This is a genomic window from Ruegeria sp. BB1 (genome assembly GCF_056539465.1).
Map to the genome: position 1 here is coordinate 1 of NZ_JBQFVB010000009.1, position 57,671 is coordinate 57,671.

Sequence of the window (57,671 nt, forward strand, 5' to 3'; positions counted from 1 at the left end):
CTCATCAACCCAACCTCACTCAGTCATCTCAATCAGAAGCACCATAAACAAAACACAACTAACACAACCAAAACACACCGAACGGAACGGCCAAAAGAGATGCAATAGCCCAGCCTCAATAGAAACACGGAAGGTTCTTTTCACGGGCCGCACGAACCCAGTTAGGAACAAACGGAATGATCTTGTCTTGCGATGGCACCATGATCTCGATGAAATTTGCCCCTGGGTTGGCTATCGCGTCCGACAGGATCGGCTCGATATCAGCCTCTGAGGTGATGCGAGCCGTTTTGAATCCGAAGCCTTCTGCCACTTTGACATAGTCGACTGCACCGAAATCGGTGCTCCAAGGTTCGTCGACATCGTCAAGAAGGATCGCTTCACCTCGAATCCAGCCAAATGTATCGTTGCGTGTCAGGATCACAGTCACGTTCCTGCCTGATCGTTTGAGCGTTTCCATATCTCCGATCACAAACCCAAAGGACCCATCTCCGGTGAATGAAATCACCGGTCCGTCATTGGCAAAGGCGGCCCCGATACAGGCCGGAACCGAATATCCCAAAGCCCCCATCGAATAATTGGTAATGTACCGCCGCCCGGGTTTGCGGAAGGTCAGCAGCGCCGAAGGGTAGATCGCGCTGACGCCCGGCTCTGAGGTGACCACGGCATCATCGGGCATGATCTTGTCCAGCACTTGCGACAGACGTACAGGCGATAGCGTGCCTTCGGGCATGGGGATGTTGGAGTTGAATACCTTGTCGAGTGCGGTCTTCTTGACCGGGTTCAGATCGACCTTGGGCCGATCCAGGTCGGGGTGTTCGGACCGGATGAGTTCAACCATATATTCAAGACTGGCGCGCGCATCGCCCACCATGCCGACCTGCACCGGAAAATTGTTACCGATATGGGCTTCGGCGATGTCCAAGTGCAGGAACGTCTTTGTGTTTGGGTCGCCATACAGCTTCCAATGATCGGTGGCGGCGCTGTCGGTGTTTGAGCCGATGAAAAAGATCGTGTCGGCGTCGTGGACGTACTGATTGGAATATTCCATACCTCCCCGACCACCAATCACACGTAGAGCCAGAGGGTGATCTTCGGGAATGGTACCCTTGCCCGGCGTGGTGGTGCCGACCGGGATTTGCAGCAGTTCCGCCAGCTCTAGAACCACGTTCGACGCTTTGGAGATCAGCCCCCCCTGACCGCAGACAATGGCCGGATTTTTCGCTTTGATCAGAATATCAATGGCCGCGCGGATTTTGCTGTGATTCGCGACCGGGCGATGAGCCGGGTAATGGCTGTACTCGGGCTCGGCGTAAAGGTCATTGATCTCAGCCTCTTCGCCGTAAATGTTGATTGGCACCCGGATATGAACGGGCGCAGGACGCCCCGACGTTGCCACACGGAAGGCGCGGCGAAGCAAGAAAGGGATGTCCTTGACGTTGGTCAGAACAAAGCTTTCCTTGCAGATACTGTCGTAAAGCCTGGTTTGATCAATACCCGTCAGCCCATGTTTCTTGTCCTGATTAATCGGGATGTCCGAGCTGAAGAATATCACTGGAACCGAGCTGAGAAACGCCTCGGTGATACCAGGTGTGCAGTGAGTGATGCCGGGACTTGGGGCCTCAAGAACACAAGGTCGACCCGTGATCTTGGCATAAGCTTCGGCCGCATAAGAAGCAGTACGTTCGTCCCGTGTCAGAACAAACTCGATATCGCTGTGTTCGCGCCATTCCTTGTACCAGCCGATTGTCGTTTCACCGGGCAGGCCAAACACATGGCGCACACCATGAAGCTCCAGCATCTTCAGGATGACCTGCGCGCCGTTCATCCGCATGGATTCTGCCGGTTTCAACACATGAACCTCCGTTTCGTGAGTCGCTTACTCTAATTGTCGACAATTGATTATACAGTATTGCCGACCAGTCAATACTCAGTTCAAACCCCGGCAAAAACCTGTTAGTCCCAAGCTTGATCTTTGACTTGAGGAAACCGGATGACAAAAACCGAAGATCGTGTTGGTCGCGTCTATGATCTTGTGCGCAGGATGGCCGAGAACTTTGAGTTCAAACCAGAATCCCAGATCAATGAGGTTGCCCTGGCCAAAAGCTTTGGCACCAGCCGGACACCTGTACGCGAAGCGCTGAACCGGCTGGTGGCCGAAGGGTTCCTGACCTTTCAGGCCAGGCGGGGATTTTTCTGCCGACCGCTTAGCCCCTCTCAGATTCTTTCCTTGTATGAGGCCCGGATCGCGGTTGAGACGGAAGCTGTGAGGCTGGCTATTCGCAAATCCTCGGATAGTCAGCTGGCCGCATTGGTGGAAACATTGCGTGGGGTTTTGAGGGAATATGACCAGTGCGAAGACCCCCGACGGTTGTTGGAGTTGGATGAGCAATTCCATGTGGACATTGCCAAGGGGTCCAAAAATCAGGAACTTGTGCGTATTCTTGAGAACCTCAATGCGCGCATCCGGTTCGTTCGCCTGATCGATCTAAAGAATGCGTATTTGAATGGTGGGGCTGAAACGACGAATAGCCAAATTCCCAGCCACCTGATGATCATGCAAAATATTGCAGACCGCGATGAAGGCATCGCAGTCGATACCATTCGAAAACACATCGAACGCCGCCGAGAAGAGACGACTGAGGCCGTCGCCAAAGCGTTCGCCGAAATCTACTTTGTGGATGACGATGCCTAAGCGGCTATGACCCTTGACCACGCTTGCAGGATTTAACGATGTCTTGCACCAGAATTTCAACCGCCCTCCTATGGGCCAGTGATGGCCGTGTTGCGAGGTAAAAGGTTGAGTTCCAGTTCAGCTTGTCCGGCGCAAGCTCTCTGAGTCGATCGCGGTGGGCCCAGTTTTTGATAAAGTGTACCGGCAGCGGACCCAAAAAGTGGCCGGTTTCAATCATCATCGCCATTGCTTCCATATTTGCCACGGTGGCTTTTGGCTGCGCAGTCTGAAGCACCGGTGACACCAGAATGTTGTAGGAGCGCTGACAAATTTGGTGCTGTGAGATTACATCCAGATCAATCTGATCGTCGGGTAAGTCAAACAAGGGATGATCCTGCCCACAGTACAAACGATGCTCTTCCTGGCACAGTTCGGTGTATGTCAGCTCTGGGACCTGATTGCGGAAGGGGGCGATTGCAACATGCAAATCACCGGTAATCAGCTTCTGTGTTAACTCAGTTGGTGATGCGACGACCACCTCTAGCTGCACTTCGTTGGGGCGGTCGAGAAACCGCTTAAGGACCTGTGCCAGATTGAGCTCTGCCAATGTATTGACCGCATCAATGGTGCCAATCCGCAGATCTCCGGTAGTGGTCCCACGCAATTCCAGCAATTCAGCGTCGAAATCGCGGGCGCTGCGCAAGATGTCTCCGGCCTTACGATAGGCGATTTCGCCCCGTTCCGTCAGGCGAAACCCACCACGGCCGCGTTCGCAAATCCGATAGCCAAGCGCCGTTTCCAGATCTCGGATTCGGATGCTAATCGCCGATTGCGTAATGCCCAATGCGTATTGCGCATCCGTAAACCCGCCGCATTCGACCACGGTCACGAAGGTTTCAAGCAGAGTATTTCTGAGCAGTTTCAACGCTTATCCGCCTTTCGGGAGTCGTGGTGTTATTTACATAAAAATACCTCATGTGAACATAAACAAGATGATATTTTTTTGTGTAATTTTCTATGCTGTCCTGATCCCTGAAGACCAAACCCAATAAGGCAACAGGGAAGAAACCAACATGACCTTGACCTCTCGTCCCCTCAAGATAACTGCCGCAGCAGCATTGCTGGGCCTGACCCCTCTCGCCGCCTTGGCCGAGGATTGGAAGTTCGCAATCGAAGAGATTCCGGGCTCGATCATGGATGCCTACGCGCAAGAGTTCAAATCGCGCATCGAAGCCGCCACCAATGGTGAAGTGACCGTGACCGTCTATCCGATGGGCACGCTGGGCACGCCGACCGAAACGGTTGAACAGGCCGCCGACGGTGTCATCCAGTTCACCAACGTATCGATTGGCAATCTTGGCACCGTGGTGCCAGAAAGCCAGGTTTTCCTGCTCCCCTACTTACTACCATCCGATCCGGCCGCGATTTCGAACATCCTCAGCAACTCGGAAACCATCTACGGTCCGCTGAACGATGATTTCCGCCAGCGTGGTCTGGAAGTTATGACCATGTATTCCGAAGGGCCGCAGGTCTGGACCACCAACCGCGAAATCCGCACGCCCGAAGACTTTGACAACTTCAAGATGCGGGTAATGGTGTCGCCGATCCTGCTGGAGACCTATAAAAACATGGGTGCCAGCCCGACCCCGCTGCCTTTTGGCGAAGTGTTCGGCGCGCTGCAACTCGGCGCAGTTGACGGTCAGGTCAATCCGATCCCGACCATCGAAGAGATGAAGTTCTACGAGGTCACCAGCCACCTGATCTGGGCCGGTGAGCAAGAGCTTGTCACCACCGTCGTTGCCGGTTCGGACTGGTTTGAAACCCTCAACCCCGATCGTCAGCAACTGGTACGTGACACTATGGCCGACATGACCGGTTTTATTGACGGTGTCGTCACCGACTTCAATCAGAAACGTCTGGATATCATCAAAGAAGCCAAACCTGACATTGGCCTGGTCGTTCTGAGCGAAGAAGAGCGTGACGCCTTCCGTGAGCGCAGCACGGGCACCTCCGCAGCCTATGTCAACACGGTAGGCGACCGTGGTCAGGAACTGCTGGACGCGCTGCAGGCGGAACTGTCAGGCAACTGATCCCTCCCCACCCACTCACTCAAAACTACCTCACGCGCCTTGCGCGTGGGGGCTTTCAAAGGGGGGAAACCATGCAAAGCAATACTGCCACTCCCTTCGGCTTGTTGGGAAAGATTGACGCCGTTATCGGACGGACAGAAATCTGGATCCTGGGCTGGGGGATCACCGTGATGGCCGTGAACACCATCGCCAATGTCTTTGGGCGATATGTGTTCAACCAATCCATCTATTTTTCGGAAGAGCTGAACGAGTTTCTAATTGTGATCGTCACCTTCATGGGACTGGGCTACGCCACGCGTAAGGGCATCCACATCCGAATGTCAGCCATCTATGACGCCCTGCCAGTCAAACTGCGCAAAGGCCTGATGGTAGTGATCGCCACCACCACAGCCATCGTGATGGGTGTGCTGGCCTGGTACGCGTTTGAATATGTGCAGAAAGTCGCCTCGCGCGGGCGGATCACCCCAGCGCTGCAGCTGCCGCTGTACCTGACTTATGTCTGGGTGGTGATCGGATTGGCACTGGCCTCGTTCCAATACCTGCTGACTGCGATCCGGAACCTGAACTTCGCTGACGAGGACGTCTATGTCTCGTACCTCGAAATTGACAGCTATGAAGATCCGGAAACTGCTTCGGCCATCAAGAAGTTCCAAGATACTGCGGAGGCGGACAAATGACCGAGTTGATGCTGGTTGTAATGATCGTCCTGCTGCTGGCAGGCTTTCCAATGAAAATGCCCTTGATTTCGGCGGCTGTGCTGGGGTTTCTCGTCTACTTCCCTGAAATGAACATGCAAATCCTGATCCAGCAGATGATCGGGGGCGTGAAGCCGGCTGCGCTGATCGCGGTGCCGATGTTCATTTTGGCCGCTGATATCATCACGCGAGGACATTCCGCCAACCGGCTTATCGATCTTGTGATGAGTTTTATGGGCCATATCAAAGGCGGCCTGGCAATTTCCGTCACCTCGGCCTGCGCCTTGTTCGGAGCTGTGTGTGGGTCGACCCAGGCGACGGTGGTGGCCATTGGCGGTGCGATGCGGCCGCGGATGCTGAAATCGGGCTATAGCGACAGCTTTTCGATCGGGTTGATCGTAAATGCCGCTGATCTGGCCTATCTGATCCCACCATCCATCGGCATGATCATCTATGGCGTAGTCTCGGGGACGTCGATTTCGCAGCTTTTCATCGCAGGCATCTTGCCCGGGTTGCTGATCGTAGTGTTATTCTCGGCCTATTGCATGGTGTACGCTTACCGTCACGATATCCCAGTTCTGCCTCGCGAGGGGTGGGGACAGCGCTTTACCGCGTTGCGCAAGGCCCTTTGGCCGATGGGATTTCCGGCGATCATCGTCGGAGGCATCTATGGCGGCGTATTCTCACCCACCGAAGCGGCGGCAATCTGCGTGCTTTATGCTGTCATCCTCGAGGTTGTGATCTTTCGCTCGATCAAGGTCGGAGACCTGTTCGATATTGCCCTGTCCACAGGGGCCATCACGTCCGTCGTGTTTATCCTGATTGCCGCCGGAGCCGCCTTTAGCTGGACACTTAGCTTTGCCCAAGTGCCGCAGACTATCATCGCAGCGCTGGGGCTGGAACAAGCCAGCCCGCTTATGGTGTTGCTGGCGATCAACGTGGCCTTCTTCCTCGGCTGCATGTTCGTTGACTCGATCGTGGTGATCCTGATCCTAGTTCCGATCTTTGCACCGATGATCAAGGCCAGTGGGTTAGACCCGGTACTGGTTGGCGTTCTGATCACACTGCAAGTCGCCATCGGAGCCGCCACACCACCCTTTGGCTGCAACCTGTTCACCGCCATCGCCGTATTCCGCCGCCCCTTTGTCGAGGTGGTCCGCGGCGTGCCGCCCTTTCTGATCATCCTTTTGGTTGTGACCGGGCTGTTGATGGCTTTCCCTCAAATCGCGCTGTTCCTGCCGGAATTGGCGTACCGATAACCCATAAGAAACGGAGAAATCATGTCGGGTCATGGCTATGAATCTGGTCGTCTGAACCTGCCTTTTGTCGGCATCGCGACTTTTGGCAAAAAACCTTATGTCGAGAATTGGGATGAGATCGACGCCGATGTCGCCGTCCTTGGTGCGCCTTTCGATTTCGGGTGTCAGTTTCGATCCGGTGCCCGGTTTGGGCCGCGCGCTGTGCGCGAAGCATCAACCCTGTTCAGCTTTGGCCACGCCGGTGCCTATGACCACGAGGATGACGCAACCTATCTGGCCAGCGATGTGCGCATCGTCGATCTAGGCGATGCCGACATCATCCATACCAAGACCGAGGAAAGCCACGCCAACATCGAATTCGGTGTGAAGAAAATCCTCGATGCGGGCGCTCTGCCGGTTACTATCGGTGGAGATCACTCGATCAACATTCCGTGCATCCGCGCCTTTGAAGAAGATTGCGCAAAGAACGGACCAATCCATGTGATCCAGATCGATGCGCATCTGGACTTTGTTGACGAACGCAAAGGCGTCACCGATGGTCACGGCAACCCCATGCGTCGGGCAATCGAAAAAGACTATGTCTCGGGCATGACCCAACTGGGCATCCGCAACGTGTCCTCAACCGCGAAAGAAGGTTATGACGACGCGCGGGCGCGGGGTTCAGATATCCTATCGGTACGACAGGTGCGTAAACTGGGAACTGAGGGCGTTTTGGATCGTATCCCCGAAGGTGCGCGTTATTACGTCACCATAGATATCGACGCGTTCTGCCCGTCGATTGCGCCCGGAACAGGGACACCCAGCCATGGCGGGTTCCAGTACTATGATGTCCTGGAAATAGTTCAGGGGCTCAGTAAACGCGGTAATGTGGTTGGCATTGATCTGGTTGAGGTCGCCCCTGCCTATGACCAGACCGAAAGTACACAGATTCTTGCGGCGCAATTGCTGCTGAACTTCCTCGGATTCATTTTCCACAACCGGAAATAAGGTCCCTCCCTGTCAGTCCGGCGTGCAGAAACCTTTCAACTACGCGCCGGGCTGCGAGCTTCCTTTCGCAGGTTTCCATCCAATGTCCCTACCCCAAATAGTCGCGCAGGCTGGGCGGTGGATTGTCCAAAAGGTCCCGGGTCGGCGCAGGAGAATGTGCCTGCTCGTTAGACACAAGAACCGTCTGGCCGGTAATGCGGCGCGCGTCCTGCGGGTCGTGGCTGACCATAAGCAGGGTCGTTCCGGTTTCCGCCAGCAACCCAGCCACAAGATCAAGCATTTCAGCCTTCAGTGCCGGCCCCAGCGCCGCAAACGGTTCGTCCAGCAGCAACATCTGACGGCGCTGCACAAGAACCCGGGCTAATGCGACCCGGCTTTGCTGACCTCCAGACAGTTCGGCTGGCTTGCGATCACCCAGACCCGGCAAGGCAACCCGATCTAGTGCGGTTTGGACCTGAGATCGCTCATCAACCGTCAACCGCCCGTTCGGGCGCAAGCCCAAAGCGATATTCTGTTCGACCGTCAGATGTGGGAATAGGTTGCCATCCTGAAACAGCATCGCCAAAGGGCGCTTGCCAGGGGCGCGGTTGGATATAAGGTCTCCGTCCCAGAATATCTTTCCCTGTTTGAGGTCACGAAACCCGGCAATCGCCTCAAGCAGTGTCGACTTTCCCGCGCCAGACGGCCCAATAATGGCTACACTGGCACCGGTCTCGACGGCAAAATCAGCACGCAACGAAAATTTTCCGTTCTCGATTACGCAGCCTTTAAGTTTCAGCATGCAACCGCCCTCCGCGATCCAAAAGCCAGAATGCCCCCATCGACAGTAACAACAGCAACAGAGCTGCCCCGGCCGCCGCTTGCATCTGATACGCCCCCATCAATCGATAGATCTGCAAGGGCAAGGTCGCGATCTGTGGATCGGCGAACAGGGCAATAACTCCCAGATCTCCCATCGACAGCGCGGCTGACAAACCCGTGGCAAAGCGGATCTGTGGGCGCATGCGCGGCAACAGGACGCGGGAAAAGAGTGTTTTCTTGTCCATGTCCAGCGACAGGGCAAGCCGTCCGTGTCGCGCCACCACGTCGCGGGCCGCCGGCACCAGAATGCGTAGCGCGAAGGGCAAGGCCATGACGGCATTCACCAGCGCGGTTACCGGCAATGCCAGTGTTACTGGATTAGCGATGGGGCGGATCAGAATAAACAGCCCGGTGCCAATCACCAACGGTGAAGCCGCCAGCCCCAGAATACCGCTAAGCTCAACAATCCCGTGACGACCGGTTGCAACGGCCATGGCCATCGGCAGTGCTAACATCAACAAAACAACCGTGCTGGCAGTGGCAACCAGAACCGATATCACCGCCGCACGGAACACCAAGGCAGGCATCTCGAACAACCCGGACAGGCCAGAGATCAACACTGCCGCCAAAGGAAGAAGAAGAAACGCTGCCGCGAGCCCGATCCAGCACACATCAATTGCGGGCGCGCCGCCATCCCATCGTTGTATCGCGCGATCCAATCCAGCGCCGAACCCGTCACCACGCGAAAACTTCAAAGCAGCTAGCGCGGCAGCAGCGGTCAAGGCCAGTTGCACCGCAGAAAGCAACGCCGCGCGGCCAAGGTCGAAATCGTAGGTAAAGGATTGATAGATCGCGAGTTCAAGTGTCGTTGCGCGGGGCCCTCCGCCAAGAGTCAACGCGACTGCAAAGCTAGTCAGGCAAATCGCAAAGATTACGGCCAGAACACTTGGCAGAATGCGCCTTAACATTGGCATTTCGATCAGACGGAACATGGCAAAGCCGTCGCACCCCAATTGCGCGGCCAACCGAAATCTTTCTGCCGGAATTTCCTGCCACGCCTGCAGGATCAGCCGCGTGGCAAGTGGCAGGTTGAAAAATACATGGGCTAGAACCACCCCGTGCAACCCATAGATGGGCAGCGGCGGCAAACCAAACAGACCTAAAAAATCTGAAATCCAGCCTGCACGTCCGAAAACCTGCAACAACCCAAGGATCGCGACGATGACCGGCAGGATAAAGGGGGCGCCCAATAGGGCGATCAGTGCAGACCGTCCACGAAACCGACGCCGCGCCAGTGCCCGGGCGACCGGAATAGCCAGCCCGGCACTGAACAGCGCAGACAACACCGCCTGAACCAGCGTAAAGCGCAGCGCCGCCCAATCGGCCGGACCCAACCCACCCGCTGTATCAGCGCGCAGGGCTACCGCGGCCAATGTGCCCAATATCAGCGCAGCAACCAGTGCCGCTGCGCCAACACCCGGCCAAGGGCTTACTGGCTGAGCGCGCCCAGCCATTCCGCAAGCGCCTGATCCCGCACGGCGGCGGCTTCATCCGGGGTATACAGCAAGGATTTCTCAGGCGTGATCAACGTGTCAAACCCTTCGGGCAGGCCAGCCGCAGGGGTCACTGCCGGATACATCCAGTTGGTGGTCGGGATGATCTGCTGGAAGGTGTCCGAGACCATGAATTCCAGAAATTGATCCGCCAGTTCGGGCTGATCGGTACCGGCCAGCTTCGCCGCAACTTCAACCTGCATGTAGTGCCCTTCGTCAAAGGCGGCCGCTGCTTTGCTGGCGTCATCCTCGGCGATCAAGTGATAAGCAGGCGATGTGGTGTAGCTGAGCACCATGTCCGCCTCACCCTCAAGAAACAGGCCATACGCCTCGGACCAACCTTTGGTCACGGTCACGATATTGTCGGCAAGCCCGGCCCAGATTTCGGGGGCTTCGTCTCCATAAGACGCTTTGACCCACAACAGCAGCCCCAGACCCGGAGTGGACGAGCGCGGGTCTTGAATAATGATCTTGGTTTCACCCTCGGCCAGTTCACGGAAATTGGCAGGTGCCGCCGCATCTGCGTTATGGACAAAAGCAAAATAGCCCCAGTCATAAGGCGCGAACACGTCATCTGACCATTCAATCGGCAGGGTATAATCGGCGCTGACCGAGTTGGGAGCAAACAAGCCAGTTTCCTTGGCCGCTGCGATCAGGCCGGTATCCAGCCCAAGCACCACATCGGCGTCCGTGTTTTCACCCTCAAGCCGAAGACGCGACAACAGCGCCGCGCCGTCTTCGACGCCCACAAGGTTCAGATCACAGTTGCATACTGCTTCGAAAGCTTCTTCTACTTTCGGGCCCGGACCCCAGTCCGAGACAAAGCTGTCATAGGTGTAAACGGTCAGCTGAGGTTTGTCGGCCGCGACAGCCGCTGTTGCGCTCAGAAGTCCCGCAGCAATCATCAGATGTTTCATGTCATCCTCCATTGCGGCGAGAGGGCAAGGGTGGATGAAACCGTTACCTTTCCCTCCGCCGGTTCTAGCCGGTTCAGGTTCTACGGGTTCGCCAAAGGCATCTCAGCGCGGCAGGCCACGCACCCCGAGGTGAGGTTGTCAGTAGGTTGGAACGGACGAAAAGACAACCGGGTTAAAGTGTTTTTTGGATGCTCAAATTGGCATCCGTTCAGTTGGACTGAGAGATGCGCAACCTAATCGCCCTGTGGAACAATCACCGTGGGAAAGGTTTTGAACTACGTTCCAGGTACTGGAACGGTTTGCGTTTTTACCCTTGAGAACTTCAGAGGCCGAATCTCAAAACTGAGAGGACGGCCACCAGTCTTTTAGGCCTGAAGGCTAACCATCTTACCTTTCGGTCCCAGCCGCGTTGGGACGATAAAAGTCGCGGTACCACTTAACAAACTCAGCCACACCATCTTCGATCGAAGTCCTTGGTTGATAACCGGTCAATTCCCTGAGCAGCGATGCATCGGCCCAAGTTGCGGGCACGTCACCGGGCTGCATTGGCATCATGTTTTTATTCGCCTTGATGCCAGTGGCCGTTTCGATAGCTTCAATAAACGCGGTCAGCTGTACCGCATCATTGTTGCCGATATTCACCACTCGATGGGGGGCGACCGGTGACAAACTGTCCCCTTCTGGAACATTGCCGTCTGCGGGGCGCACAGGGACGGCGTCCATCAGCAGGCGGATCGCCTCAACCAAATCTTCGACATAAGTAAAGTCGCGTTTCATGTCACCGTGATTATAGACATCGATCGCATTGCCCTCGAGGATCGCTTTGGTGAATTTGAACAGCGCCATGTCCGGGCGACCCCAAGGGCCATAGACGGTGAAAAACCGGAACATGGTGATCGGCAAATCGAACAGATGCGCATAGGAATGGGCCATGCTTTCGGTCGATTTCTTGGTGGCCGCGTAGAACGACATCTGATGATCGGCGCGTTGGGTTTCCTTATAGGGCATCTCGGTATTGGCGCCAAAGGCCGAAGAAGTCGAAGCCAACAGCATGTGTTTTGGCGGATGCGCCCGCGCAGCTTCCAGAATTTCGAAAGTCCCTATCACATTGCTTTCCAGATACGAGCGCGGATTCTCGATCGAATAGCGCACCCCAGCTTGGGCAGCGAGGTGAATGACATAGTCAAAACCATGTTCCCCGAACAGCTCCATCATCAGGCCGGGATTTTCGACCTTGCCGATGACGGGCGAAAAATTCTTACCATTGGGTTCGCGCGCCAGCATGTCGTGGCGGGCCTTTTTCAACGACACATCATAATAATCGTTCAGAGAGTCCAACCCCACTACGTGGTACCCTTGGGCCAGCAGAAGCTTGCTCAGATGAAAGCCAATAAAACCGGCTGACCCGGTGATGAGAACGCTCTGCATAATGTTGCCCTTGTAAAAAACTTGGTATTTCGGGCCTTTTTAGTGCGAGATCAAGGGAAGATACCACCACAGTTATCGCAGAAAACGGTGTATTCTGCTGTGCCCTTTCGCCACCCGGGCGACGCGTAGCAAAAATCTGCCTTTGTATAGGATTGGCAGCAGCGGACGCCAAAGGTTGCCAGCATTAATCATGCGCATAATTGACGCGCATTTAGAATGGACCTATCTTAGGGTGAAGGGAGGCATATCTGATGAACGCCCAATCACGCAGACCAACCAACCTTTCGCTGGACAGCGCATTGTTGTCCGAAGCCAAAGCTTTGAAGGTCAACCTTTCCCGCGCAGCCGAAGAAGGTGTTCGTATAGCGGTTGCCGAGGCCAAAGCCGAGCAGTGGAAAGCAGAAAACGCGGAAGCCCTCAAAAGCTCAAACGCGTATGTTGAGCAACACGGCCTGCCGCTGGACAGCTTCCGGCAATTCTGATGCCCAAATACGATGTTTTTCCGAATCCATCGGGTGATGGCTATCTTCTGGATGTGCAAACCGATCTGCTTGGGGACCTGAATACGCGGGTGGTCGCCCCGTTGATACCATTGGCCAAGGCCCCAAAGCCCGCGACCCGGCTTAATCCAGTGTTCGATATCCATGGCGAACAGGTTGTCATGGTCACCCAATTCATGGCCGCGGTTCCGGTGGGAATTCTCAAATCTCAGACCGCCAACCTGAATGAGGAAGCCGACCGGATCACGGTTGCCATAGACATGCTGATGCAGGGCTTCTGATATCTGTCGAGCGACCGAAGTCTTGTTGATCAGGGTTGACTGAACCCTCTGCTAGTTGTCCTGACCCAGCACCTTTATGGCACCCAGTAGACGAGCGATTTCCTGTTCGGTGTTGTAGTGGCAGAACGAGATGCGGATGCAATCCGACAGGCCCAGTGGCTTTAGGACGTTGCCGGAATAGTGGTCATCCTTACGGGTGTGGGTGCGGATGCCTTGCTGATTCAATATCTCCACAACATCTTCCGAGGCATGCCTTTTGACCACGATTGAAACCAACCCTTCGCGCGCGGGATTGTCAGCCCCGGCCAGAATCGTGACGTGATCCATATCGCGCAGGCCAGGCAGATTTCCGGTCCCATTAATGGCGGCGTTGGTCAGGTGGGTCTCATAGGCATGGATGGCACGGCCAGCGGCCTCGATCCGTTTGCGCGGCTCGGTCTCGTCCGACACCTCTCCGCCCAGCCAGTCGAAATAGGACACCACGTCCGAGACGGTCGCATAAGACCCAGTGTCACGAGTGCCGAATTCCCAGCCCGTCGCAGGCGCGTCGATCAGCATGTCATGCGGGGTGTTGGTTAGCTTTTCAGAAATCCAGGCAATGCCATAACCATGGCGCGAAAACACCTTGTAGGGCGAGATCGCATAGCCATCAACATTGTAGGCATCCAGATCCAGTTGCCCGTGGGCGGCGTGCTGAATGCCATCGACGATGATCATGCAATCCGGTGCGACCGCTCGGATCGCGGAGGAAATCGCCGCCACATCCATTCCCATACCTGTCACCGGTGAGGCATGCAGGATTGTTGCCACCGCCACATCGGGTGTCATCAGCGCAGTGTAATCCTCGGGTGTGACCAGCCCGGTTTCGTCATTATGCGGCACAATTACGTAGTCCAGTCCCGCAATCTCAGCCCAGCGGTGCGCAGCGCTGCGGGTGGCAGGGTGTTCTATGGACGACCCGATCACCTTGGACCCCTTGGGGGTGGCCAGACAGGCGGTGCGGATCATCCGGAACAGCAACTCTGTCCCGCTTTCACCGGCAAAGAACTGCCCGCCCGAGGCATTCATGAATACCGCCAGGTCACCCTTGGCCTTGTTGATCACATTCTGTGTCCCCTGCCCCGCCGGGTTGATGCGCCCGGGGTTGTCTGGGATCGCAGCATAAAAAGCCGAGGTTTCGGTGACTGTTTTCAATGTCAGCGCACCGCCTGCGTTTTCGAAAAAAATACGCTCGCCCTGAAACGGGCAGCTTTCGACATGGTTAAACCGGTCGCGGATCGCATCGATGAGGGCTGGGTTGTTCTGGATCATGGGTCTGTCCTGTAGTTTTTCAAAGCGCGCGGGGTGCGATCAGAGTGTGAGCAGTCATTCAGGTCTGCCAGCTTTGTCTCTGTAACCTAAGGATTGTCGAGCAGATTGGCGGTCGTCTGGCGCGTTGGCGACATCAGACAGTCTGCCACCGCCATCAATATCTCGAGGTATTGCCAACGAGAGCGACGTCGATAATCACGCGAAGTCTTGCCGGATCGCCAAAAGGGTGAGTGCAATATCCCTTAAAAACCCACATAAAACAAATAATTTCAGGATTATTGGGTTGAAATTGTATGTTTTTGTGGAACTATAGGGAAGAATGATGTCAAAAAGCCGGAATCTGATGTTACAAGAAGACGACAGCCTGGAACTTCAGGATTGGATTGTTGACTTGCACAACGTGATGCAGCGTGCCGAGGGCTATCAGAGCGTCGGAATAGCGGGAGATGTCCGAGATTCTAAAGGTGAAGCTCGACCGCCCGAAAGGAAGCTGGGCACCACCACGGGGCACGGCTATGCGCAGATGTTGGACGTTGATGCAAATTCAAGAAATGCGATCGAACTTAATTGTAATTCGGTTAGAGCCCGCATGACCTTTCCCAATTATTGCTACCCTAGCCCCGCAATCCATCACTAGACAGGACGGAAATGGATGTTGAATCCAACAAGCTCGCAAAATACCGAAATGGCTGATCTGGTAACGCATGCGATGGCGGTTGCCGACATAGCCAATACTGCGGCACGAGGGTATTTTCGCGGTAGGTTGGGTGTTGAGTTCAAGTCGGATGAAAGCCCGGTTACACAGGCCGATAAAGGTGTTGAAACCCAGGTGCGCACTTACCTAGAGCAGCATTTCCCGGATCATGGTATCTTTGGCGAAGAGCACGGGTTTGACGGGCAGAATTGTCGTGAAGTTTGGATCATTGACCCGATTGATGGCACAAGATCGTTCCTTTCGGGGCATCCGCTGTTCGGCTTCTTGCTGGGGCATCTGGTTAATGGCAAGCCGGATATCGGAGTGATCGGTATGCCTGCGTTGAATGAGGTGTTTGTAGGCGTTTCCGATCAGGGCGCGACTCTGAATGGCAATGCCATCGCAACGTCAAAAAAGACCCGGTTGGATCAATCCATCCTGTTTGTGAACGAAGGCGACAAGATCTATCGCGATCACCCGTCTTTATTCGCAAAACTGATGCAATCCGGGCAAACCCGCCGGTTCGCCTATGACTGCTACCCGCATGCCCTGCTGGCGGCTGGGCATGTGGATGCAGTGATTGATTATGACTTGCAGCCTTATGACTTCTTGCCTGTTCTGGCCGTTGTTGAGGCCGCAGGCGGGGTGATGACCGACTGGAATGGCAAGCCCCTCGACCTGAACTCGGATGGTCGGGTGATCTCGGCCGCAACGCCTGAACTGCATGCGGAAATGCTGGATAAGGTGAACGGTTAGGCTCATGGCGATTGTAAGCTTTCTCATCAACTTGGCCGGAGCGACAATGTTGTTGCTTTTTGCCGTGCGCATGGTGCGCACAGGGATTGAGCGCAGCTATGGGGCCTCGTTCCAGCGCGTTATGACGGGCCAGCGCAGTTATTTGCAGGCGTCGATGGTGGGGCTTTCGATGGCTATTGTGCTGCAAAGCTCGGCGGCGGTGGCATTGTTGACCTCGGGCTTTGCCGCTGGTGGGATGCTGGCATTTCCTGCGGGCCTTGCAATGGTACTGGGTGGCGATCTGGGGTCTGCGCTGATTATTCAGATTCTGTCGTTCAAGCTGGATTGGCTGGTGCCGCTTCTGTTGGCAATTGGCGGGTATCTGTTCGTCAAAACCGAGTCCAAGAAACCGCGGCAATTGGGCCGCATTCTGATGGGCATCGCATTCATCCTGATCTCATTGCGCTTTTTGCGTGAGGCAATGGACCCGATCCGCGACAGTGCTTTTCTGCCCGCCATCGCCGACTATCTGGCCCGCGACTATATCACCGCGTTTTTGGTGGGTGGTGCGCTGGCCTTTGTCATGCATTCCTCGGTCGCGGCGATCTTGATGTGCGTGACGCTTGTGCAAATCGGCGCAATTCCTTTTGCCGCCGGGTTGTCGCTGGTGTTGGGGGCTAACTTCGGCTCGGCCTTTATCCCGGTTTGGTTGACGCGGGGGATGGATTTATCAGCCCGGCGCATCCCCTTTGCCAATCTGGCCCTACGTGGCAGTTGGGCCGTTATTACCCTTTTCGCGGCCACCACAGCCCTGAGGGCGGGCGTTCTGGGCGATCTGCAAGGCGGGCAAATGCTGGTGAACGCGCATCTGGCCTTTAATGCCTCTTTGCTGGTTCTGGCGCTGCCATTCTGTGGACGCCTAAGTGCCCCGTTCGAGCGGCTGTTGCCAGACCCGAAAACATCAGAGGCTGCGCTGCAGCCGGGTCGTCCCACCAGCGCGTTGGAAATGCGCAATATCGGCAGCCCCAGCCAGGCCCTATCGAGCCTCAAGCGGGAACTGCTGCGGATGAGCGATCTGGTTGAATCGATGTTCCGCCCATCGCTCGAACTGTACCGCAGTGGAGACAAGGAACAGATCCGTGCCGTCAGGGACATTGATGTCGAGGTGAACGAGTGCCTGTCTGGCGTCCGAAAATTCGTGGCGGCCATTCCGGCAGAGGATTTTGGAAAGCAGAATGCGAAAGTGGCGCGCGACTTGATGGAATACGCCATTCGCCTTGAAACTGCAGGCGACGTTGTCGCCAAACGTTTGACTGTGTTGGCTACCAGCATGCGCAAAAAAGGTGCATCATTCTCGAAAGAAGGTTGGGCAGAATTGGTCGAAATGCACGAGGGTATTTTAGCCAATCTCAAACTGGCCTCGAACGTGCTGATCTCGGATGATTTGGAAAGTGCCCGCCTGCTGAGCCTCGAAAAGACCGAAATCAAACGGGCCGAGCGTGACAGCCGCAAGCGTCACCTCAAACGGCTTCAGCATGGCAGTACGGAAAGTTTTGAGACCAGCGATATCCATCTTGAGACGTTGCGCGCGCTGCGTGAATTCAACAGTCACATCGCAGCGGTGGCTTATCCGATCCTCTATCGGAATGGTCAGTTGCTGGAAACACGCCTGATCGAAGAAATGCCCCGGACGCAAAAAGATTCAGATACAGAGGTGAAAGGATGATTGCGCCCGTAGAGGTACTGAACGAAGAGGGCCAGGGCAAAGTGGTCTTATTGTGCGAACACGCGAGCCATCGGATTCCATCAGACTACAGTGATCTGGGTCTGTCCGAAGCTGACCGGCTAAGCCACGCAGTCTGGGACCCGGGTGCGCGAAGCCTGGCGTTAAAGCTTTCGCAGGCTTTGGATGCGCCGGTCGTGGCCTCGACCGTGTCGCGCTTGGTTTATGATTGCAACCGCCCCCCGGAAGCCGCAAGCGCAATGCCTGAGAAGTCTGAACAGATCATTGTCCCGGGGAATACAGGCCTGACGCAAGCGCAGCGCGATGCGCGTACGGCTGCGGTTTACGATCCGTTCTGCGCCGCTGTGTCCGAGGTTTTGAACAAGCGCCGGGCTGATACGGTGATCGTGACTGTGCATTCATTTACCCCGGTCTATTTCGGCAAACCGCGTGCGGTTGAGCTGGGTTTGTTGCATGATGAAGACAGTCGGCTTGTGGATGCGATGCTGAATTATGTGGATCGTATTCCGAACCGCCGAACCGAGCGAAATGAGCCTTATGGCCCAACTGATGGGGTCACCCATTCGCTACGCCTGCATGCGCTTAGCCGAAATTTGCCAAATGTAATGCTGGAAGTGCGCAACGACCTACTGCGTACCGATGAAGAGATTGCTGTCGCAGCAGAAGAGGTATTGACCCTGCTGTTACCGGCACTGAACGACATCGCGATTAAGGAGGATAAATCGTGAGCGGAACTTTCAACCTCGACGAACTGAAGGCACGTGTGACTGCGGGCGATGTTGACACGGTTTTGGTATGTTTTGTTGACATGCAGGGACGTTTGATGGGCAAACGCTTTCATGCGGGTCACTTTGTTGCGGGCGCATGGGAAGAAACGCATTGCTGCAACTATCTGCTGGCGACAGATTTGGAGATGGGAACGCCGGATGGCTATGCCTCGACCAGTTGGGAGCGGGGCTATGGCGATTACGTCATGAAGCCGGACCTCAGCACGCTGCGCCCTGTTCCGTGGCTGGAAGGCACTGTGATGGTGATGTGCGATGTGCTGGATCACCATACCCACGAAGAAGTGCCACATGCGCCAGGCTCGATCCTTAAGAAACAGGTCAATCGTTTGAAGGCCATGGGCTATGACGCGATGTGCGCCACCGAGCTGGAGTTTTTCCTGTTCGAGAAAAGCTTTGACCAAATCCGCAAGGAAGGGTTCCGCGATCTGGAACCGATATCGGGCTATAACGAGGATTACCACATCCTGCAGACCACCAAGGAAGAGCATGTGATGCGGCCGATCCGCAACCATCTGTGGAATGCGGGCATCCCGGTCGAGAACTCGAAGGGTGAGGCCGAGACCGGTCAGGAAGAACTGAACATCAAATACGCGGCGGCAATGGAGACGGCGGAGTACCACTCGATCGCCAAGAACGCGGTGAAAGAGATCGCCTGGCAGCATGGTCATGCGGCGACCTTCCTGCCGAAATGGCATCATGACAAGGTGGGCAGTTCGTCCCACGTGCATCAGTCGCTGTGGGCAGACGGTCAGCCGGCATTTTTCGATAAGTCGGATGTGTTAGGCATGTCGGCGCTGATGAAAAGCTACATGGCGGGGCTGCTGAAATACGCGCCGGACTACACCTATTTCATGGCACCCTACATCAACAGCTACAAGCGTTTCATGAAGGGCACCTTTGCGCCCACACGGATCATTTGGTCGGTGGACAATCGTACGGCCGGATACCGTTTGTGTGGCGATGGCACTAAGGCGGTGCGGGTCGAATGCCGCATTCCGGGCTCGGACATGAACCCGTATCTGGCGATGGCCGGGATGCTGGCCGCCGGAATTGCAGGGATCGAGGAAGGGCTGGAGCTGCAGCCGCCCGCCCAAGGCGATGTCTATCAGGGCGACACCGGCATGATCCCGGGTACGTTGAGGGACGCACGAAACGCCCTGCATGGGTCGGCCATGTTGCGCGCGGCCATGGGGGATGAGGTGGTCGATCACTATACCCGCGCGGCAGAGGTCGAGATCGAGGAATTCGAGCGCGTGGTAACCGATTGGGAAGTTGCCCGCGGGTTCGAGCGGGCGTGAGCTTGGGCCAGGCTGGGGGCTCTGCCCCCAGACCCCCGAGGTATTTTTGGCCAGACGAAGCAGGGGACCCTGCCGTCTTTCGAAATGGAGTGGTTATGGGGCAGATGTTGAAATGTGTCTCACCGATTGATGGATCGGTTTTTGCGGAACGCGAGGTTCTGTCGCGGGACGCCGCCTTTGCGGCGGCTGAGCGCGCACGTGCCGCGCAGGCGAACTGGGCGGCGCGGTCGTTGGAGGAGCGTATCGATCGTGTGATGGCGGGCGTGGCGGCTGTTGGTACGATGAATGATGAGATCGTGCCCGAGCTGGCTCATATGATGGGCCGCCCGGTGCGCTATGGCGGTGAGTTTGGTGGCTTTAACGAGCGCGCCAGCCATATGGCCGGGATCGCCGAGGCGTCGCTGGCGGATATCGCGGTGGGCGAGGATGAGACCTTCAAACGCTATATCAAGCGCCTCCCGCATGGGGTGGTGTTTGTGGTGGCGCCCTGGAATTACCCTTACATGACGGCAATCAATACGGTGGCCCCGGCGCTGATCGCGGGCAACACGGTGATCCTGAAACACGCCACCCAGACCCTGTTGGTGGGTGAGCGGATGGCACAGGCCTTCCATGCAGCTGGCGTGCCGACAGATGTGTTCCAGAACGTGTTCCTCAGCCATGACGTGACAAATGACCTGATCGCGGGCAATGCGTTCGACTTTGTGAACTTCACCGGCTCGGTCGGCGGTGGTCAGGCGATGGAGCGCGCGGCGGCGGGCACCTTTACCGGTGTGGGCACCGAACTGGGCGGCAAGGACCCCGGCTATGTGATGGAGGATGCCGATCTGGATGCCGCCGTGGATACGCTGATCGACGGGGCGATGTTCAACGCCGGACAGTGTTGCTGCGGGATCGAGCGGATTTACGTGCATGAAGCCCTCTATGACGACTTTGTCGCCAAGGCGGTGGAAATCGTGAAGGGTTACAAGCTGGGCAATCCGCTGGACAGCGATACGACGATTGGCCCGATGGCCAATGTGCGCTTTGCTGATGAGGTGCGCGCGCAGATCGCCGAGGCGGTCGCCGATGGCGCGGTGGCCCATATCGACACCTTCGCTGAGGATGACGGTGGTGCTTATCTGACCCCGCAGATTCTGACCAATGTGACCCATGAAATGCGGGTGATGCGGGATGAAAGCTTTGGTCCGGTGGTGGGCATCATGAAGGTCTCATCCGACGAAGAAGCGATTGCGCTGATGAATGACAGCGAATTTGGCCTGACCGCCAGCCTGTGGACCCGCGACGTGGATCGCGCGGCCCGTGTTGGCGACCAGATCGAGACCGGCACCGTGTTCATGAACCGGGCCGATTATTTGGACCCCGGCCTGTGCTGGACCGGCTGCAAGAACACCGGGCGCGGCGGCGGCCTTTCGGTCATCGGCTATCACAACCTGACGCGCCCCAAATCCTACCATCTGAAGAAGGTGACATCATGAGCCTTGTTGGAAACTGGTCTTACCCGACCGCGATCAAATTCGGTGCTGGGCGCATCAAAGAATTGCCCGAGGCCTGTGCCACAGCGGGGATGAAAAAGCCCTTGCTGGTCACCGACAAAGGGCTGGCCGACCTGCCGATCACCACGGCGACGTTGGACATCATGGAGGCCGCCGGTCTGGGCCGGGGTCTGTTCAGCGACGTTGACCCGAACCCGAATGAAAAGAACCTTGAAGCCGGGGTTGCCGCCTATAACGCTGGTGGTCATGACGGGGTGATTGCGTTCGGCGGTGGCTCAGGGCTGGATCTGGGCAAGATGGTGGCCTTCATGGCCGGTCAGACGCGTCCGGTCTGGGATTTTGAAGACATCGGCGACTGGTGGACCCGCGCCGATGCGGATGTTATCGCCCCGATCATCGCGGTGCCAACCACCGCCGGAACAGGGTCTGAGGTTGGGCGCGCCAGCGTCATCACCAACTCTGAGACGCATGCCAAGAAGATCATCTTCCACCCCAAGGTTCTGCCGAGCGTGGTGATCTGCGACCCGGAACTGACCGTGGGCATGCCCAAATTTATCACCGCAGGCACCGGTCTGGATGCCTTTGCCCACTGTGTCGAGGCATTCTCAAGCCCGCATTACCATCCGATGAGCCAGGGCATCGCGCTGGAAGGCATGCGGTTGGTCAAAGAGTATCTGCCGCGCGCCTATGCCGATGGCACCGATCTCGAAGCCCGCGCACATATGATGAGCGCAGCCTCGATGGGCGCCACCGGTTTCCAGAAAGGTCTGGGCGCGATCCACGCCATGAGCCACCCCATCGGGGCGGTGTTCAACACCCATCACGGCACTACCAACGCGGTCTGCATGCCCGGCGTGCTGGAGTTTAACGCCCCTGCCATTGCTGACCGGTTCCAGATGGCAGCCGATTATCTGGGCATCGACGGCGGCTTTGACGGCTTCCGCGCCTTTGTGCAGACCTTCAACGACGATTTGGGTATTCCGCGCAAACTGTCTGACCTGGGCGTGACCGAGGCCGCAATCCCTGAACTGGTCCAAGGCGCAATCATCGACCCATCATGCGGTGGGAATCCCGTTGAGCTGACTGAAAGAAATCTAAGAACACTGTTCGAAGCAGCGTTATGAAAGCAAGGGCCTCGGCGGACACTCTGCCGGGGCCAGAATTAATAATCACCAGTGGTGTTCCACAGGGTGAGGCCGGTAGGTCTTACCGGACAAAAGCAGTCAAGTGTACATATATTGGTAGACCAGACGCTTTTCAGCCGATGACCGGATTTATTGGAAAATATAAATAAACCCCCGGAATTCAAATATTGTCACAAAACATTCACAATTTTTGTGGATTTTTAAGTGAAACTATGTTGGGCTTAAAAAATGGATCACGATAGCGATAATATCCCTCATCGGGGCCGTGAACTTCTAGATGTCCTGGCAAGGTTGGGGGGCTCGGCGCGCAATACCCAGATTGCGCAGGTTATGGACGTTTCTGAGGAAACTGTTCGTCGACTTGTCAAAGCGCTGGCGCAAAAAAACATGGTTGAGAGGGTGCATGGGGGTACCTATCTTTCCCGGGCGCAGGACACGCCGATGTTTTCCGGGGCGTTGGAGCAAAACGCCGAAGAAAAGACGCTTATTGCCAACAAGGTCAGCCAAATGATCGAAGACGGCATGGTGCTGTTCATTACGGTGGGCTCAACGACCACCCATGTTGCCGAGCAGCTGCGCGATCTGAAAAACCTAACCGTGGTCAGCAACTCGCTATCGGTTGTCGCCTCACTGGCTGATCACAACGGAACGCGAGCAATCCTTGCCGGTGGTGAGGTTATTCGATCCGAACGCGGCAGTTTTGGTCGTGCGGCCGAGGAACTGGCCTGCCAATACAGTTATGATGCGGTGATTTGCGGTGCGGATGCCATATCGCTTTCCGGCGGCGTGTTGGCTTCGAACCCGCTGGAGGCTGAGTTGACGCGCGCGTTGCTTAAAAATACGCGGCGCATGATTGTCGCAACCGATCACACGAAATTCGGGGAAAAAGCGACTAATGTATCCTGCCGATTTGACCAGGTGACCGATTTGGTGACCGACATACCCCCGTCTGAAACTTTCGCCACAGCTTTGAAGGATGCGGGGGTTACAGTCCATGTCGCTGCGCTGCGTGGCAAAAAAAAGAAAAAGAAGAAGAGAACCGACGTTGCTGCAGTCAACTAATCGGTTTCACAAGCAAATAAAAACGAAACTGACGTTACCGTAGGGAGAAAACATGAAACAGCTTCTGATGTCAGGTGTGGCCTTGGTCACTCTGGGGGGAACTGCCTGGGCGAACTGTCCGGCAGCGACAGTTGCAGATATGCAGGGCCTATCTGATGGTGCTTATCCGCAGCAATTTGATCTGGCAGAGTTTCAGTCGGCCGCGGGCTGTACGCTGAACTTTGCAGAAAACCCAGCCATTGCAGATCTAAATGGTAAAATCCGCGGCAATGGCGACCTGCCCGCGGTGGCGGATCGTCTGCCGGCCGAGCCTTTGGTCATCGTGCCATATGACTCGATCGGTCAGTATGGTGGGGTTCTGGATGCGCTGTCCAACGCCACCGAAAGCGGCACGTCAGACTTCCTGTCTGTACGTCACGTGAACCTGTTCCGGTATTCCGACGATCTTCAAACCTTGGTGCCCAATGTGGCCAAGTCCTGGGAATGGAACGATGATTTCACTCAACTGACCGTGCATCTGCGCGAAGGTCACAAGTGGTCGGATGGGGCGCCGTTCACCGCGGCGGATGTCGTGTTCTGGTATGACAACCTGATGATGGACACCAATGTCATCGCCGAAGCCAAGGATTACGCACTGGCTGGCGGTGAACCCATGAAGGTCGAAGCGGTAGATGACACCACGGTGCAGTTTACGCTGGCCGCACCCAAGCCGGGCCTGACCGAGACGTTTTCGTTCACTTATGTGCAACCCTTCCAGCCCAAGCATTTCTTCGAAAAGTTCCACCCGGCGTTGGATGAAAATGCGGACGCCAACGCACAGGCGCTTGGGTATGAAAACGGTTATGAACTGATCAAGGCCTACTACGGTAACTCGGACTGGATGGATACGCCGTCACCAATGCTGACGGCAGGTGACAAGCTGGCGGGTCTGCCCAAGGATGCTATGCCGACCCTTGAAAGTCATATTCTTGTGAAGGAAAGCACCGAAGGGCGCCACTATGTCGCCAACCCTTACTTCTTCCAGGTCGACACACAGGGTAACCAACTGCCCTATATCTCGGAAATGGATGAAACATATGTACCGGATGAAGAGGTGCGTAACCTCAAGCTATTGAACGGCGAGGTGGATTACAAATCTCAGGGTGTGAACCTGACATCTGCTCCGGTTCTTTTGGAGGGTCAGGAAAGCGGCAACTACACGTTGGAAGTAAAGCCCGCGATCGGCTATCCGGTGCTGACGTTCAACGTGACCGCCGAGGATGAGGCCAAACGCGCGCTCTTCAACGACATCCGTTTCAGAACGGCCATGTCGGTTGCGATGGACCGCAATCAGCTGAACGAAGTTACCGCTTTTGGACTGGGTGAGCCGACACAGTATATCGGGTTCTCACCGCGCCCGGACTTCATTGATGCCAAATGGTCAGAGTACGAGGCTGGTTTTGATCAGGATCGTGCCAATGCTCTGCTCGATGAGGTCGGCCTAGTCGATCAGAACGGTGACGGTTTCCGCGATCTGCCAAACGGTGACCCGCTTGTGCTGGACTGGCAGTTCTCGACGCAGTCAGCCTCTGCTCAACTGGTGGAACTCATCGCTCAGAACTGGAAAGACGTGGGCGTCAACACCGCGATCAAAGAGGTTACTTCTGATGAGTTCCGCGCGGCGCAATCGGCCAATACGTTGGATATGGGTATGTGGCTCAAGAGCCAGCCTGCCGGTTCGGTTCTGGGCGACGGCGAAATCTGGGTTCCCCCGTTTGACGGGTACTTCGATGTTCGAACCGGGATGCTCTGGGCGGAATACATCAGCTCGAACGGTGAAAACGGTGTCGAGCCGCCCGCTTGGGTTGCCGATCTGAAAGCCGCTCTGGATACTTATCAATCCAGCGCACCTGGATCGGACGCATCCATTGCTGCCGCTCAGAAAATGGTTGAGATAATGACCAGCGAACTGCTGTTCATTGGTACGGTCAACTCGCCGGCACCGATCTACCACTCGAACAATCTGCAGAACTTCACCGAGTTCAAGACGCAGTCGTACGAGTTCTATCGGACCTATCCGTATCGCCCTGCTCAGTGGTGGTTGTCCGAGTAATCCGATCCTTGATCTGAGATGACGGAATGGGGCGTTCGCGCCCCGTTCCAAATGCTAGCCAGGAACAAAGACATGCTCCAATTCGCCCGCTTTGCCGCCACGCGTGCGGTGATGGCTGTGGTCACACTTGTATTGGTATCACTCATCGTGTTCACGCTGATGGAGCTTGTGCCGGGCGATTGTGCCGAACGCTATCTTGCCTATAAAAATACCCAAGGCTCGGCCATCACACTGGCGGATATCGAGGCCGAACGGGCCCGACTAGGGCTTGATCGCCCGTTCCTGACACGCTGGGCCAGTTGGCTGAGCGGTGCCTTCCGCGGTGATTTCGGCGAAAGCTGCATATTACGCGTGAATATCGCACAGCTATTGGGCGACAAGTTTTGGATCTCGCTGTGGATCTGCCTTGGATCGTTGACGCTGGCCTATATGATCGCGCTACCCGTGGGTATTATCTCGGCTGCTTCCAAGAACGCATTCCTCAACAATTCTCTGCGCCTGATCAGCTATCTGGGTCTGGCCATGCCCAACTTTCTGCTGGCGCTGATGGTGATGCTGTTTTCCACAATCTATTTTGGCGAGACACTCACCGGCTTGTTCAGCCCCGAATATCGCGAGGCCCCCTGGTCATGGGCCAAGTTCGTGGACCTGCTGAAACATGCCTGGTTGCCCATATTCATTCTGGGCTGGTCCGCGACTGCCTTTGCGTTGCAGACCGTGCGCGCATTGATGTCGGATGAGATCGGCAAGCTTTACGTAACCGCAGCTGCGGCGCGTGGGATTTATGGCCCGCGTTTGTTGTGGCGCTACCCCGCCCGTCATGCGCTTGGGCCAATTGTCAACTCGCTGGGATTTGACCTGAACCGTATCTTCAACGAACTGCCCATTGTCGCCCTGATCCTGACACTGACCGAGGCCGGGTCGCTGCTGCTGGAGGCTCTGGCACGGTCGAACGACCAACAACTGGCAGGCGCCATCATCTTCCTGCTAACAGCCGCCATCGTCACACTCAATTTCGCCACGGATATCCTGTTGGCTGTGATTGATCCGCGTGTGCGCAAGAGCATTCTGAGGTAAGATCCATGTCTGCAAAAGCCTCCACGAAAATCGACGATCAGAAGGCCAAGGAAGCGTATTTCACGGCGTCGCAAAGACAGCTGATCTGGGCCAGGTTCAAAAAGCAGCGCGCGGCGATGATCGCGGCCACCGTTTTGGTTGTTCTGATCCTGTCGGGCCTCTTTGCGCCGTTTTTGTCGCCATACGATCCAACGGTCGCAGGACGGGACAAGGATTACCTGAACGGGGCCCCTCAGATACCGAAATTCTGCGACAAGAACGGCTGTTCGATCCGCCCGTTTCTGCACACGGTGACGCGCGAGCGGTCGATTGCCACTAACTTTCGCTGGGTCGAAAAGATAAACGAGGATGAACGCCGCTACATGCAGTTTTTCGTCCACGGCGACAGCTACAAACTGTTTGGGTTCATTCCGGGCAACATCCATCTGTTTGGCATGGATCAGGGCTATGTCCATCTTTTCGGCACTGACAGCGCAGGAAAAGACATCTTTTCACGCACACTGCACGCGGTCTGGACGTCACTTCAGGTGGGCACGTTAGGCGTGGTGATCTCGTTCGTGTTGGCTTTGATAATTGGTGGCGTGGCTGGATATTATGGCGGGGCCATAGACAGTGTGATCCAGATGATCACCGACGCGGTCAGGACAGTACCGTCTATCCCCCTTTTCATGGCTATAGCCGCCTTTATTCCACCCGAATGGTCGGCTGAAACCCGATTTTTCGTCATAACCCTGATCCTCGGGCTGGTGGGATGGCCAACCTTGGCCCGACGGGTACGGACCCATCTGCTGACCGAGCGTAATCAGGAATACGTTCTGGCCGCGCAATTGTGCGGGGCACCCGCCGGTCACGTCATCAGGCGGCATCTTCTGCCAAGCTTTACCAGCTATATCATCGTCGACTTGGTCATCTCGTTCCCCTACGTGGTCCTGTCGGAAACGGCGCTCAGCTTTATTGGGCTGGGCCTCAAAGACCCGGTGAACTCATTGGGTGTTATGTTGCAGAACGTGACCAAAGCGGATGTGTTGTTGAATTATCATTGGTACTTCATCCCGGTCCTCTTCTTCATCGCGCTTGTCATGGCCTTCGTCTTTGTGGGCGACGGGCTGCGCGATGCTGCCGATCCCTATTCGGAGACCCGTAAATGAGCCTGATCGACGTCGAAAACCTGACGCTGCAATTCAAGACCGACGAAGGGCTGATCACCGCGGTCGACAACGTGTCATTTTCGCTGGCACCGGGCGAGGTCATGGGCCTTGTGGGTGAAAGTGGCTCGGGCAAATCCGTGACCGCAAAATCGCTGATGAAGCTTAATCCAGGCAATGCAGTCTACGCGCCGGAAAGCCGTATCACGCTTCATCTGGACAGCGGACCGGTGGATGTCCTTGCCTTGCAGCGCCCGCGAGATATGGAAGTCGTGCGTGGCGGGGCGATCAGCATGATCTTTCAGGAACCGATGGCCAGTTTCGCACCTGCAATGACAATCGGCAGCCAGATGGTCGAGCAGTTGTTGATTCACACGGATATGTCCAAAAAACAGGCCCGTGAACTGTCGATCGAGATGCTGGACCGCGTCGGTATTTCCGATGCGTCCACTCGGTTTGGGCAATACGCATTTGAAATGTCGGGCGGCATGCGTCAGCGGGCGATGATTGCCATGGCGTTATCGACCAAACCAAAGCTTTTGATCGCGGACGAGCCCACCACGGCGCTGGACGTAACGATACAGGCTCAGGTTATCGACCTGATGAAGGATCTGGTGGATGAATTCGGGATGGGCATCATCTTTATCACCCATGACCTTGGGGTGGTCGCACAGACAGCCGACAAGGTGGCGGTGATGTATTTGGGCAAGATGATCGAACAAGGCCCGGTCCGCGAGGTGATCCGCAACCCCTATCACCCATATACCCAAGGGCTGATCGACGCGCTGCCACAGCTGGACGATCTGGACAAGCCATTGATGCCGGTGCCAGGCGATATCCCTTCGCCGCTGGAACGGCCTGAAGGCTGCGTTTTCCATACCCGTTGCAGCAAAATCGTTGGCGATGTCTGTAAAACGATTGTGCCGGGCTGGTCGGACACTGGTGAAAACCATCGCACAGCCTGCCACCTTTGTGACGAGAGACAATCCGCATGAGCAACGACAATCTGATCGAAACCCAGGACCTGTCGGTTGGATTCCCTGTCGGCGGGAAGATTTTCAACAAGCGTACCCTGATGGCGGTCAACGAAGTTTCGCTGTCGATCCCCCGCGGGTCCTTTTTCGGTGTGGTAGGTGAGAGCGGTTCGGGTAAGACAACCTTTGGCCGCGCCCTGCTGAATGCGGCACCCATCACCGGTGGCACCGCCCATTATGATGATGGAGAGGTCAGCTATGATCTGGGCAATTTGGCCGGGGCCGACCTGAAGGAATACCGCCGCCGTGCACAGCTAATTTTTCAAGACCCGTATGCTGCGCTATCTCCGCGTATGACCGTTCGCGACATCATTGCCGAACCTCTGGAAGTTATGGGTCTGTGCAACTCGCGCGAAGAGGTGGACGAACGTGTGCGCGAAATCGCCAGCTTGTGTCGGCTGAACCTGGAACATTTGCGCCGGTTTCCACATGCTTTTTCTGGCGGTCAGCGTCAGCGGATTTCCATTGCCCGCGCTCTGGTGTCCAAACCCCGGTTTGTGGTGGCAGACGAAAGCGTCGCGGCACTGGATGTGTCAATTCAGGCCGACATCCTGAACCTGTTAAAGTCGCTTCAGGATGAGATGGGGCTGACTTATCTGTTCATCAGTCATGACCTGTCGGTGGTGGCCCATACCTGCGATCATGTCGCCGTGATGTATCTGGGGCAGATCATGGAAAGCGCGCCAACGCGCCAGCTATTCCAATCGCCGCGTCACCCATACACCAAAGCACTGTTTTCAGCGATCCCGTCTCTGGACCCGGATGATCGCGGCAAAGCGCAGAAACTTGAAGGTGAGATCCCGTCGCCAACCAATCGCCCCAGTGGTTGTCAGTTTCACACACGTTGTCCTTTTGCCACTGACCTGTGCAAGCGGGAAGAGCCGCATTTGGAGACCTGCGAGGCTGGACATGCAGTAAGCTGCCACAGATGGCGTGAATTGCAGTTGGCGGGTTAATCCGGGTCAAAGTGTTGGTTGCCGTCAAATTGGTTCAACGCCTTTGAGGCGATAGAGGCAACTGACGAGTAATGTAACTTGGGGAGACACTGAGAGCTTTTTTGTTTAACCGAATACGGCTTCTCGCGAACACGCATCGGTACTTCAAGAAAACTCACAATCCAACTGTTTCTGCGGGGCGTATGTTCAGGCGGCAATAAGTATCTCGGTCCCACGAAAGCCGTTGCACTTCACACTTCTTGGCGCAATGAGAAGGATTGGGTATTTCCAGCACCAAAGTCCCGGTCAAAAGACTTTTCGCCTAGCCGGTATTGCGGTAATGGGTGGACTCATACGATGAAGGTCAAACAGTCTAGGTTCGGAGTTTCTTGCACGCAGGGCATCTTACCTGATCGGTAATGGTGTTTCTGCAATCTGAAAGTCGTACTTTTGCACGTTCCGTGAAAATTAGTTCAACAAACCGTACATTATATTGCTTCTGGTATTCCCAGCTCTGACAACCCTTGAGAATTTGAAAAATGGTTAACAGTCCTAACGCACAGGGTGTCGAACGCCACTGGCAACTGAGTCCCAGGCAGAACCAAAGTGCGTCATTTACCAAGACAGCGGCGGGCACGTTGCTGTTGTTTGTTACTTTCTCTCAGGGCAACGTCACCAGCGCCAGCCAGTTTGTCATCTTATACTTGCCGATCCTGTCTTTGGCGCTTGTGATTATCGGCGGCCGGAGGGGTTCTGCAAGTACTCTTGCCCCCAGCAGCCCCGCACGGCTCGGACTTCTACTGATACTCGTTCCGGTACTTCTGGCGACCCTTTCCACGGCCACCGTGCAATACGTCATCATCCTGCTTGGCTTTACCCTTATTGTCTTAACGCTGCCGGTGGGCGGGTTCCTCCAAAACCTTCCAACTTATGCTTATTACGCAGCCTGGCTGAATGCGATGCTGTACATGGGCGAAGTAATATTTTGGGGGCAACTGGGAATACCATTCGACCCATCAGTGTTTAACTATATCGGCGTCGACCGTGAGGGGGTAATAACCACATGGGGATTGACCCGCTATGGTGGACACCATTCGGAGCCAGGGTCCTTCGCAGTCAATTTCGCGGCGTTAACGGTGTTGTCGTTGATGGGCGATCGAATGCCCACTCTGTTCCATTGGTTTGCTGTGTTTCTATTGGCTGGAACGCTGTCGATCACGGCGGCGCTATTGGCTGTGGTTGTGGTGGTGTCGATTATTCTGACCAGCAAACTGACGGCGAGATCTCTGTTTTTGCTTGTACTGGGACTTGGCCTGATCCCTGTGCTGATTTTGCAACTTCTGCCGCTTTTGGGCTTGCAATCGATGGAATTTCTGACTGAACGCCTGGTTGACCGTGGCGGGAACGATATCAGTATCTACATTAAGGCACAGCTTGTCGAAGATGTTAAAACGCGAGACTTCTTATCTACAATATTCGGGAACCGATACGCAGAGTGCTTTCATTGTAGTTACTCCAAATCCATGGGCTTTGGTTTCTATTTTCTGTTTCAAGGCGGTCTGGTGGGTGCCATTGCAGTTGCAACCATTGGTGGCATCGCAGTCTGGCGACTTGGACGAAAGGGCTTCGCGCTTTTCATCGTTTTTATGTTGATGCGGTTGGAGTTTCATTTCCCTCAAGCAATGATGCTTTATTTGATCGTTGTAGGTTTGCCAGCACCCAACGGACGTTCCTCAAAGGGTAAGATCGCGTGAAAAATATTTTGGTATTTGCGTTGCGTATGATCACGCTTCGTTTGGCAGTCATTCTTTTGTCGTTGACGCAGACTACACTATGGGCGGCTGAGTTGGGGGTTGCAGGTTTCGGCCTAGTTTCGGCTTTCATCAGCGCGCAGGTTCTTTTAGGGTTGGGCGCGCGCTTTGGTGCGGACAACGTTTTGGTACGTCACTTTCGCACTGATCCGAACTTTCCGAAGCGTTTCCATACTTTTGTCCGAGCGGCGATCTTAGCCTCGGTGGTCGTCGCCCTAATCGGGTTTACGATATTGGCAAAGCCAGTGTTCGGTAAGCTGACCAGTTACGGCGCCGTCGCGTTTGTAATGCTGTTGCTGAGTTTTAACATCATGCAAATCCTGATTCAGGTTGTCGTAGCCCAAAGACGTCAGGTGCTGGTGACACTGGTCGGAGGCGTACTACCTTTGTTGGTAAGTCTGGGATTTTTCTCCTTACCGTTGGACAACTACCTTTCAGTGCCCAGACACATTCAGGCAGTAGCGTTCTTGGCTTTAGGATATTTTCTGGCTGCCGCGGTTTTGGCGGTTCTTCTGCGTGATTTCTGGGCAGAATGTCGTGCGCAACACCGAGCGGCTCCTGGGCGCATGCGATTGTTGCTGGGTTCTGAGCAGTGGCACTTTCTAGCCTATCAAAGTATTGGCCTTGCCCGGGTTCACGGAACCACGTTGGCTGTTTTGGCGTTGTTTGGTGCTGAAACGGCCGGGTTCTTTGCTCTTGCATTGCGCTTTGGCAATCTACTGAGCTACCTCAACGAGCCAGCTCGCATGTATGTACTTCCGCGCGTTGCCGGCAGTTCCAGGGGCAATATCTGGCGCCTCTATCGCTCAATGTTGGGATTGAACGCTGGGCTGTTCGTGATTGGTGTCCTATCGCTTGCCGGCCTCTATTTCTTTGTCCAGCTGCCATTTTCCACAGACCCACCGTTCCTGCTCTATACCGTTATCATCATGGCCGGTGCGGCGGTGAACCTCTGTGTTGGTCCAGTCGGGGCTATTCTTGCTCAAAGCGGCAATGAAAAACGCAACCTCACCGCAAATATTCTGGGCTTTGGCATCGCAAGCTTCTGTCTGCTTTTGGCTTGGGCTTTAAATGAGCCTGTTGCGGCAGTATTGGGAGTGTCATTGTCCACCGCGACGATCAATCTGTCTAACACTTTAAGCCTGATGCAGGTAATGCGCGATCCAATTGCCGGTCCCGGTCCGTGGCAACTGGGCCGTAGGCGTGGGTATAGGGCCATCCAGGATAAAGCACGTTTTGTTGGCAGCAAAAAATCTTGAATAGCATTGGTTGAAAAAAAGGTCATCTGAGTTGATACATGTTCGAAACTTCCAAATCGCTAGATCAAAAGATGAATAACAGTTACGCGCCTATTTTGATCTTTGCTTACAACAGACCGGATAGATTATCTCAAACCTTGCAGTCACTAAAGCGATGTCCTGAATTTTTGGAGTCACCTCTGAATGTGTTCATTGACGGGCCGAGAACCGCCAAAGATACCAAAATGGTGAAACGCGTTCGCGAAGTTATTCAAAATCTGGAACACCCCAATAAGACAATTCACGTGAGGGAAAGAAATCTGGGCCTGAAAGCTTCGATCAGTAAAGGTGTTTCTGACGAGTTGAGGGAAAATGATTGCGCTATCATCCTGGAAGACGATCTTATCCTATCGCCGCAGACGCTGCATTTTTTCAATCAGGCTCTGGCAAAGTTTGCTTCGGATGACCGGGTTTGGAGTATTTCTGGCTATATGTACGACGTCGCGAGTTTTAAGGAGCGGCGGGACGCATTTTTTGTTCCATTTCCTCATCCTTGGGGCTGGGCAACCTGGAAAACATCTTGGGAGCGTTTCGCGTCTGGCTCGAGGGATCACGCTGTCGTCGGGTCCAAAAGTTTCAGAACTTATTTTGACGTTCTTGGTCTTCGGGATTTCTCATCCATTCTCGAGCTTGACGACCTTGGCTTAATAAGCAGCTGGTACGTGAACTGGTACCTAGAGATTTTTTTGCAAGGCGGCGTTTCACTAGCCCCGCCCGTTAGCCTAGTGCGGAACGCAGGTATGTTTGCGGGTACACATGCAAGCCCTCTCAACCCTTATCGCTTTTTGCACAAGAACCAAGAGTTGGCCTCGTTTTCACCTAAATTGCCGTCAGAAGTTGTGCTGGACTTCAAAGCGTTGGATTCGATCAGAAGCTCACGGGATGTGAAATTGCAAAAGGTCATCTCCCAGCTGGGTCGGGTAAAACGACGTGCCAAACAGGTGGCATCCATCGGGCGGGGCACGTGAAATGAAATATGTGCGAAACGCTTATCGAGCGATGAACAGATACACTGCAATTCGGGCGAATGTGAGTGTCGGAAAAAGCTTTGTTATCGGTGTGGAAGGGCACATTCAGGCCCCCGATCAATTAAAAATTGGTGACAACGTCAATATCGGGCGAAACTTCTACATGGCTTGCAATGGAACCATTGGAAGCAACGTTCTGATATCTAGCTATGTTGGCATTGTGGGTCGGCGGGATCATGACATGAAGCAAGTCGGCGTGCCGATTACCCAAGCTTCGTGGATCTACAGCGACGATCAGGACAGCGACACACCCGAAAGCACGATCTGTATCGAGGACGATGTCTGGATAGGATTTGGCGCGATATTGTTGAGCGGAATCACTGTCGGCAGAGGAGCTGTCATTGGTGCAGGTTCACTGGTAAACTCGAATGTCGAAAGCTACGACGTTGTTGCCGGGAACCCGGCGAAAAAGATTTCACGACGGTTTTCGGACGAGGAAATTGCCAATCACGAAAATGCAACAGTCTAGTTCTGCGCCTATTTTCATATGTTCACTATTCAAGTTCTTTCCGATTTGGTGTCTAAGAGGATCAATCCAGCCTGAATTTTTCGATAACAGTAATATTCAAAACGAATTAATTTCCGCTTAGCCATTTAACATAGCTCAGCCAGCCATGGCTTGACGCAACTTTCTATTGCCCGCACGAGAATTTCATGACCGAACCAACTTCAGTACGCCCCATTTTCATCGGCGCTTGCCCCAGAAGTGGAACGACCTTTTTGGGGGATCGCATAGGGGCACTGCTGAACGGTCGAGTGATGCCTGAATCTCAGTTCAAACGCCCCGCCTTGCGGGCGTTAGCGGTTAATGGCCCCGAGGTCGCAGTCAAAGTACTCGACAATGAGCGGTCTTATCGACTTTGGAGGGATCGCCCGGCGCGTGAAACACTGTTGAAATGTAATGATGCCGCTAGCTTTTTGAGCCATTTGGTTTTTCCCGAAGGCGTCCCCGTTGGCACTGCGCCAATCTGGGTAGATCACACCCCGATTAACTTCGAAGATTTTAGCATTTTGCGGCGAGCATTCCCCAACGCCCGGTTCGTTAACTTGGTTCGAGATGGGCGGGCAGTCTTCTCCTCGGTTCGGGGGTTGGAATGGGGACCGCGCAACCCAATGCACGCATCATGGTGGTGGGCCGCACGTACAGCGCCGGGGCTTGCTGCAAGCCTGAGACATCCGGATTGCTGCGTAACCGTCCGGTATGAGGATTTGGCACGCGGACATCTGGATGATTGGAGCTCGTTGCTAACTTTTCTGACCGCAGGCGAGAAACGCAGCGTTACCCCAGAAGAGCTGAGCGCTTCTAGCGGATTTGAAGTGCCCGACTACACTCGCCATCAACACCAACTTGTCGGCGAAGCTCCTTCTGCCGATCGCGTCGAAAGCTGGCGTACAACCCTCTCACAGCGTGAGATCGAAATCTTCGAAGCGAACAACGGCGGCGCGCTGCTTGAGATGCTGGGATACGATCGGCTCTTTTCCTTTCCGCGACCTGCAATCAGGTCAGAGATGATCCGAATGGGCGAATGGCCGTTTCGTGTTACCGCCGAACCCATCAAGAAATTCAAACAGGCGCTGCGTTGGAACAAGGTTAAGTCTGCAGACAAGGTTACAAGTGCATGAGCGATCAGGGTTGTTTCCTTCTCGGGTTGGGTGCGCAAAAATCCGGTTCGACCTGGGTGCATTCCTATCTCGCTGCGGATTCGAATGCAGATTTTGGTCCGATAAAGGAATACCACGTCTGGGATTCGGTCCATTTGCCAGAAATGGCACACTACGATCATCGTGGGCGATCAGGTCTACGAAACGCAGGTGAATCCTTACTGCGCCGCGCGCTCCGCCGGTCTCCGTCTGTCTCTGCGGTTCGCGGCGCGTTACAGGATGATCTTGAAGGTTACTTCGATTTCTTCAAGGACTTGCTCAATCGTCCTGGGATTGCTTTAACTGGCGACATCACTCCAGCTTATGCAGGTCTACCAGCGTCAGTACTAGAAACCATTCGAGACGGCTTTGCCCATCGCGGCATTCCTATGAAAGCTATGTTTCTCATGCGCGATCCGGTGACGCGATGCGTTTCTGCAGCACAGATGAACCGACGCAAAAACACCCGCACCGAAGCTGTACAGCTAGATGGCGATTTGGATACCGCTGTACTGGCTTATGCACAATCACCCGAAGCGAGACTGCGAGCTGACTACGAACGCACCGTAACTGCGTTGCGACAAGTTTTTGCCGAAGATCAGTTGTTCTTCGGCTTTTACGAAACGATCTTTCAGCGAGATGAAATCGCCCGCCTGTCCGAGTTTGCGGGTGTCGCCTTCTGCCCCGAGCATGCAGAACGGCAGGTGAATGTGCATGCCAAAGCTGAATACGTCGGTGACGCGACCCAAGAACAATTGCGCATCATTTTCGATCCGACTTACAATTTTTGCGCAGAAATATATCCAGAAACCAAGGACATTTGGATGCCCGAGGTACTCAACCCGGAAACACTGGTGAAAACCGCCTCATGATCTATCCAAAACGCATCCGCATTGTCTCGCCAGTCTATCCCCGCCCCTATAAACCGGAATCCGGTCGTTTTGTTGCCAACCTTGCCGAGGGCTGGAGTGCCCAAGGTGTTGCTGTCGATGTGATTAGCGCGACTACCCTTTCTGAGCGCCTCAAAGGACGATCTCTCCGCGAAGATGTCTCAATCCCCGGCGTCAATACAGATCTGGTGCCGACGTTAGGCACCCCATTTGCCAAGCATTTACCCAAAGGGCTCTACCGCTTGCTGCTAGACCGCCACAACGACAATATCCTCTCGGGGTTGCGTGGTGGTAAGCGACCCGATCTGATCTACGCTCAATTTGCCGAGTCTGGGCAGTTTGCCCGTGTCGTTGCTCGGGAAAAGGGGCTGCCCTACTTCGTGGCTTTGGGCGAGTCCCATTCTCTGCTGAAAGGCACAACCGATACGGTTGAGATGCGCCGCACAGTTATACGTGACGCGGCAGGGATTGTCTGTGTATCACCGCGATTGCAGGATGAGGCGATAGAGCTGGGTGCCGATTCATCACGCGTGGAACTGATATTGAATTTCCCGAATTGGGCACGGTTTCGTCCGATGGATAAGGTCGAATGTCGACAAAAGCTTGGGCTGAGCCAAGATGCATTCATCCCGGTCTACGTAGGCCACTATTACGACCGCAAAGGAGCATCCCGGCTTAACGCAGCGCTGCACAAAATGACAAAGCCTGTCCAAGCTGCGTTTCTAGGTTCTGGACCGCTGGTGCCAGACTTTCCAGGAGTCATCAAGACAGGGAGCGTCAGCCATGAGGACCTTGCGTTATGGCTGAATGCCGCCGATGTGCTGGCCCTTCCAACTCTGGCCGAGGGCTGCTGCAACGCCATCGCTGAGGCCATGGCTTGCGCGCTTCCTGCAGTGACGTCGGATATTCCCGACGTCAGGTGGCAGGTGCCGGACAAAGGTGTGGTATTGGTGAACCCCTACGATATTGATGCTCTTGCCGCGGCACTGGATGAGCTTGCTGCCAACCCCCTCCGCGTGGCGGAAATGCGCGAATGCCTGTTGCCGTTGTCACAGGCAGATCGTAAAAAAAGTCGCCCATCTGAAATTCTGTCATGGATTCAACGGACGCTCGCCAACGACAGGATTCAATGCCCGGCGTAGTTGCCGTTTAGGCACTGCCAAACTTGTAGCATAACGTCCTTGAGAGTGGGTAGCGTCCCAGCCAAAATAGGACCTAAACCCAGCTTTAAGGGCTTCGAACTTCTGCGTGAAACAAACGTTTATGCGGTCTGGAACTAACATCGGTTTGCTCTCAATACAACAGGTGACGTTGAATTGCTGGTAGAGTGAGACGTCAAATTCAAACTTGGAGTTTGCGGTCCACACGAGCAACTACCTAAAAATTAGAGTTTATTTTAGTTCAACGACCGCCTCAAGCCTCGTGAAGGTGCTTTCTGACGGTTGGATCAATCCTATTGCTTTGGGCAGGATAGATTCCACAAGCAGCAATTGCCTCACGGGCGGTTACACGCTCGTGCAATCGTTTCCAGATTGCCTTGGCAGCGTAGGGATGCGGGTATGGGCGCCATGCGACGCCCATTGTCATGCCTCGCAGATATTTCAGCTGTTGACGGTGTGCGGAATACAAAATCGTATTGGCAACGCTACCTTCGCGCGTAAGCTCGTGCTCGGTCACGAATATCCTGTTTCCGCGCATTGTCACCAAACCGGCATAGCGTGAAATCTGGTGCGTGCTTTTGTCTGGAGACGTAGCAATTTCTCGGGAGCGGATCGTGAACAGCCCATCAACTTCCTGAATTCGGATCAATGAACAAAAGATCTTTCCTTCCCATGAAGGTGTGCAGAAATAGGAATGATAGAACCCCACGTATCGCCTGAGGTTTTTCTGTTGACCCCGAAAAGGTTCCAAAAAAGCATCCGTTGGCGTTGTTCCGGTATGTGACAGGGCGCCTTTTAGCATCAGTTCGAAGACGCCGGTTTCAGCGAATAAATCGGCTTCTGTCAGGTCGAAATGACGCGCAATGCGACGCATGTTGTACGCGGAAGGCAGACTGGCGCCATTCAAGTAACGATTGAATTGCTGTCTGTTGACGCCGATATCGCGACAAATCTGCGAAATGTTCCCATGTTCTGCGCATAACGACCGCAGGTTGGCAGAAAAATTCTCGGACACAGGCAAAACCTTTCGCGTTCTGACGCGGTATCACTGCAAATAGCGTCAATCCGCGTAAGATCGCACAATTTGTTTTGTCTGCAAATCGGTTTCTTCTTCGGTATCGGCCCACAACAGATAAGTCTCAGATGCCAATCGAAACCATCGAAAACACATGGATCACCCTTGCGGACGGGCGGCGGCTTGCCGCGCGTATCTGGTTACCCGAAACAGATCCGGCCCCGGCCATTCTGGAATACCTGCCATATCGCAAACGCGATGGCACTGCGCCAAGAGATGAAACAACACACACAGTTTTTGCTGAAGCAGGATATGCCTGCATCCGCGTCGACATTGCTGGGACCGGAGACAGCGAAGGGCAGTTTGACGACGAGTATTCCGAGCAGGAACTGCGTGATGGCGAGGAGGTCATAGCCTGGATTGCCGCGCAGGATTGGTGTGACGGGTTTGTCGGGATGATTGGAATATCGTGGGGCGGGTTTAACGGTCTGCAACTGGCCTTTCGACAACCACCTGCGTTGAAAGCCGTGGTCAGTGTCGCTTCGACTGTGGATCGCTATGCGGATGACATCCATTTTATGGGTGGATGCCTGCTAAGTGACAATATGAACTGGGGCAGTCAGATGTTTGCGTACCTGACCCGCCCTGCTGATCCTGAACTTCGCGCGGATTGGCGAGAGGATTGGCTTGCCCGACTGCAAAACGTCCCATTCTCTGCGGCGGATTGGTTGCGTCATCCGACACGGGACTCTTTCTGGAAGCACGGCTCAGTTTGCGAGGATTGGTCCGCGATCCAGACCCCTGTATTGGCAATCACTGGCTGGGCAGATGCTTATGTCAATGCACCCCCGGCTTTGGTCGCGAACCTAACCGTGCCCGCTAAAGCCGTCATTGGACCTTGGGAACATCGCTACGCGCATATCTCGAAACTTGATCCGGCGGATTTTCACTCAGAAGTCATCGGCTGGTTTGATCGCTGGCTGAAAGGGCAAGAAAATGGCGCCGAGGATTTGCCTGCGTATCGGACCTATATGCAGGAACACTTCAACCCAACAGCGCATAACAGCCCTCGGCAAGGTCGTTGGATCGCTGAGGCGACATGGCCTTCGCCTCATGTCTCTGAACAGGTCTGGCATCTGACAAAGGGCGGTTTTTCGCAGGAGTCGACGTCTGGCACGGTCGCTATCGCGTCGCCCTGTCATATTGGTGCCGATGGGGGGTATTTCTGTGCAGGCATGCGGATCGACAACGAACTTGCGGGCGACCAGGCCAGGGACGACGCCCTGTCGGTTTGTTTTGACAGCGCGCCGCTGCAAGCTCCGTTAGAGTTACTGGGGCGTGCAAAGCTGAAGTTTCAATTTTCAGTGGATCAACCAGTGGCACAACTGGTCGCGCGGTTGTGCGACGTCTCGCCTGACGGTGTATCGCAGCGGATCAGCTATCGGTCTTTGAACCTGTGTCACTACCACAGTCATGAGACGCCGCAAACGCTGGAGCCAGGTCAGATTTACGAGGCCGAGATAGCCCTGAATGAATGCGCGCATCACTTACGCCGGGGCCATGTGTTGCGGCTGGCCCTGTCTACATCTTACTGGCCGATCGTCTGGCCGGCGCCGAATTCTGCCGAGGTGACATTGCACTTGCAAGATTGCGCCCTGCATCTGCCGGTGCGCGAGGTCACACGCGAAATTAATGCCTCGGAACCGGGACCGGCACAGACATATCCGGTTCTGGAAGCTGAACCTTTGCGTCCACCTTCAGCCCAATCCGAACGCATGATGACCGACGATGGTCGAGTGGTTCTGGAAACGTTCGATGACTACGGCAAGACGCGCGATCCTTATCATGATCTGATTGTCGGCAGCGATGTGCGAATGCACTACGGTATCCACCCCGATGATCCCGCCACCGCCGTCTTCGAGACCGCCTGGAACTTTACCTTTGAGCGGGTGGATTGGCAGGTGGCCATCTCGACCGAGTGCCGCATGACCTGCGATGCGCAGAATTTCTACCTCTACCGCAAACTACGCGCCACCGAAGGCGCAGACGAAATCGAAGTTCTGACAAAGGAATGGTCGGAAACCATTCCGCGCGGGCTTCTTTGAATTAATCCAAGGGAGGATACTATGAAGATCGAATGGACAAAGGCCAATATCGGTCGCAGGGGGTTTCTGAAAGGCGCAACCGCGCTTGGGGCCGCAACCGCGCTTCCGATGGGGTGGGCGGACCGTGCGTTTGCAGCAGATGACGGTGTTTTGCGTGTGCGGGCTTATGGTGATGCACAGAACATGGATCCGGCCCATTCCGTTGGTGTTGTTGAAGAGGAAGTACATGCTTCGATCTACAACAAGCTGATCCAGTACAAACCGGGCGAGGAATGGGGCTGGCAGCTGGATGCCGCAACGATGATTGAGCAGGTTGATCCGACCCACATCAAATTCGCACTACGTGACGATATCGGGTTCACCAACGGTTTTGGTGCCATGACCGCCGAGGATGTCAAATTCAGCATGGAACGGGTCGTGGACGACGCGACCGACAGTCCGAACAAGCCCGACTTGGGGCCATTCAGCCATGTTGAAGTAACTGGTGAACGCGAAGGGACAATTGTTCTGAACAAACCGTTCGCACCGATCTGGTCGATCGCGCTGCCCTATATCACCGGAAACATCGTCTCAAAAGCGGCAGTCGAAGCCGCCGGTGGCCGGATCGGGGCTGATCCGGTTGCAGAGTCCGGGCCGTACCTGCGGGACAGTTGGTCACCCAAGGAAAAGACGGTTCTTAAGCGCAACCCTGATTGGAAAGGGGATGCGCCGACCTGGGATACTGTCGAGATTTATCCAATTGACGATGAAAACACAGCCGAGATTGCGTTTGAGGCAGGTGAGTTGGATGTAACCCGCGTGTCGCTGGGCTCGGTCGAGCGGTACCGCGCCGGTGTTCCGAATGGCGGATCGCTGGTTGAAAAACCCTCGCTTTATTATGTCTGGTTGGGAATGAACGTCGAGCATCCGAAGCTGCAAAATCAAAAACTGCGGCAGGCGATCCAGCACGCGGTGGATGTACCCAGCATTCTAGAGGCCGCCTATTTTGGTGCCGCTGATCCATCGACCGGCATCATTGCACCGGGTCTTGCCGGGCATCGACCTTCTTCGCTTGTGCCACCCGAGGCGAATTTTGAAAAAGCGGCGCAGTTGCTGGCGGAATCCGGTGAAACCAATGTTACGCTGACCCTCGATACACTGAACAAGACGACCTTTACGACAACCGCCCAGATCATTCAGGCGACACTGGCGCAGATCGGGATCACGGTTGAGGTGAATGTTCTAGAATCCGGGGCGTTCTGGGCGTCTGGGGACAATGAGAACCTTCAGCTTGTACTGAATCGCTATTCCATGACCCCAGATCCGTACTATGCGACGTCGTGGTTTACGCCCGAACAGATTGGCAAGTGGAACTGGGAGCGTTTCAATAGTCCTGAATTCAACGAAATCCATGAAGCCGCGGCTGCGGAAACGGATATCGCAAAACGGGCTGAAATGTATCAGCGCGCGCAGGACTTGATGGAAGATAGCGGTGCCTATCGCTTTATCACCCACGAGGCGACACCGGTCATACACAGCGCACGTGTCGTTCCTGCGTTGCGGCCGGATGGCCTGTCCCTGCTTCGCTATTTCGGCAAGGCGACCTGATCTCCCCAGGTCGACCGAGGTGCGGCGGGCGCGTAACGCTCGCCGTACCAAAAACAAAGCCACCAAGCCGCAAGGAGCCAGTTGGCCATGCTGAATTTCGCAACCCGTCGCTTCGGGCTGTCGCTGCTTATCCTCTTCGTGGCGGTGACCGTCATGTTCCTGATGATCCGCGCCGTGCCAGGCGATCCGGTCCAGATCATGCTGGGCCCGCGCGCCACGCCCGAGCTTCAGGCTCAGCTAACTGCGGCGCTGGGGCTTGATCAACCGATCTGGAAACAACTTTTGATCTTCTATGGAAACCTCCTGCAGGGTGACCTTGGCACTGACGTCTTCTCGGGCCGTTCCGTGACCGAGATTGTGTTTCAGCAATTGCCTTTCACTCTGGAGCTGATCTTTGCGTCTATCCTGTGGTCTGCAAGCTTGGGCATTGCGCTTGGTGCCTATGCGGCTGCGCATCCTAACACTTTGATCGACCGGATCGCTGCTGCAGTATCCGTCAGCTTTGTTGCTGCGCCGGCCTTTGTTGTTGCACTGTTGGCGCTGCTTGTTTTTGCCGTGCATCTGCAATGGTTCCCTGCCATTGGCGCGGGCGAAGGGTTCTGGGATCGACTGGACCATCTGGTCCTGCCGGCCTTTGCCATAGGGCTCAGCTGGGTTGGCTATATTGCCAGGCTTGTGCGGGCTTCGATGCTGGAAGTTATGGGCGAAAGCCATGTACGCACGGCCCGGGCCTTTGGTATCGCCGAACGTCGCGTGGTCATGGTTTACGCGTTGCGTATTGCCATACTGCCAGTGGTTACCGTGATTGGGGTCGGGATGGGCTTTCTTCTCAGCTCGGCCGTTTTCGCAGAAATCGTCTTTGCCCGCCCCGGGCTGGGAAAGTTGGTGATCGATAGCATCACGACCCGCAACTACCCGATTGTCATGGGTTCGGTCCTCGTATCCACCGCGCTGTTCGTAGTGTCGACCGCATTGGCTGATCTGATCAATGCGTTGCTCGATCCACGTGCGCGTACGGCTCATTGAGGAGGGGGAGTTATGGAAAAATCTCGTTCTGAACTGAGCCAGATCATCGTCGGCGTCGCCCGTGACCCGCTTGGCTTAATGGGCTTGATCATCGTTGGCATCATAGTGTTCTGCGCGATATTCGCGGCCTGGATCGTGCCCTATGACCCGATTGCGATGGATATCAAATCCCGCATGCAAGGACCGTCCGCGGCGCATCTGCTGGGAACCGACCAGCTAGGTCGTGATACGTTTTCGCGTGTGATTGCCGGAGGCCAAGTCGCGCTCAAGGTGGCTTTGCCTGCTGTGTTTGGTGCCATGGCGATTGGCCTGACGCTGGGTATGATTGCAGGGTACGGGCCGAAGTGGCTCGACAATCTTTTGATGCTGTTTTTCGATACCATTCGGTCCTTTCCGACCGTGATGTTCGCGCTTGCTGTTGTGGCCCTCGTCGGGCCGAGCCTTCAGACCGTGGTGTTTGTGGTCATGGCGACCTCGATCCCGACCTATGGGCGGGTGGCGCGAACCCAGACGCTGACGCTGCGCAACTCCGAGTTCATACTGGCCGAACGCTCGATGGGGGCCAGCATGGCGCGCATCTTGGGTGTGCATATGCTGCCCAACATCATTGGCGTTCTGGCGGTACTGGCGGCGATGGACATCCCCACAGTTATCGCGCTTGAGGCTGGCCTCTCCTTCTTGGGACTGGGTGTCAAACCCCCAACCCCCAGCTGGGGAGCGTTACTGAAGGACGGTTATTCCCTGATCCGCCAGACGCCTTGGCTGGTAGTGGGCGGCGGCCTGCCAATCATTCTGGCAACGCTTGGGTTCACCTTCCTGGGTGAAAGCCTGCGCGACGTGGTTGACCCGAAACTGAGGAAACAGAGATGACCGATATACTTCTGGAAATCGACCACCTCAGCGTCGACTACGAAACAGGACGCGGCGACCTGAAGGCCCTGCGGGATATCACTTTCAACGTCAACAAGGGTGAAATTGTCGGCATTGTTGGGGAATCTGGTTGTGGCAAATCCACCTTGATTTCATCTATCCTGCGTTTGACCGCACCCAATACGCGCTTCCGCGAAGGAGAGGTTAGGTTCAAGGGGCAGGATTTGCTGCAAGCCTCTGAGCGTCAGATGCGTGACCTGCGTGGGGCGGATATATCCATTGTCTTTCAGGATCCGATGCAAACGCATAATCCGGTTCTGACTATCGGGCAGCAGATGCTGGACATTCAGCACCGATCCAAGCAATCCAAAGCGGACAAACTGGCCCACGCAGCCAAGATGCTGGGTGCCGTTGGCATTCCCGATCCCGAAGCGCGATTGAAACAATATCCCCACGAATTCTCGGGCGGGATGCGCCAGCGGATCGCGATTGCGATGGCGTTGATGTCCGAACCTGACCTGTTGATCGCGGATGAGCCGACAACTGCATTGGACGCAACGCTTGAGGTGCAGATCATTGAGCGCCTGCAAGAACTACAACGCGAATTTCACTGTGCCATCCTGTTTATCTCGCACCATCTGGGTGTGATTGCTGAACTCTGCGACCGGGTGGTGGTGATGTATGCCGGTGCAGTTGTCGAAAGCGGCGACGTGCGGGAGATTTTTCACAACCCCAAACACCCCTACACGCGCCGTCTTATAGAATGCGACCCCGGTCACATCAAAGAGCGCGCCCGTATATTGCCGACCATCCCCGGCGAAGTGCCCGATCTGGCCAACCTGCCAGGTGGCTGCATTTTCAGAGATCGTTGCGATCAAGCGATGGCACGCTGCGCGAGTGAGGTGCCCCCTTTGGATCAACTAAAAGAAGGCCATCATGCTGCGTGCTGGCTGAACCATGAGGAGGCCACAACATGAGCTTGCTGAACGTCGTGGACCTTAAAACCAGCTATGGACCGGTCAATGTTCTGGCGGGCGTCAGCTTTACCGTAGAACCCGGCGAGACCTACGCGCTGGTTGGTGAAAGTGGCTCTGGCAAAACGACGGTTATTCGCGCCATCGCGGGACTTGCCCCGGCGCAGGATGGTTCGGTCACTTTCGAAGGCCAGGAAATTCGAGGCGCGCCGGAAAAGGTCATGCGTCCGCTTCGCAAGGACATGGCCATGATGTTTCAGGACCCGGTCGGCAGCCTCTCGCCACGCTTGACGATCCGCAGCCTGATCACAGAACCCTATCGCATTCAGGGTATGAAGGACCGCGATCTGGATGCAGAGGCCAAGCGCCTGCTGGAAATGGTCAACCTGCCCACGCATTTTGCGGATCGTTATCCTTACCAGCTGTCTGGCGGTCAGGCACGGCGTGTGGGCGTGGCCCGTGCGTTGGCGCTGGAGCCCAAGCTGATCCTGGCGGATGAACCAACCGCTGGCCTTGATGTGTCGGTGCAGGGCGAATTGCTGAACCTGCTCAACGATCTGCGTGAAAGGCTGGGTTTGGCGATGGTTATCATCACACATAACCTCAGCGTCGTGCGCCACGTGGCCGACAGGATGGGCATCATGTATCTGGGCCGATTGGTCGAAGAAGGCACAACCGAGACGATTTTCAACGACCCGCGCCATCCTTATACGCGCTGTCTTCTGAGTGCCAATCCAGAGCCCGACCCGGATGCGCGATTGGAACGGATCGCTCTTAAAGGTGAACCCCCCAGCCTGCTCAAGCGCCCTTCCGGGTGCGAATTCCGCGAGCGCTGTCCTTTTGCCAAGGATATCTGCACCCAGACACCAGAATGGGAAGTGGGCGAAGGCCACGGCCTGCGTTGTCTGGCCCCGCTGTCCTAATAGGAAGTCCAATGCCAAGCACACTCTATTTCAATGGCACAATCCTAACGATGGATGCACAGAACTCTTCGCCTGAGGCAGTTTTGACTGCAGGTGACAGAATCCAGGCGGTAGGGTCCGAAGCTGACCTGCGCGCGCGCATGCCTTCTGATGTCCAAGAGCATAACCTGCAGGGGCGCACTCTGATTCCTGCGTTTATCGACCCACACGGGCACTTCCCGGATCCGGGGTTTATCCGACTGTTCCGTGTTGACCTGTCCCCGCCCCCATTGGGGGATTGCACACAAATGACCCAGGCGCTGGACAGACTTCGAGAGAAAGCCGACGCGACGCCCGAGGGTGAATGGGTCATGGGGGTGTCGTTTGACAATACGTCCATTCTAGAACACCGAATGCCCACACGGGCCGAGTTGGACGACGTATCATTACGCCATCCCATCTGGGTTATCCATGCGTCGGGTCACAACGGGGCCGCAAATTCCATCGCACTCGAGAGGCGCGGGATAAACCGTCATACCCCTGACCCGGAAGGTGGCCGCTTTGGTCGCGATCCCGATACCGGCGCCTTAACGGGGTTGATCGAAGGACTATCGGCCATGGGTGAGATGGGCGACACGGATTTCCTTATCAACCGGGAAAGATTCTGGCAGGGCTTTGATGCCTGTCGTGACGAATACCTGGCCCACGGCGTAACCTATGCGCAGAATGCCTGGACTTCGCAGGCCATGCTGGATCACTTTGCCAGTTTGCCCGCGGATCAGGACCCGGGAATAGACATCGAGCTTTTACCCATCGCAAGCCTGGAGCCCAAACTAAGCACGCATTGGATCGGCGCGAATTGGCCCGGCAACCCACATTTTACACTGGGTCCGCGCAAGCTGTTCACGGATGGGGCGTTTCAGTTGCAGACCGCCTATCTGTCGGCCCCCTATTATCGACCGATAGATTCGGATCATCCATGCGGAATGGTCTACACCTCGCAACAGCAGCTGGATGCTGACGTTCGCAAGCTTCATGAAAAAGGTCTGCAAATTCATTGCCACTGCAATGGCGATGCCGGCGCCGAGATGTTCATTGATGCGGTTGAAAAAGCCCTGCAGGCGCACACCCGCGCAGATCACCGCCATACCATTATCCACGGTCAGGCCCTGCGGGATGATCAGCTAAGGCGTATGGCCCAGCTTGGCCTGACCGTCAGCTTCTTTCCCGCTCATGTGTATTTTTGGGGGGATCGCCACTTTGACACCTTCCTGGGGCCCGAGCGGTCTGCGCGAATTTCCCCTGCGGCGTCAGCGGAAAAGTTCGGCGTTCGATACACGATCCACAACGACGCCTCGGTCACGCCGACACGTCCGATCCACTTGGCCCATTGCGCGGTAAATCGCAAAACCGCTTCGGGCCGTATGCTTGGCGAGGGTCAAAAGATCAGCGTTCTGTCGGCCTTACGCGCACAAACTATCGACGCAGCCTGGCAAGTCTTCAAAGAGGATCAGCGCGGGTCTATCGAGCCGGGTAAGGTCGCTGATTTCGCCATTCTTTCGCGTAACCCCTTGCACGCCCCGGATCACCTGACAGACACGCGAGTGCTGGAAACAATTCGCAACGGTCAAATAGTATTTTCAGCACTGCCCACCGAACAAGAAGTCGAGCACACCTAATGACGGCCAAGCGTATCGCGATCGCGGGGTTTCAGCATGAAACCAATTGCTATGGTGTGACAAAGGCTGGTCTGGCCGAGTTTGAGATGGCGGATTCCTGGCCTAGTATGCTGCTGGGCGCGCAGGTTATTTCAGAAACGGCTGGCATGAACCTGCCCGCCGCAGGTTTTGCTGCAGCGGCTACCGCAGTAGGGTTTGAAGTCGTGCCGATACTGTGGTGTTCGGCAGAGCCATCTGCTCATGTAACCGATCACGCCTTCGAAACGATTTGCGGGATGTTATTGGATGGAATCCGCGCTGCGGGTCAGATTGACGGCGTGTATCTTGATCTGCACGGCGCGATGGTCACCGAAAGCCTAGCTGATGGTGAGGGAGAGGTTTTGCGTCGCGTCCGCAATCTCGTGGGCCCAGAAATTCCAGTGGTGGCAAGTTTGGACCTGCATGCCAACATCTCGGCGCAGATGGTTGAACACGCAGATTACCTGTCGATCTTTCGCACCTACCCTCATCTGGATATGGCGGAAACAGGCGCAAGGTGCGTTCCTGTACTACAGCGCTTGCTTGCTGATGAAACACTGAGCAAAGCGTTTCAAGCGGTGCCATATCTTATTCCGCTGCATGCACAATATACCGGCTCTGCGCCATTCGACGAAATCTATCAATTGCCAGCAAGATTCGAGCAGCAGGATGTACTGACAGAAATCGCGCTTGGCTTTACGGCGGCGAATTTTCCCGACACCGGCCCGTCCTGCGTTGCCTACGCAACCACAGCGAATAAAGCGGCCGCTGCCGTTGAAGATATCGTCAACTTGTTTTTGGCCCGGGAAACCCGCCTTGATTGTTCCATGCTGTCTCTGGAAGAAGCTATTTTGACAGGCCGCCAAAGACGGGAAAAGCCGGTTGTATTGGCTGATGTTCAGGACAACGCCGGTGCGGGTGGGACGTCTGACACCACTGGATTGCTGGCAGCCCTGATAGAGGGTGGAGTCACAAGCGTTTTGATGGGCCTATTCAATGATCCCGAAAGCGCAGAGCAAGCCCATGCGGCGGGTGAAGGTGCATTGGTCAATCTGGCTATTGGTGCAAAATCCAACTTGGCGGGTCACGTTCCGGTCAAAGCAGAGTTTGAAGTTCTGGCATTGGGTGATGGCACATGTCGCTATACGGGTGAAATGTATGGTGGTGGCATTGCAACGCTCGGCAAGACGGCGGCCCTTCGGTTGGTTGGGCACAAGGCCGAGATTGATCTTGTCGTCACAAGTATACGCAACCAATGCCTGGATCGCGCGCATTTCACGCATATTGGTTTAAATCCAACGAGTTATTCGGTGATTTGCGTGAAGAGTACAGCCCATTTCCGAGCAGATTTCGAACCTATTGCAGAAGAGGTTTTTGCGGTTTCTTCACCAGGTACCTTTCTCTGCGACCTGAAAAAAATCCCCTACACCCGTATCACCAGAAGGCTGCCCATCGCTGCTGGGTCTGCTGCTGACGACGTTCCCGACACTGTTGGTTATTCGGGTGCAACCCCGGCATAGTTCCGTGCTTTGGACATCTTTCCAATTCCGGGGTTGAACGAATTGGTGGGATCACAACATTTGTAATGTGCCGCCAGATCGGGTTTCGCGGCATACAGGTGGCCCACATTGTGTTCGGCCGGATATTCCGCGCCGCGCGCATCAAACAATTTGAGCATCGCCGCCTTCAATGCCTTAGGGTCCGCCCCTTTTCGAACCACATAGTCCTGATGCATCACGTGGCACATGAAATGTCCATAATAGAGCTTGTGGACAAGCTGATTACTTATCTCGGGTGGTAGGTTTTCCAGCCAATCCTGATCATTGCGTCGCAGGGCAACGTCCAAGGCGATGATGTCCTCAACCTCATCTGCGTGAATGGCCATATAGCGCACGGCGGCCCCCGCAGCGGCGAAACGGTGCAGCCCCGCAATCTTGGCCTCACGCGCTGTGCATTCAAGGAAATCGGCGTCGCGATCTTCCAGAAAGCCGGGCAACCAATTGGCCGCTTCATCTATCCCGGCATCCTTCATTTTAAGGATCAGGTGATGTTCAAACCGGTCGCGGAAACCCAGCATTCTTTTGGGCAGAACTCGTGGCCACAGCGCCACCGCCATTTGCATGAAGCGGTCGGTAAAATTGCGCAGGAACGGAACCCGTCGCAATCGCGCATCCACAGCCCCTTTCATGGCAAAAAACATCGGTAGGCGGTCAGTGCCTAGCTTATCAATCATCACGACCGTGTCCTTGCCATAGCGCGCAGTGATATCGAACACGTCGCGGTGCATGTATTCTGCGGACACTGGCAAGACTTTAAACTCGGACAGAATGTGGCGGCGTAGGGCGGCCAGATCACCGGGATCGTTGGCGCCGATGTAAAACACCTTCTCAGCGTTGTTCTTCGGAAAAGTATCGAGGCGCACGGCGAATACGGCCAACTTTCCAGCAGACCCAGCGGATTCGAACAGTTTCCCCTTGTCGGCGTTGAACCGCGCCGGCGTTTGAGCATCCACATCGCGCACGATCAGCGCATAGTCACTGGCCGAGGCGCGTTTATTAGAGGATTCTGGTGTCCGGTTGAAGGTTCCGGCGTCCAGATTGGTCAGAATTTCTTCGGGCGTCTCGCCCAGATCAATACCCAGATGATTGACCAACTCTAGATCACCCTGTTCGGTGATCCGGGCATAGACCGAAAGTTCGGTGTAAACTGGGCCGCGTTCGACCAGGGAACCTCCCGAGTTGTTACAGACCCCACCAACAATCGACGCCCCGATACAGGACGACCCAATTACCGAATGCGGCTCGCGTCCCAGCGGAGCCAGTAGTTTTTCCAGTGCGAAAAGTGTGGCACCCGGAAAGCTGACAATCTGCGCGCCGTCATTCAACGGAACCAGGGTGTCCATCCGGCAAGTGTTTATCAGGACCACATCTCGGTCATAGTGGCCGGACGGGGTCGAGCCCTCGGTCAGGCCAGTGTTGGCCGCTTGCATGATGACGATTTTATCCGCCGCGACGCAGGCTTGCAGCACTCTCCACTGTTCCAACAGCGTACCCGGTCGGATGACACACAATGCCTCGCCCTCACCCGAGCGAAAGCCGCGGCAAAACCGTTCAGTCGCGCGTTTGTCGGTCAGGACATGGCGAGAGCCGACGATGGCGCGGAACGTCCCGATCAGGTCCTCATTGGTCATGCTGCGTCCCTTTGCACATTCAAAGTGGGCGCAGTGTCCCTGAACCGGACATTATTGCGGTTCAACTGGTCGATACGTGTCACACCCATCAGTTTCATATCGCGTTCAATCTCGGCCTGCATCAATCCCAACGCGCGTTCGACACCTGCCTGCCCCGCAGCGGCAAGCGGATACAAATAGAGACGCCCTACCCCAACGGCCTTTGCCCCCAGCGACAGCGCCTTCAACACATGGGTTCCGCGCTGGATACCGCTGTCCATCATCACGTCCAGCTTGTCACCGACCGCATCGACGATCTCGGCCAGTTGGTCGAACGGCGTGCGCGAGCCGTCCAACTGACGACCGCCATGGTTTGACAGGATAATCCCGGTGCATCCGATCTCGGCCGCGCGACGCGCGTCTTCAACGGTCATGATCCCTTTCAGGCAGAATTGACCGTCCCAATCCCGCACCATCTGTGCGACGTCATTCCAGGTCATCGACGGATCCAGCATGTCGGTGAAATACCCGCCGATCGAACTCGCGCCTCCACCCATGTCTACATGTTCCTCTAACTGCGGCAGGCGGAATTTCTCGTGGGTTACATAGTTGATCCCCCACATCGGCTTGATTGCGAACTGGATCATACCCCCCAACGTCAGCCGGAACGGGATCGAAAAGCCGGTGCGCAGGTCACGCTCGCGATTGCCGCCGGTGATGCTGTCGACGGTCAGCATCATAACCTCGACACCGGCCTCTTTGGCGCGCTGCATCATGGCGGCGTTCAGGCCGCGGTCCTTGTGGAAATAGAATTGATAGACCTGTGGGTTCTTGTGTTTCTTTCGCAGCTCTTCCAGCGGCACAGTGCCTAGCGAGGACACGCCGAACATGGTGCCGTATTTCTCGGCCGCTGCGGCCACCGCGCGTTCGCCCTGATGGTGGAACAGGCGCTGCAGTGCTGTGGGCGAACAATAGACGGGCATGTCCAGCTTTTGCCCCATCACGGTAACGGACATGTCCACGTCCTTCACCCCGCGCAGAACAGAGGGCAACAGATCGCAACGGTCGAACGCGTTGGTGTTTTCCCGATAGGTCACCTCATCATCGGCGCCACCGTCGATGTAGTTGAAGATTGGCCCCGGCAACCGTTGCTTGGCCAGCCGCCGGAAGTCGTGGAAGTTGTGACATTGGCTCAAACGCATCACGAGAACTCCTTAATAGGCGACCGAAGGCAACCAGGTGGCAAGGGTCGGCCATAGGAAGACCAGCGCCAGACCGGTAAGCTGCAGCAACACAAAGGGGATGATCCCTTTGTAGATATGCATCAGTTTGATCTCGGGCGGGCAGACGCCTTTCAGATAGAACAGCGCGAAACCTACGGGCGGTGTCAGGAAGCTGGTTTGCAGCGTCACCGCGACCAGGATCACGAACCACACCAGCGCGGGTTCATCCAGAACGCCAAAGCCCGGGATGTCGATGCCAAGGCCGTTCACGATTGGGCGCATCAGGGGCAGCACGATCAGCGTGATTTCGATCCAGTCCAACACAAACCCCAGCAAGAAGACGATGAACAGGATAAAGAGGATGGTACCGTTTGCATTGAATCCGGTGGATTGCACCACATGCTCAATCAACTCGTCACCGCCCAGTTCCCGCAGGACATACGAAAACACGGTTGCACCAAGGAAGATGGCAAAGATGTAGGCGGTGGTGTTGAAGGTCGACACCAGCACGTTCCACAACTTGTGGAAGGTAAGCTTGCGATAGCCCAGTGCCAACAGCGTCGCACCCAGTGCGCCGATGCCTGAGGCTTCGGTCGGAGTGGTCAAACCAGCAAAGATCGAACCCAGAACCGCAAGGATCAGCATTAGCGTCGGGATGACGGCGATCATAACGTCTTTGACCGCAGCCCAGTCGGGGGCTTTCGCGCCTTCGGGCACGGGGGCCGCGTCACGTTTCACCAGTGCGAGTATGAAGATGTATGTCAGGTAAAGGCCACCAATGATCACACCCGGGAAGACCGCGGCCATGAACAGGTCACCCACCGACAGCGCCATCTGGTCGGCCATGATCACCAGCATTATTGAGGGCGGGATCAGAATACCCAGAGTACCGGATGCCGAGACCACGCCCGCCGCAAGCGTCGGCTGGTATTTCTGTTGCATCATCGACGGCAGGGACAGCACGCCCAGCAACACCACAGATGCACCGATGATACCGGTCGAGGCCGCCAGAATGATACCGATCAGGGTAACGGTGATGGCCAATCCTCCACGCACTGTACCAAACAGGCGCTGCATCGAGGACATCAGACGTTCCGCAACACCGGATTCGTCCAGCATCAGACCCATAAAAATAAACATCGGCAACGCAACCAGAACCGCATTGGACATCGTCGCATAGACACGGTTCACAACCGCACCAAGGGTCAGATAGTCGAGCCCTGTAAAGGTGCTCTCCAACCCGGTCCACAGCATCAGATCGTTGTCGAACAGATAGGCCAGACCACAATAGGCAACGCCGACACCCGCCAGAACCCAGGCCACCGGGTATCCAGTAAACAACAACGCGATGAAGGTCAGGAACATGGCGATGACCAGCTTTTCCTCGGTGGTTTCCACCAAGAAGGTCAAGCCGACGCAAACAGCGGCAAACACGGCCAGAACCAGCAGGATACGACGCAAAGATGCACCTTCGCGCTCTGAGGCCGGTCCATACAAAAGCGCGTGCCCATCGTGGATCAGTCGCGCAAGCGCCGCCAGTGCTAGAAGAACAAAGCTGATCGGGATTACTGCCTTGAAAGCCCAGCGGGCAGGCAGGCCGGTTGGGCTGTCCGAGCGTTCATTGACCCGGAAGCTTTCGTAGAAATAGTCGTACCCCTGATCGATCATCAGATAGATGAACGGGGTCAACAGGGTAAGAATACCGATCACCTCGATGACTCGCTGCGCCCGGCGTGACAGCTGCATGTGCAGAACATCGACGCGCACGTGACTGTCGGTGATCAAAGCATAAGAGATGCCGATCATCGTCACGATGCCGTAGAAATGCCACTGGATCTCGTCCAACTTGGGGTAGTTCTGGCTGAGCAAATAGCGCAGAGCGACCTGGGTGAAAATTGCCCCCATCAGCAGGACATTTGCCCACATGACCACATGGCCGACAGCCTTGACGCTTGCGTCTATCGCGACCGCAATCTTCTGACGGTCGGTTTCGGGGTGTTCCAGGATGCCTTCGTAGGCTTCGACCGGATCGGTAAGGTTGTTCTGTGTGGTCATGGTCATACCTCGCTCAGCAGCCCGACGCGCGGGCAGTGAAAGGATAGAAATTCCGAAGATCAGGAAATAAGAACCGGAGCGACGGATCCCGCCGCCCCGGTTGCGTCAGCAAGGGAGATTACTGACGAGGGAGGAACGCGTTCGTTTTCCAGAGGTCGTAACCGTCGCGGAACTCGTTCATATCGGCCAAAACCTGAGCGAAGAAGGCGTCGTTAGCGGCTTCTTCTGCTGCAACCTCTTCCCAAGTTGTGCGGAAGGTATCCAGCATCTCAGGCGACCACTGTTTGATGGTGACACCGTTGTTTTCAATATTGTCGATCAGCGCAGCGTGCTGAATGGCTTCGCCTTCGGCAAAGCTGTCCGCCATCGAAGCTTTACAGGCGCTTTCAATGATCGCTTTGTGCTGGTCGCTGGTTTCGTTCCAGACGTCCTTGTTAATCAGCAGTTCGAACACAGTTGCCTGCTGATGCCAGCCGGGGAAGTAGTTGTATTTCACCAGCTTGTGGAACCCCAGACGCGCGTCGATGGCAGGCATCGAAAATTCGGTCGCGTCGATCGCGCCTTTTTCCAGCGCAGGGAAGATCTCACCACCTGGCAGCAGCGAGGTCGCCACGCCCAGTTTCTGCATCACTTTTCCACCCAGACCAAAGAAACGCATCTTCAGGCCGTTCAGGTCTTCGGGTGAATTGATCTCGGATGCGAACCAGCCCGAAGTTTCAGGCGCAATGATCGCGCAGGGCAGAACTTTGACGTTGAAGCCCGCCTGATCATACATCTCTTGGTAAAGAGTCAGGCCGTTGCCGTAATACAGCCAAGCCATGTATTCGCCCGCCTCGGGGCCAAAAGGAACGGCCGAGAACAGCGGCGCGGCAGGGATTTTACCCGCCCAATATCCGGCCGTAGTGTAGCCAGAATTGATCTTGCCGGTAGATACAGCGTCAAGAATTTCAAACGGCGGAACCAGTTTGCCTGGCTCGTAGACTTTCATCTTCAACGTACCGCCCGACATCAACTCAAGCTGTTCGGCAACGCGCGGGATCGGTGAACCCAGGCCCGGCAGCTCGGTCGAAAAGGCAATCGGGGTTTTCAGCAACAGTTTGTCTGCGGCAACTGCAGGTGCGGCCAGCAGGCTGGCAGCTACGGCGAGGCTCGTCAGGGTCTTCTTCATGAATTCTCCTCCAGGGTAGGTCGGAACATTGTCCCGATCAGCGGCGCAGGTCCCTCCCACACCATTCCGGTGGTAAACTAACTTTACCAATAAAAACCAGTCAACAACTTTATTTACCATTGGAATTAAGTCGACGTAACAACGCAGTCACCTCAGCTACAAACGTCACTCGCAAAGAAGAAAAGAAAATCGATCAAATTACGTTCAAAAACAGTCATCTGTGATACGGTGATCTTCCGGATCTCACTGCTTGAATCTAAACAGATTATGGTTATATTTATTTACCAGTGATCTTTACTTAAGACATCGAACAGAGGCACAGCACCATGAGCCCCACAGCGATATTTGAACCGGTTGGACACGAATCACTGGCCGAGGCTGTTGTGTCTCAGATCGAAGATTTGATCGCCTCGGGCATCCTGAAACAGGGTCGCAAACTGCCTTCGGAACGAGACCTCGCGGAGATGCTGCGCGTTTCGCGCCCGAAACTGCGCGAGGCTCTGTCTGTTCTGGAAGAGCGCGGCTTGGTCACGACGCAACATGGTGAAGGAACCTTTGTCGCGGCTCTGACAGGTCAGGCCATGATGCCGGCACTACTCGCACTTTATGAGAGACATGAGCCCGCCTTTTTCGATTATCTGGAATATCGGCGCGAACAGGAAGGCTTTGCCGCCCGCCTTGCAGCGCGCCGCGCGACAAAAGCAGATCAAGAGAGGATTGCCGAGATTTTGGTCGAAAATGAACGCGCCTGGCGTGAAAACGACACCAAAGCCTCTCAAGAGGCAGATTTTGCGCTGCACTCTGCAATCGTCGACGCCAGCCAGAACGCAACACTGATCCATATCATGGCTTCAATCTACGAACTTACGCGCAAGGGCGTATTCTACAATCGCGACTTTCTTAAGACGATCGATGGCACCGGCAAGAAGCTGCTGGATCAACATATGGAGCTTGGCCGGGCGGTAATCGACGGCGACGAGGAACGTGCAGAAAAGGCCGCAACCGACCACATCGATTTCGTCGAGGAGTCCTTTAGGTTGGGGATCGAACGCAGCCGCAGGGAAGCAATGGCTGAAAAACGCCGTCTGCTGTCGGATCAAAAACCTTCGTAGCGCTTTCAGATCATGAGGATGGGCCACACATCTTTGCCTAAGGAAAATGCGATCTGTTGCCCAAGGCAGCGCAGCCGAATATTCCGCTGCTGGTTGTTGGTGGGTCACAACAATCGATCCCGTGGATTGCCGAACATCTGGCTCAGGCCGGAGCAAAACTGCGCGATAACAAAGTCTAGTGGATCAGCGAATTTGTCGACCGTTGTATAAAGATAGCCCTGCGCGCTTTTCTACTTGGGGCTAGTCGCATCTAGCCACCGGCGACATTCGCACTGTTCAAGTAGAAGCCAAGTATTTTCATAGCTGTTCCCATATTTCGCAATTGATGGATGTCGATCAGGGTTTTGCAAATTTTAACAATCGCAAAGATCATCTGTGACATGTCTGATCCTTTCTGACGGATGATCGATTGCGGCAACCACCATCTGAAGCTACAAGCCCTGAATGTAAAACTGCGCGGTCCCAAAATCTTTGAGGCGGACCGGGAAGCCACGTGGCATATTGCACCTATCGAATTTTCGCATTGGACCGAGTGGATATGGACCAGATCAAAGCAAACCTGATCGGCGCGGGCCGGGTCGGCCAGACCTTCCTGAGCCTGTTGAACTCATTACCATATTGCCAAATTCAAGACGTCCTGAGCGCGCGTTTCGCTTCCGCTCAGGAAGCCGTTGAGAGGGCAAACGCCGGTCATGCCGTGCAAAGCATTTCCGATTTACGCCCCGCCGATCTTTGGGTCATCGCTGTCCCTGATACTCAGATAGCAGCGGTTGCCTCTGATCTGGCAACAAAGCTTTCCGCGACAGATGGCACACCAAAACCACCCATCGCCTTTCACTGCAGCGGGTATTTTGCGGCCGATGAAATGGCTCGGCTGCGCGGATTGAACTGGCGTCTGGCAAGTGTCCATCCGGTTCTGTCCTTTGCAGATCCCGACAAGGCAAAGGATCAGTTCAAGGGTGCGCTATGTGGGCTGGAAGGAGACGCCGACGCCCTTGAATTCCTTCGGCCCTTGTTGGGCAATCTTGGCGCTGAATGTTTTTCGATCCGTTCCGACGCCAAAAGTCTTTATCACGCCGGGGCTGTGATTTCGAACAATTTTGCCGTGGTATTACAAGCAATTGCGCAAGAAGCATGGACGGTAGCCGGCGTTTCGGAAGATGTTATCGCGCCATTGAATGCCAAACTGATGGAAAGCACTG

Annotated in this window: 49 protein-coding genes and 1 riboswitch (1 of these 50 running past the window's edge); of the genes, 37 read left to right on the top strand and 12 right to left on the bottom strand. The window is 55.4% G+C overall.

The window, feature by feature from the left end:
- Positions 1-115: 115 nt before the first annotated feature.
- Complete coding sequence (locus ACR0AL_RS16875; RefSeq protein ID WP_226689497.1) at positions 116-1,852, bottom strand: thiamine pyrophosphate-binding protein; 1,737 nt, start codon at positions 1,850-1,852, stop codon at positions 116-118.
- 138 nt (positions 1,853-1,990) lie between these two features.
- Here ACR0AL_RS16875 and ACR0AL_RS16880 point away from each other — a divergent pair, with 138 nt between their 5' ends.
- Entirely contained in the window at positions 1,991-2,692 is a 702-nt protein-coding gene (locus ACR0AL_RS16880) for a GntR family transcriptional regulator (RefSeq protein WP_170351141.1), read from the top strand.
- Positions 2,693-2,696: 4 nt separating this feature from the next.
- On the opposite strand, the gene ACR0AL_RS16885 is transcribed toward ACR0AL_RS16880, so the two are convergent.
- Entirely contained in the window at positions 2,697-3,596 is a 900-nt protein-coding gene (locus tag ACR0AL_RS16885; protein WP_170351142.1) for a LysR family transcriptional regulator, read from the bottom strand.
- A gap of 148 nt (positions 3,597-3,744) precedes the next feature.
- On the opposite strand from ACR0AL_RS16885, the gene ACR0AL_RS16890 reads away from it, so the two are divergent.
- The 4 genes from ACR0AL_RS16890 to speB all read left to right on the top strand — a co-directional run bounded on the left by ACR0AL_RS16890 (position 3,745) and on the right by speB (position 7,702).
- Positions 3,745-4,761 carry a TRAP transporter substrate-binding protein gene (locus tag ACR0AL_RS16890; protein WP_480663959.1) on the top strand — a complete coding sequence of 339 codons (1,017 nt, stop codon included), beginning with the start codon at positions 3,745-3,747 and terminating at the stop codon, positions 4,759-4,761.
- 71 nt (positions 4,762-4,832) lie between these two features.
- Positions 4,833-5,438: a TRAP transporter small permease gene (locus ACR0AL_RS16895; RefSeq protein WP_480663961.1), complete on the top strand. Its 606-nt coding sequence runs from the start codon at positions 4,833-4,835 to the stop codon at positions 5,436-5,438.
- Entirely contained in the window at positions 5,435-6,715 is a 1,281-nt protein-coding gene (locus tag ACR0AL_RS16900) for a TRAP transporter large permease (RefSeq protein WP_170351145.1), read from the top strand. The genes ACR0AL_RS16895 and ACR0AL_RS16900 overlap by 4 nt, the downstream gene beginning before the upstream one ends.
- 21 nt (positions 6,716-6,736) lie before the next feature.
- Positions 6,737-7,702 (top strand): agmatinase, encoded by a 966-nt coding sequence (speB, locus tag ACR0AL_RS16905; RefSeq protein WP_480663963.1) that lies wholly within the window; start codon positions 6,737-6,739, stop codon positions 7,700-7,702.
- A gap of 88 nt (positions 7,703-7,790) precedes the next feature.
- Here speB and ACR0AL_RS16910 read toward each other — a convergent pair whose 3' ends face one another.
- The 4 genes from ACR0AL_RS16910 to ACR0AL_RS16925 form a co-directional block, all read right to left on the bottom strand.
- Positions 7,791-8,483, bottom strand: a complete 693-nt coding sequence (locus tag ACR0AL_RS16910) for a thiamine ABC transporter ATP-binding protein (RefSeq protein ID WP_480663966.1) — start codon at positions 8,481-8,483, stop codon at positions 7,791-7,793.
- The gene (locus ACR0AL_RS16915; protein WP_480663967.1) at positions 8,470-10,017 is read right to left on the bottom strand and encodes an ABC transporter permease family protein; all 1,548 of its coding nucleotides are present in this window, start codon (positions 10,015-10,017) and stop codon (positions 8,470-8,472) included. The genes ACR0AL_RS16910 and ACR0AL_RS16915 overlap by 14 nt, the downstream gene beginning before the upstream one ends.
- Entirely contained in the window at positions 9,993-10,973 is a 981-nt protein-coding gene (thiB, locus tag ACR0AL_RS16920; RefSeq protein WP_170362649.1) for a thiamine ABC transporter substrate binding subunit, read from the bottom strand. The genes ACR0AL_RS16915 and thiB overlap by 25 nt, the downstream gene beginning before the upstream one ends.
- Before the next feature lie 32 nt (positions 10,974-11,005).
- Positions 11,006-11,110, bottom strand: a riboswitch (TPP riboswitch).
- A 250-nt stretch (positions 11,111-11,360) separates the two neighbouring features.
- Complete coding sequence (locus ACR0AL_RS16925) at positions 11,361-12,401, bottom strand: GDP-mannose 4,6-dehydratase (RefSeq protein ID WP_480663969.1); 1,041 nt, start codon at positions 12,399-12,401, stop codon at positions 11,361-11,363.
- A gap of 251 nt (positions 12,402-12,652) precedes the next feature.
- Between ACR0AL_RS16925 and ACR0AL_RS16930 the strand changes: the two genes are divergently transcribed.
- Positions 12,653-12,883 (top strand): type II toxin-antitoxin system CcdA family antitoxin, encoded by a 231-nt coding sequence (locus ACR0AL_RS16930; RefSeq protein ID WP_170351151.1) that lies wholly within the window; start codon positions 12,653-12,655, stop codon positions 12,881-12,883.
- Positions 12,883-13,182 (top strand): CcdB family protein, encoded by a 300-nt coding sequence (locus ACR0AL_RS16935; protein ID WP_170351152.1) that lies wholly within the window; start codon positions 12,883-12,885, stop codon positions 13,180-13,182. Before ACR0AL_RS16930 ends, ACR0AL_RS16935 begins: the two co-directional genes overlap by 1 nt.
- 51 nt (positions 13,183-13,233) lie before the next feature.
- On the opposite strand, the gene ACR0AL_RS16940 is transcribed toward ACR0AL_RS16935, so the two are convergent.
- Complete coding sequence (locus tag ACR0AL_RS16940; protein WP_170351153.1) at positions 13,234-14,493, bottom strand: aminotransferase class V-fold PLP-dependent enzyme; 1,260 nt, start codon at positions 14,491-14,493, stop codon at positions 13,234-13,236.
- A gap of 652 nt (positions 14,494-15,145) precedes the next feature.
- On the opposite strand from ACR0AL_RS16940, the gene ACR0AL_RS16945 reads away from it, so the two are divergent.
- The 19 genes from ACR0AL_RS16945 to ACR0AL_RS17035 all read left to right on the top strand — a co-directional run bounded on the left by ACR0AL_RS16945 (position 15,146) and on the right by ACR0AL_RS17035 (position 37,548).
- Positions 15,146-15,943, top strand: coding sequence for an inositol monophosphatase family protein (locus ACR0AL_RS16945; protein WP_480663971.1), 798 nt, complete (start codon positions 15,146-15,148; stop codon positions 15,941-15,943).
- 4 nt (positions 15,944-15,947) lie between these two features.
- A complete protein-coding gene (locus ACR0AL_RS16950; protein WP_170351155.1) occupies positions 15,948-17,648 on the top strand; it encodes a Na/Pi cotransporter family protein in 1,701 nt (566 codons plus the stop codon).
- Positions 17,645-18,394, top strand: a complete 750-nt coding sequence (locus ACR0AL_RS16955; protein ID WP_170351156.1) for an N-formylglutamate amidohydrolase — start codon at positions 17,645-17,647, stop codon at positions 18,392-18,394. Before ACR0AL_RS16950 ends, ACR0AL_RS16955 begins: the two co-directional genes overlap by 4 nt.
- Before the next feature lie 80 nt (positions 18,395-18,474).
- Positions 18,475-19,752 carry a glutamine synthetase family protein gene (locus ACR0AL_RS16960; protein ID WP_480664061.1) on the top strand — a complete coding sequence of 426 codons (1,278 nt, stop codon included), beginning with the start codon at positions 18,475-18,477 and terminating at the stop codon, positions 19,750-19,752.
- 95 nt (positions 19,753-19,847) lie between these two features.
- Positions 19,848-21,230 carry an aldehyde dehydrogenase family protein gene (locus ACR0AL_RS16965; RefSeq protein WP_480663973.1) on the top strand — a complete coding sequence of 461 codons (1,383 nt, stop codon included), beginning with the start codon at positions 19,848-19,850 and terminating at the stop codon, positions 21,228-21,230.
- Complete coding sequence (locus tag ACR0AL_RS16970) at positions 21,227-22,372, top strand: iron-containing alcohol dehydrogenase (protein WP_170351159.1); 1,146 nt, start codon at positions 21,227-21,229, stop codon at positions 22,370-22,372. The genes ACR0AL_RS16965 and ACR0AL_RS16970 overlap by 4 nt, the downstream gene beginning before the upstream one ends.
- 249 nt (positions 22,373-22,621) lie before the next feature.
- The gene (locus ACR0AL_RS16975) at positions 22,622-23,455 is read left to right on the top strand and encodes a DeoR/GlpR family DNA-binding transcription regulator (protein WP_170351160.1); all 834 of its coding nucleotides are present in this window, start codon (positions 22,622-22,624) and stop codon (positions 23,453-23,455) included.
- A 52-nt stretch (positions 23,456-23,507) separates the two neighbouring features.
- A complete protein-coding gene (locus ACR0AL_RS16980) occupies positions 23,508-25,547 on the top strand; it encodes an ABC transporter substrate-binding protein (RefSeq protein ID WP_480663975.1) in 2,040 nt (679 codons plus the stop codon).
- 72 nt (positions 25,548-25,619) lie between these two features.
- The gene (locus tag ACR0AL_RS16985) at positions 25,620-26,624 is read left to right on the top strand and encodes an ABC transporter permease (protein ID WP_170351162.1); all 1,005 of its coding nucleotides are present in this window, start codon (positions 25,620-25,622) and stop codon (positions 26,622-26,624) included.
- Positions 26,625-26,629: 5 nt separating this feature from the next.
- Complete coding sequence (locus tag ACR0AL_RS16990) at positions 26,630-27,772, top strand: ABC transporter permease (protein WP_480663977.1); 1,143 nt, start codon at positions 26,630-26,632, stop codon at positions 27,770-27,772.
- Positions 27,769-28,764: an ABC transporter ATP-binding protein gene (locus ACR0AL_RS16995; protein WP_170351164.1), complete on the top strand. Its 996-nt coding sequence runs from the start codon at positions 27,769-27,771 to the stop codon at positions 28,762-28,764. Before ACR0AL_RS16990 ends, ACR0AL_RS16995 begins: the two co-directional genes overlap by 4 nt.
- Positions 28,761-29,759 (top strand): ABC transporter ATP-binding protein, encoded by a 999-nt coding sequence (locus ACR0AL_RS17000; RefSeq protein WP_170351165.1) that lies wholly within the window; start codon positions 28,761-28,763, stop codon positions 29,757-29,759. Before ACR0AL_RS16995 ends, ACR0AL_RS17000 begins: the two co-directional genes overlap by 4 nt.
- Positions 29,760-30,277: 518 nt before the next feature.
- A complete protein-coding gene (locus tag ACR0AL_RS17005) occupies positions 30,278-31,492 on the top strand; it encodes a hypothetical protein (protein WP_170351166.1) in 1,215 nt (404 codons plus the stop codon).
- The gene (locus tag ACR0AL_RS17010; protein ID WP_170351167.1) at positions 31,489-32,808 is read left to right on the top strand and encodes a lipopolysaccharide biosynthesis protein; all 1,320 of its coding nucleotides are present in this window, start codon (positions 31,489-31,491) and stop codon (positions 32,806-32,808) included. Before ACR0AL_RS17005 ends, ACR0AL_RS17010 begins: the two co-directional genes overlap by 4 nt.
- Before the next feature lie 38 nt (positions 32,809-32,846).
- Positions 32,847-33,815: a glycosyltransferase family protein gene (locus tag ACR0AL_RS17015; protein ID WP_170351168.1), complete on the top strand. Its 969-nt coding sequence runs from the start codon at positions 32,847-32,849 to the stop codon at positions 33,813-33,815.
- 1 nt (position 33,816) lies between these two features.
- Positions 33,817-34,344 carry an acyltransferase gene (locus tag ACR0AL_RS17020; RefSeq protein ID WP_170351169.1) on the top strand — a complete coding sequence of 176 codons (528 nt, stop codon included), beginning with the start codon at positions 33,817-33,819 and terminating at the stop codon, positions 34,342-34,344.
- Between the two features lie 185 nt (positions 34,345-34,529).
- Positions 34,530-35,498, top strand: a complete 969-nt coding sequence (locus tag ACR0AL_RS17025) for a sulfotransferase family protein (RefSeq protein ID WP_170351170.1) — start codon at positions 34,530-34,532, stop codon at positions 35,496-35,498.
- Positions 35,499-35,524: 26 nt separating this feature from the next.
- A complete protein-coding gene (locus tag ACR0AL_RS17030; RefSeq protein WP_170351171.1) occupies positions 35,525-36,388 on the top strand; it encodes a sulfotransferase family protein in 864 nt (287 codons plus the stop codon).
- Positions 36,385-37,548 (top strand): glycosyltransferase, encoded by a 1,164-nt coding sequence (locus ACR0AL_RS17035; RefSeq protein ID WP_480663979.1) that lies wholly within the window; start codon positions 36,385-36,387, stop codon positions 37,546-37,548. Before ACR0AL_RS17030 ends, ACR0AL_RS17035 begins: the two co-directional genes overlap by 4 nt.
- A 271-nt stretch (positions 37,549-37,819) precedes the next feature.
- Here the strand turns inward: ACR0AL_RS17035 and ACR0AL_RS17040 are convergent, their stop codons facing one another.
- A complete protein-coding gene (locus ACR0AL_RS17040) occupies positions 37,820-38,581 on the bottom strand; it encodes a helix-turn-helix transcriptional regulator (protein WP_170351173.1) in 762 nt (253 codons plus the stop codon).
- A 128-nt stretch (positions 38,582-38,709) separates the two neighbouring features.
- Here ACR0AL_RS17040 and ACR0AL_RS17045 point away from each other — a divergent pair, with 128 nt between their 5' ends.
- From ACR0AL_RS17045 to ACR0AL_RS17080, 8 genes are all read left to right on the top strand, one after another.
- Positions 38,710-40,686 (top strand): CocE/NonD family hydrolase, encoded by a 1,977-nt coding sequence (locus ACR0AL_RS17045; RefSeq protein ID WP_480663981.1) that lies wholly within the window; start codon positions 38,710-38,712, stop codon positions 40,684-40,686.
- Positions 40,687-40,707: 21 nt separating this feature from the next.
- Entirely contained in the window at positions 40,708-42,273 is a 1,566-nt protein-coding gene (locus ACR0AL_RS17050) for an ABC transporter substrate-binding protein (protein WP_480663983.1), read from the top strand.
- An 87-nt stretch (positions 42,274-42,360) separates the two neighbouring features.
- Positions 42,361-43,299: an ABC transporter permease gene (locus ACR0AL_RS17055; RefSeq protein WP_170351176.1), complete on the top strand. Its 939-nt coding sequence runs from the start codon at positions 42,361-42,363 to the stop codon at positions 43,297-43,299.
- Between the two features lie 12 nt (positions 43,300-43,311).
- A complete protein-coding gene (locus tag ACR0AL_RS17060; protein WP_170413240.1) occupies positions 43,312-44,169 on the top strand; it encodes an ABC transporter permease in 858 nt (285 codons plus the stop codon).
- Positions 44,166-45,146, top strand: coding sequence for an ABC transporter ATP-binding protein (locus ACR0AL_RS17065; RefSeq protein WP_170362624.1), 981 nt, complete (start codon positions 44,166-44,168; stop codon positions 45,144-45,146). Before ACR0AL_RS17060 ends, ACR0AL_RS17065 begins: the two co-directional genes overlap by 4 nt.
- On the top strand, positions 45,143-46,066 hold the full coding sequence (locus tag ACR0AL_RS17070; RefSeq protein WP_170362623.1) for an oligopeptide/dipeptide ABC transporter ATP-binding protein: 924 nt from the start codon (positions 45,143-45,145) through the stop codon (positions 46,064-46,066). The genes ACR0AL_RS17065 and ACR0AL_RS17070 overlap by 4 nt, the downstream gene beginning before the upstream one ends.
- Before the next feature lie 11 nt (positions 46,067-46,077).
- Complete coding sequence (locus tag ACR0AL_RS17075) at positions 46,078-47,724, top strand: amidohydrolase (RefSeq protein WP_480663985.1); 1,647 nt, start codon at positions 46,078-46,080, stop codon at positions 47,722-47,724.
- A complete protein-coding gene (locus tag ACR0AL_RS17080; RefSeq protein WP_480663987.1) occupies positions 47,724-49,262 on the top strand; it encodes a M81 family metallopeptidase in 1,539 nt (512 codons plus the stop codon). Before ACR0AL_RS17075 ends, ACR0AL_RS17080 begins: the two co-directional genes overlap by 1 nt.
- Here the strand turns inward: ACR0AL_RS17080 and dld are convergent.
- From dld to ACR0AL_RS17100, 4 genes are all read right to left on the bottom strand, one after another.
- Entirely contained in the window at positions 49,238-50,932 is a 1,695-nt protein-coding gene (gene dld / locus ACR0AL_RS17085) for a D-lactate dehydrogenase (RefSeq protein ID WP_480663990.1), read from the bottom strand. The genes ACR0AL_RS17080 and dld overlap by 25 nt on opposite strands.
- Positions 50,929-52,113, bottom strand: a complete 1,185-nt coding sequence (locus ACR0AL_RS17090; protein WP_480663992.1) for an alpha-hydroxy acid oxidase — start codon at positions 52,111-52,113, stop codon at positions 50,929-50,931. Before ACR0AL_RS17090 ends, dld begins: the two co-directional genes overlap by 4 nt.
- A gap of 12 nt (positions 52,114-52,125) precedes the next feature.
- Positions 52,126-54,195: a TRAP transporter large permease subunit gene (locus tag ACR0AL_RS17095; RefSeq protein WP_368040150.1), complete on the bottom strand. Its 2,070-nt coding sequence runs from the start codon at positions 54,193-54,195 to the stop codon at positions 52,126-52,128.
- 112 nt (positions 54,196-54,307) lie between these two features.
- Positions 54,308-55,357 (bottom strand): TRAP transporter substrate-binding protein, encoded by a 1,050-nt coding sequence (locus tag ACR0AL_RS17100; RefSeq protein ID WP_170351184.1) that lies wholly within the window; start codon positions 55,355-55,357, stop codon positions 54,308-54,310.
- A gap of 326 nt (positions 55,358-55,683) precedes the next feature.
- On the opposite strand from ACR0AL_RS17100, the gene ACR0AL_RS17105 reads away from it, so the two are divergent.
- From ACR0AL_RS17105 to ACR0AL_RS17115, 3 genes are all read left to right on the top strand, one after another.
- On the top strand, positions 55,684-56,469 hold the full coding sequence (locus tag ACR0AL_RS17105; protein ID WP_170351185.1) for a FadR/GntR family transcriptional regulator: 786 nt from the start codon (positions 55,684-55,686) through the stop codon (positions 56,467-56,469).
- Between the two features lie 56 nt (positions 56,470-56,525).
- A complete protein-coding gene (locus ACR0AL_RS17110; RefSeq protein ID WP_302477200.1) occupies positions 56,526-56,648 on the top strand; it encodes a hypothetical protein in 123 nt (40 codons plus the stop codon).
- Between the two features lie 359 nt (positions 56,649-57,007).
- On the top strand, positions 57,008-57,671 hold the 5' portion of the coding sequence (locus tag ACR0AL_RS17115; protein WP_480639204.1) for a Rossmann-like and DUF2520 domain-containing protein. It continues 191 nt past the right edge of the window; only the first 664 of its 855 coding nucleotides appear in the window; its start codon is at positions 57,008-57,010; its stop codon lies off the right edge, out of view.

Coding starts and splice junctions, on each gene's coding strand:
- ACR0AL_RS16880 (WP_170351141.1), top strand. CDS start 1,991: ATGACAAAAACCGAAGATCGTGTTGGTCGCGTCTATGATCTTGTGCGC.
- ACR0AL_RS16890 (WP_480663959.1), top strand. CDS start 3,745: ATGACCTTGACCTCTCGTCCCCTCAAGATAACTGCCGCAGCAGCATTG.
- ACR0AL_RS16895 (WP_480663961.1), top strand. CDS start 4,833: ATGCAAAGCAATACTGCCACTCCCTTCGGCTTGTTGGGAAAGATTGAC.
- ACR0AL_RS16900 (WP_170351145.1), top strand. CDS start 5,435: ATGACCGAGTTGATGCTGGTTGTAATGATCGTCCTGCTGCTGGCAGGC.
- speB (WP_480663963.1), top strand. CDS start 6,737: ATGTCGGGTCATGGCTATGAATCTGGTCGTCTGAACCTGCCTTTTGTC.
- ACR0AL_RS16910 (WP_480663966.1), bottom strand. CDS start 8,483: ATGCTGAAACTTAAAGGCTGCGTAATCGAGAACGGAAAATTTTCGTTG.
- ACR0AL_RS16915 (WP_480663967.1), bottom strand. CDS start 10,017: ATGGCTGGGCGCGCTCAGCCAGTAAGCCCTTGGCCGGGTGTTGGCGCA.
- thiB (WP_170362649.1), bottom strand. CDS start 10,973: ATGAAACATCTGATGATTGCTGCGGGACTTCTGAGCGCAACAGCGGCT.
- ACR0AL_RS16925 (WP_480663969.1), bottom strand. CDS start 12,401: ATGCAGAGCGTTCTCATCACCGGGTCAGCCGGTTTTATTGGCTTTCAT.
- ACR0AL_RS16930 (WP_170351151.1), top strand. CDS start 12,653: ATGAACGCCCAATCACGCAGACCAACCAACCTTTCGCTGGACAGCGCA.
- ACR0AL_RS16935 (WP_170351152.1), top strand. CDS start 12,883: ATGCCCAAATACGATGTTTTTCCGAATCCATCGGGTGATGGCTATCTT.
- ACR0AL_RS16940 (WP_170351153.1), bottom strand. CDS start 14,493: ATGATCCAGAACAACCCAGCCCTCATCGATGCGATCCGCGACCGGTTT.
- ACR0AL_RS16945 (WP_480663971.1), top strand. CDS start 15,146: ATGTTGAATCCAACAAGCTCGCAAAATACCGAAATGGCTGATCTGGTA.
- ACR0AL_RS16950 (WP_170351155.1), top strand. CDS start 15,948: ATGGCGATTGTAAGCTTTCTCATCAACTTGGCCGGAGCGACAATGTTG.
- ACR0AL_RS16955 (WP_170351156.1), top strand. CDS start 17,645: ATGATTGCGCCCGTAGAGGTACTGAACGAAGAGGGCCAGGGCAAAGTG.
- ACR0AL_RS16960 (WP_480664061.1), top strand. CDS start 18,475: ATGCAGGGACGTTTGATGGGCAAACGCTTTCATGCGGGTCACTTTGTT.
- ACR0AL_RS16965 (WP_480663973.1), top strand. CDS start 19,848: ATGGGGCAGATGTTGAAATGTGTCTCACCGATTGATGGATCGGTTTTT.
- ACR0AL_RS16970 (WP_170351159.1), top strand. CDS start 21,227: ATGAGCCTTGTTGGAAACTGGTCTTACCCGACCGCGATCAAATTCGGT.
- ACR0AL_RS16975 (WP_170351160.1), top strand. CDS start 22,622: ATGGATCACGATAGCGATAATATCCCTCATCGGGGCCGTGAACTTCTA.
- ACR0AL_RS16980 (WP_480663975.1), top strand. CDS start 23,508: ATGAAACAGCTTCTGATGTCAGGTGTGGCCTTGGTCACTCTGGGGGGA.
- ACR0AL_RS16985 (WP_170351162.1), top strand. CDS start 25,620: ATGCTCCAATTCGCCCGCTTTGCCGCCACGCGTGCGGTGATGGCTGTG.
- ACR0AL_RS16990 (WP_480663977.1), top strand. CDS start 26,630: ATGTCTGCAAAAGCCTCCACGAAAATCGACGATCAGAAGGCCAAGGAA.
- ACR0AL_RS16995 (WP_170351164.1), top strand. CDS start 27,769: ATGAGCCTGATCGACGTCGAAAACCTGACGCTGCAATTCAAGACCGAC.
- ACR0AL_RS17000 (WP_170351165.1), top strand. CDS start 28,761: ATGAGCAACGACAATCTGATCGAAACCCAGGACCTGTCGGTTGGATTC.
- ACR0AL_RS17005 (WP_170351166.1), top strand. CDS start 30,278: ATGGTTAACAGTCCTAACGCACAGGGTGTCGAACGCCACTGGCAACTG.
- ACR0AL_RS17015 (WP_170351168.1), top strand. CDS start 32,847: ATGTTCGAAACTTCCAAATCGCTAGATCAAAAGATGAATAACAGTTAC.
- ACR0AL_RS17020 (WP_170351169.1), top strand. CDS start 33,817: ATGAAATATGTGCGAAACGCTTATCGAGCGATGAACAGATACACTGCA.
- ACR0AL_RS17025 (WP_170351170.1), top strand. CDS start 34,530: ATGACCGAACCAACTTCAGTACGCCCCATTTTCATCGGCGCTTGCCCC.
- ACR0AL_RS17035 (WP_480663979.1), top strand. CDS start 36,385: ATGATCTATCCAAAACGCATCCGCATTGTCTCGCCAGTCTATCCCCGC.
- ACR0AL_RS17045 (WP_480663981.1), top strand. CDS start 38,710: ATGCCAATCGAAACCATCGAAAACACATGGATCACCCTTGCGGACGGG.
- ACR0AL_RS17050 (WP_480663983.1), top strand. CDS start 40,708: ATGAAGATCGAATGGACAAAGGCCAATATCGGTCGCAGGGGGTTTCTG.
- ACR0AL_RS17055 (WP_170351176.1), top strand. CDS start 42,361: ATGCTGAATTTCGCAACCCGTCGCTTCGGGCTGTCGCTGCTTATCCTC.
- ACR0AL_RS17060 (WP_170413240.1), top strand. CDS start 43,312: ATGGAAAAATCTCGTTCTGAACTGAGCCAGATCATCGTCGGCGTCGCC.
- ACR0AL_RS17065 (WP_170362624.1), top strand. CDS start 44,166: ATGACCGATATACTTCTGGAAATCGACCACCTCAGCGTCGACTACGAA.
- ACR0AL_RS17070 (WP_170362623.1), top strand. CDS start 45,143: ATGAGCTTGCTGAACGTCGTGGACCTTAAAACCAGCTATGGACCGGTC.
- ACR0AL_RS17075 (WP_480663985.1), top strand. CDS start 46,078: ATGCCAAGCACACTCTATTTCAATGGCACAATCCTAACGATGGATGCA.
- ACR0AL_RS17080 (WP_480663987.1), top strand. CDS start 47,724: ATGACGGCCAAGCGTATCGCGATCGCGGGGTTTCAGCATGAAACCAAT.
- dld (WP_480663990.1), bottom strand. CDS start 50,932: ATGACCAATGAGGACCTGATCGGGACGTTCCGCGCCATCGTCGGCTCT.
- ACR0AL_RS17090 (WP_480663992.1), bottom strand. CDS start 52,113: ATGCGTTTGAGCCAATGTCACAACTTCCACGACTTCCGGCGGCTGGCC.
- ACR0AL_RS17095 (WP_368040150.1), bottom strand. CDS start 54,195: ATGACCATGACCACACAGAACAACCTTACCGATCCGGTCGAAGCCTAC.
- ACR0AL_RS17100 (WP_170351184.1), bottom strand. CDS start 55,357: ATGAAGAAGACCCTGACGAGCCTCGCCGTAGCTGCCAGCCTGCTGGCC.
- ACR0AL_RS17105 (WP_170351185.1), top strand. CDS start 55,684: ATGAGCCCCACAGCGATATTTGAACCGGTTGGACACGAATCACTGGCC.